Genomic DNA, 55,677 nt, shown 5'->3' on the forward strand with positions numbered 1-55,677 from the left:
TCCTCCGACTCCCCTCCTCCCAGCACCCCGGCGTAGGCTGTACGGCGTCTGGATGTCAGGGAACCGCTTCCTGAGCGCCGTGAAGGAGGACCAGTGGGGTCGAGAGAGGCCGTCGCCGCCTGGGAGTCGCTCTTCCGCGCCCAGGTCCAGGTGATGCGCACCCTGAGCACCGAGTTCCCCTCGCGGGAGATCTCGATGAACGAGTACGACGTGCTCTTCAACCTCACCCGGCAGCCCGGTCGGCGCGCGCGGCTGCGCGACCTGAACCGGCACGTCCTCCTGACGCAGCCCAGCGTCAGCAGGCTGATCGACCGGCTCGCCGCCCGCGGCTGCGTCGAGAAGAGTGAGGATCCGGCGGACGCCCGCGGCACGATCATCGCGATCACCGACGAGGGCTACGCGCTCTTCCGCCGCGTCGCGCTCACCCACATGAGGACCATCTCGGAGCAGGTCGGCGGCGTCCTCGACGAGGACGAGCTGAAGCAGCTGACCGCGCTCTGCGACAAGCTCCGCGACGGCATCGCCTCCTCCTGATCCGTCCCCGCTAGCACGGGCCGCAGCGACCGGCCAGGTCTTCGCCGCTGCGCGGGACTCGCGGATCATGGGGGTCACCATGAGTGACACCTCCCCCACCCTCGTCTGGCTCCGCGACGATCTGCGCCTGGCCGACAACCCCGCTCTGCGCGCCGCGATCGACCGTGGCGGCCCCGTCGCGGTCTGCTACGTGCTCGACGAGGAGTCGGCGGGCATCCGTCCGCTCGGGGGCGCCTCCCGCTGGTGGCTGCACGGCAGCCTCGCGGCCCTCGCCGCCGACCTGCGCGAGCACGGCGCCCCGCTGATCCTGCGCCGCGGGCCGGCCGAGGCCGTCGTCCTCCAGCTCACCGAGGAGATCGGCGCCGGAGCCGTGCATTGGAACCGCCGCTACGGGAGGGCCGAGCGCACCGTCGACGCGGCGGTGAAGGAATCGCTCCGCAACGGCGGCCTCGAGGCCGAGAGCCACCAGGGCTCGCTGATGTTCGAGCCGTGGACCGTGCAGACCGGCGCCGGCGGCCCCTACTCCGTCTACACGCCCTTCGCCCGCGCCTGCCGCGCCAAGCCGACGCCGCGCGCGCCGCTCCCCCGCCCCCGCTCGCTCGACGGCGTCACGGGAGAGATCGCCTCCGACTCCCTCGACGACTGGGAGCTGCTGCCCACGCGTCCCGACTGGGCGGGAGGGCTGCGCGAGCGCTGGGTCCCCGGCGAGAAGGCGGCGGCCGACCGGCTGCGCGCGTTCCTCGCGGAGCAGCTCGACGACTACGCCGACGGTCGCGACCGGCCGGCGGACGACGCCACCTCGAACCTCTCCCCGCACCTGAGGTGGGGCGAGATCAGCCCCTTCCAGGTGTGGCACGCCCTGGAGGAGGCGCACGCGAAGGGCCTGCACCGCGGCGACGGCAGCGACCGGTTCCTCTCCGAGGTGCTCTGGCGCGAGTTCTGCTACCACCTGCTGTTCCACTGGCCGGATCTGGCGACCGCGAACTTCGACACCCGGTTCGACTCCTTCCCGTGGGGACGCCCCGGCCAGGAGGCGATCGACGCCTGGCACCAAGGGCGCACCGGCTACCCCCTGGTGGACGCCGGCATGCGCGAGCTCTGGAGCACCGGCTACATGCACAACCGGGTCCGGATGGTGACCGCGTCGTTCCTGATCAAGAACCTGCTGGTCGACTGGCGGGTGGGCGAGGAGTGGTTCTGGGACACCCTGGTCGACGCGGACCCGGCGAGCAACGCCGCGAACTGGCAGTGGGTCGCGGGCTCGGGAGCCGATGCGTCGCCGTTCTTCCGGGTCTTCAACCCGGTCACGCAGTCGAGGAAGTTCGACCCGGCCGGCGAGTACATCCGCCACAACGTGCCGGAGCTCGGCGGAGTCGAGGGCGCCGCCGTGCACGAGCCGTGGACGCTCGGGGACACGCTGACCGGAGGCGCGGACGGCTACCCGGCGCCCCTCGTCGACCTCAAGGAGACGCGGGCGCACGCACTGGACGCCTTCGCGCAGATCAAGAGCGCCCCGCGCGACATCTCGCCGAGGGGCGACGACTGAGCGTCGCCGGCTAGACGCGTCCCGCCGGGCCGGTGGAGCGGCCGGACTCGGCGAGCGGGTCCTCCTCCCCGCCCTGATCGCGCAGATCGCGGGCCGGGATGCCGACGAGCACCGCCCCGTCGGGCGCGTCCTTCACCACGACGGCGTTCGCGCCCACGCTGACGTCGGATCCGAGCACGAGCGGGCCCAGGACGACCGCGCCGGCGCCGACGACCACCCGGTCGCCGAGCGTGGGGTGCCGACGCTCGCGCCGGGCCGACCTCCCGCCCAGCGTGACGGAGTGGTAGAGCATGCAGTCGTCGCCGATCCGCGCGGTCTCGCCGATGACGACGCCCATGCCGTGGTCGATGAACAGACGCCGGCCGATGGTCGCACCGGGGTGGATCTCCACTCCGGTCGCCGCGCGCGCCGCCTGGCTGAGCAGCCGGGCGGGCAGGCGGAGGCCCCGCCGCCACCAGGCGTGCGCGACGCGGTGCACCCAGACCGCGTGCACTCCCGGGTAGGAGAGGACGACCTCCACCGCGCTCCGGGCGGCGGGGTCGCGCTCCCGGGCGGTGCGGACGTCCTCGCGGAGCAGGGCGAGGAGCCCGGGACGCTCCGGTCCGGACGGGACGCGGCGCTCCGGCCGACCGTCGCGTCCGGAGCGGGGCGTCCCGCCTCGTCTCGAGGGGCTCAGCTGCGGAGGTCCTCGTACAGGACGGTCGAGATGTACCGCTCGCCGAAGTCGCAGACGATGGCGACGATGGTCTTCCCCGCGTTCTCGGGGCGCTTCGCGACCTCGAGCGCGGCCCACATGATCGAGCCGGAGGAGATGCCGCCGAGGATCCCCTCCTGCGCGGCCATCTCGCGGGCCACCCGCACGGAGTCGTCGAGCGTCACGTCGATGATCTCGTCGTAGACCTCGCGGTCGAGGATCGCGGGGACGAAGTTGGCGCCGATGCCCTGGATCTTGTGCGGACCGGCGGTGCCCTGGGTGAGGAGCGGGGAGTCGATCGGCTCCACTCCGATGATCTGCACACCGGGCTTGCGCTCCTTGAGCACCTGGCCGACTCCGGTGATGGTGCCGCCGGTGCCGATGCCGGCCACGAAGACGTCGACCTCGCCGTCGGTGTCCTCCCAGACCTCCTCCGCGGTGGTGCGGCGGTGCACCTCGGGGTTGGCGGCGTTCTCGAACTGGCGGGCGAGGATCGCGCCGGGGGTCTCGTCGACGATCGCGCGGGCGCGCTCGACCGCTCCGCGCATGCCCTCGCTGCCGGGGGTGAGCACGATCTCGGCTCCGTAGGCGCGGAGGAGGACCCGGCGCTCGACGGACATCGTCTCGGGCATCGTGAGGACGACCTTGTAGCCGCGGGCGGCGCCCACCATCGCGAGCGCGATGCCGGTGTTGCCGCTCGTGCCCTCGACGATCGTCCCGCCGGGGTGCAGCTCGCCGGAGGCCTCGGCCGCGTCGATGATGGCGACGCCGATGCGGTCCTTCACGCTGTTCGCAGGGTTGTAGAACTCGAGCTTGGCGAGGACCGTCGCCTGGTCGGCGCCCTCCAGCCGGTTGATGCGGACGAGAGGGGTCCTGCCGACGAGCTGGGTCACGTCGTCGTGGATGCGTGCCATGGTGTGCGCTTTCTGCCGGGGCCGGCCGCCCGGGGCCCCGGAGCGGTGGGTGGAACGGGTGCTGCAGCGCCCCTCGGAGCGGCGCTCCCCCCACGATACGGATGCATCGACCCGAGGTCAGCACCCCGGACGCGCCCGCTCCTGCGCATCACCCGCCAGCTCCTGATCTCCACCGGGAGGAGGACGCCCCGCGGGCGCACCCGTCACGTACCATGAACCCGGGGGATCGCGCGACTGCTCGCGAGGCTTCTCGCCACCCTCCCTCACATCTCCGCGGCCCGGCGCCGCGTCGAAAGGACGACCGCTCCATGGCACTTCCCACTGCATCCCGCCGCTCCGTCCGGCCGCTCGGGATGTCGCTGCGGGCGGTCATGGGGTTCATCGGGATGAGCGCCGTGGCGGGCGTCCTGATCACCGTCGGCGTCACGCCGGCTCTCGCGCTGACGGGCCTGGCGACGAGCAACACGATCGGCATGTTCCAGAACCTGCCGGGCTACCTCGACGTGGGCCAGCTGATGCAGCGCACCAACGTCTACGCGAGCGACGGGACGACCCTCCTCGCCTCCGTCTACGACCAGAACCGCGTGGAGGTCGGCTGGGACGACGTCGCGCAGTCCGCGAAGGACGCCGCCGTCGCCGGCGAGGACCCGCGCTTCTACGAGCACGGCGGCATCGACCTCCAGGGCACGCTCCGGGCCATCGCCGTCACGCTGACGGGCGACGACCTGCAGGGCGGGTCGTCGATCACGCAGCAGTACGTCAAGAACGTCCTGGTGCAGAAGGCGGAGTCGATCACCGACGAGGCCGCGCGCGACAAGGCCTACCAGGAGGCGACGGACCCGACCCCCGAGCGCAAGCTCAAGGAGATGCGCCTCGCGATCGGACTCGAGAAGGAGGCGTCGAAGGACGACATCCTGCTCGGCTACCTCAACATCGCCCTCTTCGGGGGCACCGTCTACGGCATCGAGGCCGCGGCGAACTACTACTACGGCATCCCCGCGAGCCAGCTCTCGACCTCGCAGGCGGCCGCGCTGCTGGCGATCGTGAACAACCCGGCGAAGTTCCGCTTCGACAACCCGGGCGACGAGGCGAACGGCGCCGCCAACGGCTACGCCGCCACCAAGGAGCGCCGCGACTACATCCTGTCGGAGGAGCTCAAGCACGGCCGGATCGACCAGGCCGCGCACGACGCGGCCGTCGCCGAGCCGATCACCCCGAACATCACGGAGCCCTCGACCGGCTGCACCACCGCCGGCAACGCCGCGTACTTCTGCGACTACGTGCTGAACGTCCTCCGCAACGACTCCGTCTTCGGGGCGACCGACGACGAGCGCTACCAGCGCATCCGCCAGGGCGGCTTCGACGTCGTGACGACCCTCGACCTCGACATCCAGCAGGTCTCGCAGGCGGCGCTCAACGCCTACATCCCCTCCGTCGACCCGCGCTTCCAGGTCGGCGCGACGGCCGCCTCCGTCGAGGCGAAGACGGGCCGCGTGCTCTCCATGGTGCAGAACACGCAGTACAGCCAGGACGAGCAGTTCCTCGCCGCGAACCCCGGCTACAGCGCGATCAACCTCAACGTCGACCTCAGCATGGGCGGCGGCTCCGGCGTGCAGACCGGATCGACCTACAAGGTGTTCACGCTGGCGCAGTGGCTGAAGGCGGGGCACACCGTCAACGAGTCGTTCGCCTCCCCCACCTCCGGCTTCAGCTCCTACCCCCAGAAGTGCAACGTCGAGGGCGACGGCGGCTACTACGGCAAGTTCTCGCCTCGCAACGACGACCCGTCGGAGGACGCGAGCTCGATGAGCGCGCTCGGCGCGACCACGAACTCGATCAACACCGGCTTCATGGGAATGGCGCAGCAGCTCGACCTCTGCGACATCCGCACCACCGCCGAGTCCTTCGGGATGCACCGCGCCGACGGCCGCGAGCTCGCCAACGGGCCGGCCTCGGTCCTCGGGACGAACGAGATCGCGCCCCTGACGGTGGCCAACGCCTACGCCGGGATCGCGAACGACGGCACGACCTGCTCGGCGATCGTCATCGATCGGATCACCGACAGCGAGGGCAACGCCGTCGCCGCCCCGGCATCGGCGTGCACGCCCTCCGTGTCGCCCGAGGTCGCCCGAGGGATGCAGTACGCGATGCAGCGGGTGATGACCTCCGGAACGGCCTACGCCTCGAACCCCTTCGACGGGATCGAGCACATCGGCAAGACGGGCACCACCGACGAGGCCGCCGACGTGTGGACGGCGGGCGCCAGCAAGGCCGCCTCCCTGGCGGTCTGGGTCGGCAGCATCAACGGCTTCGCCGACAACACCAAGCAGAACCTGCGCTTCATCAGCCTGACGGGCGAGAAGGGCACCATCCGCGCCTCCAACGCCCGGCACGCCATCTGGAAGCCGATCATGACGGCGCTCGACGAGAAGTACGGCGGCGACGACTTCACGGCACCGCCGGCCTCGATGCTCGCGTACTCGCCGCGATCGGCGGCGAACTCCGAGGTCCCCGACGTCACGGGCGAGACGGTCGAGAGCGCCACGGCGATCCTCACCGCCGCCGGTTTCGTCGTCGGGATGCACGAGTCGGTCGACTCCGCGACGATCCCGGAGGGCTCCGTCGTGTCGACGACGCCGAGCGCGGAGGAGACGGCGGTCGCCGGCGGGGTGATCCCCCTCCAGGTGAGCACGGGCAAGGCTCCGGCCAATCCGAACGACATCTCGGACCTGAACGGCGACCTGATCGAGTAGAGACGTCGCCCGTCCCGTGAAGGGGCCGACCCCTCCGGGGGTCGGCCCCCTCTGCTGTCATGGCGCCGAGCCTGCGCGGGCGCCGTCGCGCCGACTCCGGGCGGACGGGCGTCCGGCGCGGCCGTGGCGCGCCTCGTCGGGGATGTCGCAGGCCTCGCCTAGGGTGCTGGTGCAGCGAGAGGATCCATCCTGAAGCGACCGAACGTCCCCGTCTTCCAGCCCCGTCGAACCGTCCACGGGGCTCTCGGCGCGCTGTTCGGATTCGTGATCGTCAGCGTCCTGGCGGGTCTGCTCGCCTCGCTCGTGGTCGCCCCCGCCGCCGCGCTCACCGGCGCGGCGACCTCCGGCACCATCTCGGCGTTCCAGTCCCTCCCGAGCTACCTCGAGGTCGGGCGCCTGATGCAGAAGAGCGACGTCTACGCGGGCGACCCGGACGATCCGACGCTGCTGGCCTCCTTCTACGACCAGAACCGGATCGAGGTGCCGGCCGACCGGATCGCCGACTCCGTGAAGGACGCGCTCGTCGCGAGCGAGGACCCGCGCTTCTACGACCACGGCGGGATCGACCTGCAGGGCACCCTCCGCGCCATCGCCAGCACCTACCTCCTCGACGGCGACACCCAGGGCGGCTCGTCGATCACGCAGCAGTACGTGAAGAACGTGCTGGTGCAGAAGGCCGAGTCGATCCCGGACGAGGCGGACCGCGACCGCGCGTACGCGGAGGCGACGGCGACCACGGCCGAGCGCAAGCTCAAGGAGATGCGGCTCGCGATCGGGCTCGAGAAGGTGTCCTCGAAGGACGACATCCTCCTCGGCTACCTCAACATCGCGCTGTTCGGAGGCACCGTCTACGGCATCGAGGCCGCGGCGGAGTACTACTACGGCATCCCGGCGGCCGACCTCTCCCTCGCGCAGTCCGCCTCGCTCCTGGCCATCGTGAACAACCCCGAGAAGTTCCGCTTCGACCGTCCGGACGACACGGCCAACGGCGAGGCGAACGGCTACGCGCAGACCCGGGAGCGGCGCGACTACATCCTCGACCGGATGCTCGAGACGGGGAGCATCGACCAGGCCGCGCACGACGCCGCGGCCGCCGAGGCGATCACCCCCGACCTCACCCCGCCGTCCACCGGCTGCCAGACGGCCGGCAGCGCGGCCTACTTCTGCGACTACGTGACCCACGTCCTCCGAGACGACCCGGCGCTCGGAGCGACCGACGACGAGCGCTACGCGGCGATCAAGCAGGGCGGGATCAAGGTCTACACGACGATCGATCTCGATCTGCAGAGGACCGCGCAGGAGCTGATGGACGAGCAGGTCCCCTCCTCCGATCCGCGCTTCGACGTCGGGGCGACGGCGGTCGCCGTCCAGAACGGCACCGGGCGCATCCTCACGATGGTGCAGAACAAGCGCTACAGCCAGGACCCGGACGTGATCGCGAGCGGGCCGGAGTTCTCGGCGATCAACCTCAACGTCGACGCGTCCGCGGGCGGCGGCAACGGCTTCCAGACCGGCTCCGCCTACAAGGTGTTCACGCTCGCCGAGTGGCTCGACCGCGGGCACACCCTGCTCGAGCAGTTCGACTCGAAGCAGAAGAACTGGACCGGCTTCGCCGACAGCTGCGAGGGCACCTGGGACTACGACTCCTACAACCCCAAGAACGCCGGCGACGGCGGTTACACCGACACCCAGACGGCGCTGTACTCGACGATCTACTCGCTGAACACGGGCTTCACCGGGATGTCGCACCTGCTCGACCAGTGCGAGATCCGCAAGCAGGCCGAGGCCTTCGGAGTGCACCGCGCGGACGGGACCGCGCTCGTGCAGTCGCCCGGAGCGGTCCTCGGCACCAACGAGATCGCACCGCTCACCATGGCGACCGCCTACTCCGGCATCGCCGAGAACGGCACGACCTGCACCCCCGTCGCGATCACGGCGATCGTCGCAGCCGACGGCCGCGAGATCGAGCCGGTGGAGACGACCTGCAGCCGGGCGGTGTCGTCGAGGGTCGCGTCGGCGATGCAGTACACGATGCTCAAGGTGACCGCCGAGGGCACGGGCGTCGAGGACGATCCGAAGAACGGCATCCAGCACATCACCAAGACGGGCACCACCGACAACTCCGCCGACACCTGGGCCATCGGGGCCTCGACCGAGACCTCCCTCGCGGTCTGGGTCGGCAGCATCTCGGCACGCGCGGACGGGTCGAGGGTGAACCTCGACTCGATCGACTTCGACAGCGGCTGGGCGCCCTCGGCACGTCACCGGATCTGGAAGCCGTTGATGACGGCGATCGACTCCCGCTACGGCGGCTCCGACTTCCCGCAGGCCGACCAGTCGCTCGTCGCGGCGCCGCAGGTCACCGTGCCGGACCTGTCGGGCCGGACCAGCGACTCCGCCGCGCAGGCGCTGACCGCCGCAGGGCTCACTCCCGGAGCGACGTCGCAGGTCGACTCGACGCAGCCGATGAACACCGTGGCCGGCACAGGTCCGGCCGCGGGCACCCGCGTGGACAAGGGCTCGGTGGTGGGCGTGCAGCTGAGCACGGGGAAGGCGCCGCCCGCTCCCGCTCCGGGCGGCTGACACCGCAGGTCAGGGACGTCGCCGGTCGGCGAGGATCTGCGACGGGAACGGGTCAGGGGAACGGCTCAGGGAAGTCGGCTCAGTGCCCGACGGCGCCGGCGGGGAGGAGCCCGAACTCGACGAGCTCGTCGTCGGTGAGCAGTCGGCTTCGGATCATGAAGCGCTTGCCCTCGGGGGCTTCGACGCTGAATCCGCTGCCCCGTCCGTCGACGAGGTCGACGGTGAGGTGGGTGTGCTTCCAGTACTCGAACTGGGAGCGGGACATCCAGAAGTCGATCGGGTCCAGGCCGTCGAGCCGGAGCGATTCGACGAGCACGTCCGAGGCGCCGGTGCGGAACATCCCGGCGGGGAAGCACATCGGGGAGCTGCCGTCGCAGCATCCGCCCGACTGGTGGAACATGAGCGGCCCGTGCAGCGCCGTCATCTGGCGGAGCATGCCGGCCGCCTCCGCAGTGACGTCGACCCTCGTGGAGGTCATGGGTGGTGCTCCTTCGCTCGTGGTGCGGAATGTCTGTGTGCGCCCGACCGCTGACGGCGGACGCTCCTCCGGGCGGCGTCTCGATACGCCGCTGCGCGGACTACTCGATCAACATGAGGGGGCGCCCCCTCGTCCGATGCCTCGCCCGAAGGGCCGAGCACCGTTCTCCCGCGCGCCGCCAGGTGCCTCGCCCGCAGGGCCGAGCACCGAACGGCGGATCCGCGTGCCAGCGGATCCGTCTCGGTGCGAACGCTCCCCGCTCCTCCCCACCCGGCCACCTCCGCAAGCCGACCGCGGCACGGGCGACGAGGAACGAGGAGCCCGTGCACACCAGCACCGAACGGCGGATCCGCGTGCCAGCGGATCCGTCTCGGTGCGAACGCTCCCCGCTCCTCCCCACCCGGCCACGCCGGCGAGCCGACTGCGGCACGGGCGACGAGGAACGAGGAGCCCGTGCCAACCAGCACCGAACGACGGATCCGCGTGCCAGCGGATCCGTCTCGGTGCGAACGCTCCCCGCTCCTCCCCACCCGGCCACGTCGGCGAGCCGACCGCGGCACGGGCGACGAGGAACGAGGAGCCCGTGCGAACCAGCTCAGAAGAAGCCCATCGGTCCTTCCGCGTAGGAGACGAGGAGGTTCTTCGTCTGCTGGTAGTGGTCGAGCATCACCTTGTGGTTCTCGCGTCCGATGCCCGACTGCTTGTAGCCGCCGAACGCCGCGTGCGCGGGGTACTGGTGGTAGGTGTTCGACCAGACGCGGCCGGCTTCGATGGCCCGGCCGGCGCGGTAGAGCTGGGCGCCGTTGCGGCTCCACACTCCGGCGCCGAGGCCGTAGAGGGTGTCGTTGGCGATGCCGATCGCGTCGTCGAAGTCGTCGAAGGAGGTGAGGGCGAGGACGGGTCCGAAGATCTCCTCCTGGAAGATGCGCATCGAGTTGCGGCCCTCGAACACGGTCGGGTTGACGTAGTAGCCGCCGCTGAGCTCGCCGCCGAGGTCGGCGCGGTCGCCGCCGATGAGCAGCTTCGCTCCCTCCTGCTTGCCGATGTCCATGTAGGAGAGGATCTTCTCGAGCTGGTCGTTCGAGGCCTGGGCGCCGATCATCGTGGCGGTGTCGAGCGGGTTGCCCTGTTTGATCCGCTTGACCCGCTCGAGGCCGTCTCCGACGAAGTCGTCGTAGATCGAGCGCTGCACGAGCGCCCGCGACGGGCAGGTGCAGACCTCGCCCTGGTTGAGGGCGAAGAACGAGAAGCCCTCGAGCGCCTTGTCGTAGAAGGAGTCGCGTTCCGCGGCGACGTCGGCGAAGAACACGTTGGGGCTCTTGCCGCCCAGCTCCAGCGTCACCGGGATGAGGTTCTCGCTGGCGTACTGCATGATCAGGCGGCCGGTGGTCGTCTCGCCGGTGAAGGCGATCTTGCGGATGCGCGGGTGGGAGGCAAGCGGGGCGCCCGCTTCGAACCCGAATCCGTTGACGACGTTGAGCACGCCGGCGGGGATGAGGTCGCCGATCAGGTCGAGCAGCACGTGGATGGACGCCGGCGTCTGCTCGGCCGGCTTCAGCACCACGCAGTTGCCCGCGGCGAGCGCCGGTGCGAGCTTCCACACGGCCATCAGGATCGGGAAGTTCCAGGGGATGATCTGCCCGACCACGCCCAGCGGCTCGTGGAAGTGGTACGCGATCGTGTCGTGGTCGATCTCGGAGACGCCTCCCTCCTGCGCGCGGATCGCTCCGGCGAAGTAGCGGAAGTGGTCGATGGCGAGGGGGATGTCGGCGGCGAGGGTCTCGCGCACGGGCTTGCCGTTCTCCCACGTCTCGGCGACGGCGAGCAGCTCGAGGTTCGCCTCCATGCGGTCGGCGATCTTCAGGAGCATGTTCGAGCGCTCGGCGGGGCTGGTCTTCCCCCAGCTCGCGAACGCTTTCCAGCCCGCCTCGACGGCGCGGTCGACGTCGGCGGCGGTGCCGCGGGCGATCTCGCAGAAGGGCTTCCCGGTGATCGGGGTGATGTTCTCGAAGTACTGGCCGCTCGCGGGGGCGACGTGCTCGCCTCCGATGTAGTGGTCGTAGCGCGAGCGGAAGGAGGCGACGGATCCCTCCGTGCCTGGATTCGCGTAGACCGTGGAACCGGGCTCCTGCGGTGCCTGCTCGGCGACCTGGTCGGCGTACAGCGTCATGTGGACCTCCATCGACGTCGTTGTCGTGGGCGCGGGGTGGGCGCCCGGTCCTGACGCTACGTCGCGGGGGGTTGCACGACGTTGCACGGGTCGACGCACTGGCGGGAGCGGCGAGGACGGAGACCGGACCGGCCGGGCGGAGACGCGGCCGCCCGAGGAGGAGGGCCCCGCGGCCCGGACCTCAGACGCTCGCGAGCAGGCGCTGGGCGATCCGGCTCATGTAGACGCCGTAGGTCACCGTGGCCGCTGCGGCCCCCGCGCCGACCCAGGACCACACCTGCGGCCAGGCGGAGCCGTCGACGAGGACCACGACGACTCCGATCGCTCCGACCAGCGTCGTCCAGGTGGCGAGCCAGAGGTCGAGGGTTCGGCCGAAGATCCTCGCCATCGGGTAGAAGTGCAGGCCCACGATCACGGCGATCGCCGGCACGAGGAAGCGGTCGAGCCCGGTGCCGGTGAGGACGCCTACCGCGACACCGATCAGCACGCCCTCCGCGGCGAAGACCGCTCCGAACAGCACGCCGTTCGGCTTCGCCGCGTGGTCGGCGTCGGTGAGCTCCACCGCCATCCTCCGCCGGGCGACGAGGAGGCGGACGGCCTGCACGGCGAAGACCACGGCCGCGAGCGCGCAGAGGGTCACGGCGGTCGTCGCCGCAGGTGCAGGCCAGCCGACCGTGGTGTCGCTCGCCCACCACATCGTGAAGACCGCCATCAGGAGCAGGCCCCCCGCGACTCCGCTCGCGAGGGCCCGGGGAGGTGGCGCGAGGGTGCTCATGCGTCGAGGCTAGCGAGGCGGCTCCGCGGCCGGACGGCTCCGGCGGCACTCCCGGGAGCGACCGGAACGGCTCAGCACTGCTCCGCCTCGATCGTCTCGAGGTGCGCGGCGACACCGGCACGCCGGGGCGAGCGGGGCGGGAGGACGCGCAGGAGCTCCCGCCACACCTCCGCGTCGTCGCGGCCGTCAGGGCCCTCCGCCCAGGCGAGGAGGGTCGCGGGCGCCGCATCGGCGAGGACGCTCGCCCGCACCCGCAGGCGCAGCTCGCCGGCGATCGCCCGGATCCCCGGCGCCTCGGACGAGGGCAGCGGCGCGCCCCGGTAGGCGTCCAGGGCGAGGCGGTGGGAGCCGCGGTCGAGCAGGCCCAGCACCTGGCGGGCGTCGAGGTCGACCGGGCTCGCCAGGCGGTAGGGGCGCGAGAGGGGCACCAGGCGCGGGAGGGTCGGCTCGAGCGCGCGGCGCAGCCGCACCATCTCGGCGCGGACGGTGACCACCGCGTCGTCCCGGCCGTGGAGCAGGAGGGCGAGCTGCTCGGCCGAGAGCCCGGCCCGGTGCCAGGCGAGCAGGGTCAGGATCTCGGCGTGCCGGCTGCTGAGCTCGAGCGTCGCTCCGGCGGCCGTCACCAGGCCCGTCTCGCGCCCGAGGACCCGCAGGCTCGGCGCCCGGGCCGCCGCCGTGCTCCGTGCAGCGGGCCGCCGCGGGCGGAGGAGCCGCTGCACCATCAGCTCGCTCTCGACGGCGGCGGCGGTCGCCTCCATCAGCGGGAGGGTCTGCGGGGCGACGACGTCGGCGCCGCCGGTGATGTCGATCACGCCGAGGATCTCGTGCGTCTCGGGGTCGTGCACGGGGACGGCGGTGCAGCTCCACGGGTGCACGAGTGAGGCGAAGTGCTCGGCGCCGTGGATCTGCACGCCGTGATCGAGCACGAGGGCCGTCCCCGGCGCGGACGTCCCGACGTCGGGCTCGGCCCACGCCGCGCCCTCGACGAACGACATCCCCTCGGCGAGGCTCTTGAGGTGCTGGTCCCCGTCGATCCAGAGCAGCCGCCCGAGCGCGTCGCCCACCGCGACCAGCACGCCGCTGTCCTCGTCGGCGTCCCGCACCAGCAGGCGGCGGATCACCGGGAGGACCGAGGCGAGCGGATGCCCGGTGCGGTACTCGCGGAGGTTGTCGCCCGAGAACGAGAGCGGTGCCGTCAGCCGGTCCGGATCGAGGCGCCGCCGCCGTGCGCGCTCCCACGACTCCTCGACCAGCGCGCGCCGCCGACCGCTGCCAGGGCGGGCCAGCCACGGGTTGGTCATGCGCTCCGCCTCGTCGTCGGGTCGGTGGGACTCGACGCTACTCCGCGGAGCGCGCCGGCGCCTCTCTCCGCGCACCGGAACGGCCGCGCCCCCGCACCGCCAGCAGCAGCACCGCCGCCACCAGCACGGCGACGCCCAGGACGGCTCCCGCGGTCAGGCGCTCCCCCAGCACCGCCACGCCGAGGAGGGTCGCGGTCGCCGGCTCCAGGAGGGTGAGCGTCGAGACGGTCGCCGCGGGAAGCGCTCGCAGGCCGCGCGCGAAGAAGGTGTAGGCCACGGCGACCGTCACCACTCCGAGCCAGAGCACGGCCGGGATCGAGCCGGAGAGCCGCGACGGATCGCCCAGCAGCAGGAACGGGAGCGCCAGCAGCGCCGCGGCCCCGAACTGGGCTCCCATGGCGGCGACGGGGCTGAGCCCGCGCTCGAGCAGCAGCTTGCCGCAGACGGCGTAGAGCGCGTAGGAGGCGCCTGCACCGGCCGACGCGGCGAGGCCGGGGAGTGTCACGCCGCCGGACCCGCCTCCGCTGAGGAGCACCACGCCGACCGCGGCGAGCGCGGTCGAGGCGAACCAGCGCGGGCTCGGGGTCGTCCGCAGGACGAGCCACTCCAGCAGGCCGGTGAAGGCGGGAGCGGAGCCGAGGGCGACGATCGTGCCGACCGCGACTCCGTTCTGCGCGGTGCCGGTGAAGAAGGCGGGCTGGTACGCGGCGACGCCGACCGCTCCGAGCACGACGAGCAGCACGACGGCGCGGGTCGGGCGGGAGCGGCTCCGCCGGCGCAGAGCCTCCACGCCGAGGAGAGCGGCCAGCAGGGCGCCGCCGAGGACGATGCGCGCCGCCCCGAGGAGGAGCGGATCCACGCCCGCCGCTCCGAGGGCCTGGGCGGTCCCCGTCGTGCCGAAGCAGACGGCGGCGAGGAGGACGGCGCCGATCGCCGAGGTCCGGGCCCCGCTCATCCCGCCCCGCTCCCCCGGCCGCCTGATGACCGGCTCCCAGTGTCCCAGGGATGGGCGCGTGCTCTTCCGCCTCTCGCACCGGGGGCCCAGGATGGAGGGACCGGACTAGCGGAGGAGCACGACGTGGGCATCGCGGAACCGTTCGACCTCGAGGACCACCACCGCAGCGCGCACGGCGCCCTGCGCGAGCACTTCTCGGTGCGCGAGTTCGAGGAGGTGCCGCTGGACCGCGAGGCCATCGTCGCCACCGCGTACCTGCGGGCGATCGAGCACGCCACCGTGGCCCGGGTGCTCCCCCTCGCGCGCGCCCACCCCGACGAGCAGGTCCGCGCGTTCGCGTCCGTCTGGGCCGCCGAGCGGCACCGGATCGCCGACGCCCTGGGCGACGTGCTCGCGGCCTCGCCGCAGATCCGCGGCATCGACATCCGCCCGCCGGAGCCGACGGTGAGGTCGCGCCCGCTCCTCGACCGCGCCGCGGCCTCCCTCGCCGGCCCCGTCGCGCTGGCCCTCGCGGTGGACGCCCGGGTCGCGGTGCACGGCTACCGCCGGCTCGCCCGGCTCTCGCTGCACCCCGAGATGGAGCGCCTCGCCGAGACGGTCACGGGCATCCTGGAGCGGCAGGCCGACTTCTTCACGGTGCACGCGGCAGGACGCCTCGGACGCCCGCTGCCGCGCCGGGTGCAGGCGGCCGGCCTGCTCGCCGTGCTGCGCCTCCCGATCGGCGAGGCCGACCTGCCGGAGGCTCTCGCGCGCGAGGGCCGGGAGCTCGTCTTCGGCCGGGACGACGGCGGACTCGACGGGATCGACGCGGGCGTCGTCGCGGCGTTCGCGCTGCCCTGCACGGCGGCCCGGCGGCTCGTGCACCCGTACCGGCCGGTGTCGATCCGTGCCGCGCACCGCCTCGGACGACTCGCGGCCGACACCCGCGCCGCCGTCACGACCCTGCTGGAGCAGGTGCGCGAGTAGCGGCGGCGCTCAGCCCAGCAGCTCGCGCACGTCCTCGGCGGTGATCCCGCCGGTGGCCGCCGCGCCGTCGTCCGACATGACCGCGGCGAAGAGCGCGGCCTTCGCCTCCTTGAGGGCCATCACCTTCTCCTCGATCGTGTCCTTCGCGACCAGGCGGTAGACCATGACCGAGCGGGTCTGGCCGATGCGGTGCGCACGGTCGACCGCCTGCGACTCGGTGGCGGGGTTCCACCACGGGTCGAGCAGGATGCAGTAGTCGGCCTCGGTGAGGTTGAGCCCGAAGCCGCCGGCCTTGAGCGAGATCAGGAACACGCCCGCCGCGCCCGAGCGGAACCGCTCGATGACCTCGTCGCGCTTCTTCGTCGCTCCGTCGAGGTAGGCGTACTCGATGCCCGCCGCGTCCAGCCGGCCGCGGACCCGGCCGAGGAACCGCGTGAACTGGCTGAACACCAGCACGCGGTGCCCCTCGCCGAGGGCGTCGCCCAGCAGCTCGTCGAGCAGGTCGAGCTTGGTCGAGGGCACGCTCTCGTGCGCCTCGTCGACCAGTGCCGCGTCGAGCGCGACCTGGCGCAGCACGGTCAGCGCGCGGAAGATCGCGAAGCGGTTCTTCTCGAAGTCGCCGATCAGGCCCAGCACGCGCTGCCGCTCCCGCGCCAGGTACGTGTCGTAGACCTTCCGCTGCTTCGGGCCGAGCTCGACCTCGAGGGTCTGCTCCTGCTTGGGCGGCAGCTCCTTGGCGACGAGCTCCTTGGTGCGCCGCAGCATCAGCGGGCGGATGCGCCGCCGCAGCTGCGAGAGCTTCTCGCTGTCGGCCTCGCGCTCGATCGGCTTCTGGTAGAACTCGACGAACCCGGCGGGCGAGGGGAACAGGCCCGGAGCGACGATCGACAGCAGCGACCAGAGCTCCATCACGTTGTTCTCCATCGGCGTTCCCGTGATGGCGAGCTTGAAGGGCACGTCGAGCCGGCGCGCGAGCTGGTGCGTCGCCGACTGGCGGTTCTTGACGAACTGCGCCTCGTCGAGGAGGAGCCCCGACCACTGGATGCCCGAGTACGACTCGTAGTCGAGCCGGAACAGGGCGTAGGAGGTGACGACCAGCTCGGCCTCGCCGATGACGCTGGAGAGCGCCTTCCGCTTCTTCTTCGACGTCTCGTCGATCCCGACGACGCGGAGGTCCGGGGCGAAGCGCTTGGCCTCGCCGACCCAGTTGGGCACCACGCTGGTGGGCGCGACGACGAGGAACGGGCGCGGCGAGGTGCCCGCCTCCGCGGCCGCGGCGCGCTGCTCCTGCATCACCCGGGTGACCAGGGCGAGGGACTGCACGGTCTTGCCCAGGCCCATGTCGTCGGCGAGCACGCCGCCGAGCTGGTTGTCGTAGAGGAACGAGAGCCAGTCGTAGCCGAGCTGCTGGTAGGGCCGCAGCTCCACGGCGAAGCCCTCGGGCAGGACCCGCGACTCCAGCGCACCGGTCGCGGTGAAGCCGGAGAGCCCCTCCACGGAGCGGCGCCACGCGGCGGCCTGCGCCTCCACGACGCCCAGCTCGACCAGCTCGTCCCAGAGGGAGGACTGGAACCGGCTGATCCGCAGGGTCTCGCCGGGGTCGTCCGAGAGCTCGCGGGCCTCGGCGATCAGCTCGCGGAGGCGGCCGAACCGCTCGTCGTCCAGGGCGAAGTAGACGCCGCTGGGCAGCACCATGTACTCGTCGCCGCGGGCGAGCGCGAGGAAGATCTCGGCCAGCGGGACCGCCTCGTCGTTGACGGTGACGGAGATCTCGAGGTTGAACCAGTCGCGGCTGTCGGGCTGGGCGACGGTCTGCACGGCGACCACGGGCGCGGTCTGCGCCTCGCGGTACTCGACGCGCTCGCCGATCTCCTCGATCTCGACGGTGCCGAGCTCGCGGAGCCGCTCGACCTCGCCGGTGAGGAAGCCGACGGTCTGCATGCCGCGCAGGTCGAAGGTGGGGCGCAGGCGCCTGCTCGACGGGGACACCAGGGCGGGCGTCGACTCCGGGTCGAGACCCGCTCCGACGAGGGAGTCGAGGATCCGCTGCTCGGCCTCGGGGTCGCGGTAGCCGGCGTCCTCGCCGACCCGCAGCGGGAGCCGCTCGGCGTCCACGCCGCCGCGCGCCCCCTCCACTCCGTAGCGCCACCACCACGAGCCGCGCAGGCCCGCGCCGTCGGTGTGCTCGAGGGTGAGGCCGAGGCGCGGCTCGGGCACCGCGGGCGCCTCGAAGGAGCCGTCGCGGGAGACGATGTCGAACAGCCGGTGCAGCCGCTGGTAGTGCTCGGTGAGGAACGCCGACTCCTCGGCGACCGGGATGCGGATGGCCTCGCGGCTCCAGAGGAACGTGCGCGCGGAGGACAGCAGCGGCGCGGCGAACGGGATGAGCGTGACCGGGCGGGCGCGCATCTCGTCGCCGCCCTCCCACGTGTAGAGGCCGACGGCCGGGTCGCCGATGAAGCCGAACTCCTCGGGCGCCGGGTGGTCGCCGATCGCGACGAGCGAGCGCAGCTCGAGGCCGGCGGCGGTGCGCGTGACGTCGATGGAGGCGGTGGCCGTCGTGTCGAGGATCTTCAGCGGCGTCTGGTCGCGGTCGCCCATCACCAGGCCGATGCCCGCGCGGACGGCGCCGTGCAGTGCCGCCCAGATCGCCTCGCTCCGGCACTGGTCGAGGTAGAGCCAGGTGTCGGGCGAGTAGTAGCTGGAGGCGCTGTGCCCGGAGAGCAGGCCCTGCATCTCGCGGATCACGTCGATCTGGCGCTCGTCGTAGTCGTGGCTGTAGTGCAGGTAGCCGAGGTCGCGCCAGCTGGTGCCGGTGCGGACCCAACGATCGCGGTCGCCCATCCGCACCGGGCGCACGCCCAGGCGCGGGCGCGGCTCGGGCGGCGGCCGGTAGGAGTTGTAGCGGCCGGGCGGGCGACGCACGGGCTCGCCGGGCAGCAGCTCGAACTGCAGGCCGAGCGGGATGCCGGTGTGCGAGCGCTCCGCGCCGGCGAGGAGTGGGGCGAGCGCGCTGCGCCACTCCGGGACGGCGTCGACAGCGGCCTCGCCCGGGAAGGGACCGGCCACTCCGCCCTCGCGCTCGCGGCGCAGGGCCTCGATCAGGACGGCGGCGACGTGCTTGCACTCGTGCTTGACCGGGCAGCTGCAGGCGCCGCCGAGGAGGGTCCAGTGCTCGCCCTCGTCGCGGAGCTGCACGCTCACGGCGTACGGCGAGCGCCCGGATCCGCGGACCTGGCCGAAGAGGCGGGTGCGGCCGCCGAACCACTGCAGCTCGCGCACGCGGCCCTCGTCCGCGTACGCGGTGCCCTTCTCGACGGCGGCGGTTCCGACGAGGGCGCGGATGTCCTGCTCGGAGAAGGGCTCGTGGCCGGCGGTCACCGGCCCGGGTGCGGCCGACGGCAGCACCTCACCGGGGGGACTCTGGCGGGCCATGGACCTCACGCTCTCCGCGCTCGAACGAGCGCATCCGTCTATTCAACCCGATTCCGGAGGCGCTGCGAGCCGCGGGCCGGGATCCGTGGAGGACGCACGGCCGTCCCTACGATGGAGGGATGCCCCGTCTGGCCGTCGTCTCGGCGCACACCTCCCCGCTCGAGCAGCCGTCGACGGGCGACGCGGGCGGGATGAACGTGTACCTCGCGGCGGTGCTCCCGGAGCTGGCTGCGCTCGGCTGGGAGATCGAGGTGCTGACCCGCGGCGAGGGCGTCCGGATGCTCGCGCCGGGTGTGCGGGTGGTCGGCGTGCCGGTGCCGGCGGGCGACAAGTACGCGCTGGCGGCCGCGGCGCCGGAGTTCGCGCGCGCCGCGGAGGGGGCCGACGTCGTGCACTCGCACTACTGGGTGTCGGGCCTCGCGGGGGCGCTCACCGGCAGGCCGCACGTGCACTCGATGCACTCGGGCTCGCTCGCGAAGAACGCCCGGCTCGCCCCGGGCGACGTCGCGGAGCCGCAGCAGCGGATCGACGCGGAGCGCTCCGTGCTCGCCTCCGCCGATGCGATCGTGGTGGCGGGCGCCTCGGAGCGGGAGGACGTCGTCAGCGGGTACGGCGCGGATCCGGACCGGGTCGTCGTGGTGCCGCCCGGAGTCGACGCGCGGTTCCGTCCCGGCGGCGGCGAGCGCTCCGGAGTCGTCCTGGTCGGCCGGGTGCAGCCGCTCAAGGGCCAGCTGCTGGCGGTCGAGGCGCTCGCGAGAATCGCGCCGGCGGAGCGGCCGGTGCTGCGGCTGGTGGGAGGGGCGGCACCGGGCCGGGAGTCGTACCTCGATGCGGTGCGCGCCGCGGCGGCTCCGCTGGGAGATCGAGTGCTGATCGAGGGGGCCGCCGACCGCGACCGGGTGGCGGAGCGGCTCCGGAGCGCGCAGCTGGCGCTCGTGCCCTCGGCGGCCGAGACCTTCGGGCTCATCGCGCTCGAGGCGGCCGGCAGCGGCACTCCCGTGCTCGCACGCAGGACGACCGGCCTGGTGGACGCGGTGCGCGACGGCGGGAGCGGCGTGCTGCTCGACTCAGACTCCCCCGCGGCGTGGGCTGAGGCGATCCTGACCCTGCTGGGCTCGCCCGGTGAGCTGGCGCGCCTCGGCCGCGGCGGCGTCGACTGGGCGGCCGCCCACTCCTGGCCGGCCGCAGCCGCCCGGCTGGACGCCGTCTACCGCGGCCTGTCGGCCCGCTGAGGGAACCCCGGACCGTCGAGGGACCCAGCGCCTCCGGAAGACCTCGACGGGTCGGGGCTCCCTCGGTGCAGGGACGAGTGTCAGTCGGCGATGGCGGGGGCCCCGGGGTCGAGGCGGGCGCCGCGAGTGGAGCGGTACCAGGGAGCGAGGCGGTCGGGCGAGACGGCGACCATCGCGGCGCCCGTGAATCCGGCGTCGTTGCCGAAGCGGGCGGGGACGATCTCGGTGCCGATGTCGAGGAAGCGGGCGAACTCGTCGAAGACGTGCGCCGCCGCGCCGCCGATCACGAACAGCTGCGGCGAGAGCAGCATCTCGAGGTGCCGGTAGTAGACGCTGAGGCGACCCGCCCACTCCTCGAGGCTGATGCCCTCGCGGCGGACGGCCGAGAAGCCGACCTGCGGCTCGAAGTCGGGACCGTCGATGTGCAGGTGCCCGAGCTCGGAGTTGGGGATCACCACGCCCTCGTGGACGAGCGCCGTCCCGATGCCGGTGCCGAGGGTGGTCAGCAGGAGGAGGCCCTCGCGTCCGCGCATCGCGCCGAACTCGCGCTCGGCGACCCCCGCCGCGTCCGCGTCATTGACGACGACGACGTCGACCCCGGTCGCCTCCGAGAGGAGGGCCTGCGCGTCGAGCCCGACCCAGCGCTGCGAGACGTGGGTGGTCTGGCGGACGACGCCGCCGCGGACGATCCCGGGGAAGCCGACGCCGACGGGCGTGCCCGCGATCGGCGAGACGTCGCGGACGATGCCGGCGATCGCCTCGGCGAAGTCCTCGGGCTCCTTGCCCAGCGGGTTCGCGACCGCGAAGCGCCGAGCCGCCCGCTCACCGGTGGTGACGTCGACGAGAGACGCCTTGATCGACGTCCCCCCGATGTCGACGCCGACGGCGAAGCGCGGGAGGAGGCCGTCGTGGGGCTGGGTCACGGATGCTCCGTCTGCAGTGGTGGCGAGTGCGGGGACTCGGGAGAACGGTCGGCCCGTCGGATCCGGGATCGCGACGAGCCGAAGGCGATTCTACGAGCCGTCAGGTGCGCGCGGGCTCCGAGAGGGCGCGGAGGACGAAGTCGATCACCGGCTCGTAGAGGTGGACGGCCAGCCCGTCGTCGATCGGGACGACCACCTCGATCGAGCCCTGCGCCTCGGCGACGAACACCGCCGGGTCGTTGCAGTCGGCGATCGCGATGACCGGCAGCCCCCGCCGGCCGGCGGCGCCCGCGAAGCCGTGGTCGGCGACGACCAGGTCGGGGCGGATGCCGAGCTCGTCGAGGCGGTCGAGCAGCGCGTCCATCGGCTCCGGCGAGTGCGTGTGCTGCAGCCCTCCCCCGCGGTAGACGCAGGTGACCCCGCCGGTGCACCACAGGGCCTGGTGCTCGTCCGCGAGAGGCACGCGGATCGCGTCGGGGGCGGCGAACGGGAGCGCATTCACGTCGATCACGCGAGCGCCCCGTTCCGTCGCGGCAGCAGCGAAGCGGCGGTAGACGTCCATCAGGGTCGCGGGGTGCGCGGTGGTGAACAGAAGGAGCGCCCCCTCGCGGACAGCGGCGGCGAACCGGTCGCGGTAGCGGGCGAGACCCGCGACCGTCAGGCGGGCGTCGATCCGGTCCTGCCCGCTCTCGAAGGAGGGGTCGGTGCTGATCCCCACGCGCTCCCCCATCAGGGCGAGCAGGCTCTCGAGCGTCCAGTGCTCCGCCACGTCCACCCCGTAGAGGTGCGCGGGCTCGCGGGCGGCGAGGCCGCGGAGGTTGCCGAGGTTGCTCGCGCGGCCGGTGAGGACGTCCCCGGCGAGGAGGGAGGAGTCGAGGTACGCCTCGAGCTCGGAGTCGGGAAGCGGCATGCGGGACCTCTCGATCGACGGGGAGCTCCCAGGCTACGGGCAATTCAGGTGTTGACATGCGATCCGTCACCGATATATCGTTAATGCATCGCCGACAGATCGGAAGCAGCCGCTCCCGACGGGCGACCGGATCCGATCGAAAGGGATCCCCTCACGACAGAGAGCAGCACACCCATGAACTCCAGGACCTTCTTCTCCGACGACCGCCGCGACTCCTGCGACGGCGACCACTCCTCCCGCCACGAGCACCCCGGCCGCGGACAGCGCCGCGGACCCGGCGGTCACGGCCGCGGTTTCGGGCCCGGCTTCGGCTTCGGCCCGGGCTTCGGCCCCGGCTTCGGCGGCCCCTTCGGCCGCGGCGGAGGACGCGCCCGACGCGGTGACGTCCGCGCGGCCCTCCTCTCCCTCCTCTCCGAGAAGTCCTCGAACGGCTACGGCCTGATCAAGGCCATCGCCGAGAAGACGAACGGATCGTGGCGTCCCAGCCCCGGCTCCGTCTACCCCACCCTCCAGCAGCTCGTCGACGAGGGCCTCATCACGGCCGTCGGCGAGGGCCGCGGCACCGAGTACCAGCTCACGGACGCGGGCGGCACCTACGTGCGCGAGCACGCCGACGAGCTCGACGCGGCCTGGGAGGCCACTCCCGGCGCGAGCGACGCCGATCGTGCCTTCATGGAGAACGTCGGCAAGCTGATGGGCGTCGTGCAGCAGTTCCGCGGAGCGACCGAGGCGCAGCGCGCCGCCGCCTCCGCCAAGCTCGACGAGACCCGTCGCGCGCTGTACCTCATCCTCGCCGACTGACCTCGGCTCCCCTCCCGCGATCCTTCGCGGGAGCCCCGGACGGACGGGACCCCCTCGCCTCGGCGACGGAGTCCCGTCCGTTCCGTCGTCTCCGGAGCCGCCGCCTCAGCGGGCGGTGGACAGGCGCGCCAGACCCTCGTCGAGGGTGACCGACGGGCTCCACTGCAGATCGGCGCGCGTGCGGCGCTGGTCGAACCAGTGCGCGGTCGAGAGCTGCTCGGCGAGGAAGCGGGTCATCGGCGGCTCATCGGCGCCGGGCCGCACGGCCCACACGCGCTCGACGAGCGAGCCCGCAGCGCGGGCGACGGAGGCGGGGACGGACCAGCGCGGCGGCTCGACGCCCGAGGCGCGGCAGATCCCGGCGAGCAGCTCGGCGACGGGGCGCGGCTCGCCGTTGGTGACGACGTAGGAGCGGCCATGCACCTCCTCCGCCCGCCCGAGAGCGGCGACGATCGCCGAGGCGGCGTTGTCGATGTAGGTGGAGTCGATCAGCGCCTGGCCGTGCCCGAGGAGCGGCAGCCGGCCGGCGCGCGCCCGCTCGACGATGCGGGCGACGAGCTGGGTGTCGCCCGGACCCCAGACCAGGTGCGGGCGCACGGCGACCACCGCGAAGCCGGGGGCGTCGGCAGCGAGGGCCAGCAGCTCGGCGCGGGCCTTGGTGCGCGCGTAGTCGCCGCGGGCGCGGTCCGGATCGGCGGGCTCGGCGTCGTCGCCGGTGATCGAGGAGCCGGAGTGGGCGACGGAAGGCGACGAGATCTGGACGAAGCGGCTCACGCGGGCGCGGGCGGCGGCGGCGAGCAGACGCCGGGTTCCGTCGATGTTCACGCGGTCGAAGTCGCCAGGATCGCCGGCGAGCGAGACCTTCGCGGCGAGGTGCACGACGCCCTCGGCCGCGTCGACCGCCTCCTCGACCGCGCGCGGATCCGCCAGCGAGCCCCGCGCCTCCTCGACGCCCGCGACCCCGGAGGGCCGGCGCTGGAAGGTGCGGACCTCGTGCCCCTGGGCGACGAGGCCCGCGGCCACCGCACCGCCGAGCAGGCCGCTCGCGCCGGTGACCAGGACCCTCACGGCGCCACCATCCGGCCGCCGGCGAGCACGCCCTCGGCCCAGCGCGAGAGCGCGGCCCGGTCGATCTTGGAGTTGTGGCGGATGTCGGTGGGCAGCGCCGGGACGACGAGAACCGCGGCGACGGGCCGGGCGACGGCCGCGCGCACCTCGGCGGCGAGGGCCTCCTCGGCCAGCACCACGCGGCGCGCGCCCGAGCGCAGCTCGACCACGGCGACCAGCTGCGCGACTCCGCGCGGGCCGGCTCCGACGATCGCGGCGCGGGCGACCGAGGCCACGCGCGCCTCGATCCGCTGCTCCGGTCCGACCGGCGTGACCACGCCGTCGGGAGTGACGACGACGTGCGGCATGCGGCCCTCGACCCAGAGGCGGCCGGCGGAGTCGATCCGCCCGACGTCCCCGGTGCGGTGCCAGCGCTCGCCCGGGACGGCGCCGACGCGGGCGGCACGGTCGGTGAGCCAGAGGCGCTCGTAGTGGTCCTCGACGTGACCGGCCGAGACGACGATCTCGCCGGTCGTGCCGGTGATCTCCTCCGGCTCGTCCGTGGCGCGGCCGTCGGCGTCGAGCGGGGCGATCCGCAGCCGGACGCCCGCGGCGGGCACGCCCACGCAGACGCCTCCGCGCGGGTCGTCGTCGGAGGCGGCCTCGCGGATGCCCTCCAGCGACGCGTCGGTGAGCAGCAGCCCCTCGGTCATGCCGTAGGGCGTGCGGGCGGAGGCGTTCGGCATGAGCGCCTGCGCCTCGCCGAGCAGTCCCGCCGAGACGGGGGCGCCGGCCGAGAGGAAGGTGCGCACGCCGGCGAGGGCCCGGTGGTCGTCGGCGTCGAGCGCGCCGGCGGTGGCCACGACGTTGGCCAGTGCGGCCGGCGAGAGGAACAGCACGGTCGCGTCGACCCGGGCGGCGGCCGCGGCGACGGCGGCCGCGGTGAGCGTCCGGGGCGCGGTGACGTCCATGTCCGGAGTGGCGGAGCGCGTGCCCAGCGCGGGACCGAGCAGGGCGAACGGCGCGAAGCCCGCGACGAGGCCGGTGCCCGGTCCGATCCCGTACTGGCGGGCGAGCGCGTCGCGGACGCCGGCGAGCTGCCGGTGCGTGTAGACGACGCCCTTGGCGGGGCCGGTCGAGCCGGAGGTGAACAGGATCGCGGCCACGGCGTCGGCGGCGGGCGCCTCGCCCAGCGCCTCCGGGTCGGCGGCCAGCTCGGCGCGGCCGAGCTCGATCAGCTGCCCGAGCGACGTGTCGACCCCGAGGGCAGAGGCGGAGGCGCGGGGCAGGGTCTGCGTCGAGACCCGGCCGCCGGGCCAGCGGAGGGCCCGCGCGACGGCGAGGCCGGGCAGGGCGCCGACCACCAGATCCGGCCAGGCGCCGCGGACCGCGCGGGTGAGACCGCGCAGGCCCAGGCCCGCGTCGGCGACGACCACGACGGCTCCGATGCGCAGGCACGCGTAGAGCAGCGCCGTCAGGTCGGCACCGGGCGGCACGAGGAGCGAGACGCGGTCGCCCGGGGAGACGCCGGAGGCGCGGAGCCCGGCGGTGAGCTCGCGGACCCGCTGCGAGAGCAGGCGCCACGAGACCGAGCGGGGCCCGCCGCCTCCGGGAGGCGCCATCTCGACCAGGGCGAGCGAGTCGTCCTGCGCGTTGCGGCCGAGGTGCGCCCAGAGCGGCTCGACCGGCGCGGTCGGGCGGCGGACGTCGGGGGCGGGGTCGCCGCCGAACGGCTCCTCGCCGTCGGAGAGGTCGCCCAGCCAGGTGAGGACGGCGGACGAGTAGTCGACGTCCTCGGCCACCAGGTGGCCCGCTCCCTCGTAGCGGTGGACCTGCGCGTGCGGGAGGCGGTCGACGAGGTCGTCGAGGTAGCGGTCGGAGAAGATCGGGTCCAGCGGGCCCCAGAGCATCAGGGCCGGCGTCGTCAGGGCGCTGACGCCCTCGGCGATGCGCTGCAGCTCCGGGTCGCTCGGGTGCGCGGAGTCGACCGGGATGTCGGCGACGAAGCCGCCCACTCCGCCGCGGCGCGAGGCGGACCGGTAGGGCGCGCGGTACCCCTCCTTCACCGCGGAGGGCAGCGCCGGGTGCCCCAGCGCGAGGGTCGTCTCGAGGAAGGCCGGCGTGCCGACCGTCGAGGCGCCGAGCACGCCCGACGCGAGCGCGAGCCGGAGCGGGGCCGGGATCGGCTCGTCGGCGCTCTGGTGGATCGCGGTGTTCAGGAGCATCGTGGCGCGCAGCTGCTCCGGGTGGTCGACCGCCCAGCCCAGCGAGACGACTCCGCCCCAGTCGTGGCCGAGGGTGACCACGTCGTCGAGGCCGAGCACGTCGGTGAGGTCGGAGAGCTCGCGCACGCGATCGGCGAGCGTGTGCAGGGCGCCGGTCCGCTCGGAGAAGCCCATCTCGAGCTGGTCGACAGCGACCACCCGCCAGGCGGGGCCTCCCCGGCGGGCCGACTCGAGCGTGGCGGCCGCGAGGCGGCGCCAGAGGTAGGACCAGGTGGGGTTGCCGTGCACGCAGAGGACGGTGCCGACGGGCTCCGTGCCGAGGGCCTCACCCGTGTCGAGCAGGTGCCAGCGGCGCGGCACGCCCTGGGCGTCCGGAGCGTCGACGAGGCGCGACCACGCGGGATCGAGCCCGTCGAGCCCGGCCGGGGGCAGCTGCGCCGCGGCCGTGGAGCCGAGCGCTCCGCGGATCCGCTCGGCCGGGTGGGGCGCGCTCACCAGGCGATCTCGAGCATCGCGGTGTTGATGCCCGAGCCCACTCCGATGAGCAGCACCCGGTTGCCCGGCTGCAGGGTCTCGGCCTCCTGGGCCAGGGTGATCGGGATCGACGCCGGGCCGACGTTGCCGAGGGTGGGGTAGGTCGTGGGGACGCGGCTGCGGTCGATGCCGACGGCCTTCACCAGGGCGTCGGTGTGCACGTCCGACACCTGATGCGTGATGTAGCGGTCCATCCCGCTCCAGTTCCAGTCGCGGGTGGCCTCCTTCCACGCCGAGAGGACGAGCTCCATGCCGCCCTTGAGCAGCGCCTTCGCGTCCGTGAACATGCCGTCGACGCTGCCGACGCAGAGCTCGTTGAACTGCGTGGCCGCGCGGGTGATGCCGCCGAGGATGCGGTGGCCCTTGGGGTGCTCGTCGGCCGGGCCGAGGACGGCCGCGGCCGCGCCGGAGCCGAGAGTCAGGCTCGCGAACTCGCTCATGAAGTCCTTGCGCTTGACGCCCTCGCGGCTCAGGCGCTCGATGGTGTTGACCTGGATCTCGTCGGCGTCCTCGCCGTCGATGATGAGCGCGTAGCGGATCTGGCCGGAGTCGATCAGCTGTGCGGCGAGGGTCATGCCGTTGACGAAGCCGAGGCACGCGTTCGCGATGTCGAAGTTGATGGCCGACGAGGGCAGGCCGAGCCCGTGGTGCAGGCGCACGGCGACCGAGGGCTCGAGGTGCTTGCGGGTCACCGACGTGTTGATGATCAGGCCGATCTGGTCGGCGCGGACGCCGGCCTCGGCGAGAGCGCGCTTGCCCGCGTCGATCGCCGCCCCGTCGAAGCCCTGCTCGGTGCCCCAGTTGCGGCGCTCGTGCACTCCGGCGACGCGCTGGAGGAGCCCGGTGGGGAGCCGCAGTCGCTTGAGCGCCGGAGCGAGCCGCGCCTCGATCTCGGCCGAGGTGGTCACGCGCGGAGCCAGCGTGGTCGCGACGGACAGCAATGCGACGTTGCGGTGCGTGGTCGTTGCGTTTCCGTCCAACGGAACTCCCTGTCGAGTTGTCGATCCTGGCATGTGCCTCCGTGATTTTACGCTGTCGTTCAGGCTGCGCTTCCTGGACGCCCGCTGGGCGGTCGCGGAACGCGTCCTCGGCGGCCGGGCGGCGGCTCCTCCCCCGGAACGACGGGCGAGGAGCCGCCGAGGCCACACGCGACGCGCGGTGTCAACCCACCCGCCGGGGCGTCAGGTCCCCATCGCCCACGGCTCGCGATCGCCGCGGAGGCGGGCGGCGAGCGCCATCGCCTGCTCGTCGGTCAGGGTCGCGACGTAGTCGACCACACCGCGCCCCCGGCCGAGCCGCTGCAGCGCGGCCGGGTCGGAGGTCGGCCGGCCGCGCTCGTCCGACGGGAGCCAGTCGGGGTGGTCGGCGCGCAGGCGGAAGTAGCCGTCGGTCGCGAGCTCGATCAGGTCGAGCAGCTTCTGCGGAGCCCGCGAGCCGTCGCGCGGATCCTCGAGCCAGGCGTCGAGGTGGGTCACCAGCGTCTCGAGCACCTGCGACTGGCCGCGCTGGTAGGTGGCGAAGTCCGGCCGATCGATCACGAAGCGGGTGTGCACGAACTTCAGCACGGCCACGTCGTGCCAGGCGTCGGGGAGGAGGGAGAGGTGGCCCGAGCGCACGTTCGGCTCGGCGAGCACCACCACGGAGCGCTGCAGACGGCCGATCCAGGAGGAGACGAAGGCCTCGATCGCGCGCTCGGTGCGCGTCGATCCGTCGAAGGGGAGCGCGAGGAGCCCCTCGACCAGCTCGGTCGACACCCGCTCCACGGAGGCGCGGAAGTGCTCGTCGCTCGCGATCCACGGGTCGCGGGCCACGAGCCTCCGGCGGAGCATCTCGAGCGAGTGCCCGGGGGCCCGCGCCCACAGCTCCTCGGCGTCGAGGGCGGCGAGCGCGTTCTGCTCGCGGAGGAACGCGCGGAACTCCACGGCGACGGCCGCCTGCTGCAGCACCCCCGCGCGGTAGAAGTCGTCGAGGTCGTGCAGCGAGTAGGCGATGTCGTCGGCGACGTCCATCACCGAGCACTCGAGGGTCTGCTGCCAGGGGGCGATCGCGGCGAAGCCTGAGCGGGCGTCGAGCAGGTCGTCGAGGTCGAGGGTGTACGCCGAGAACTTCGGCGGCGCGGTCTCCCACCGGCTGGCGGTCGAGCCGCGGGGCAGCTCGGTCGGGTCGGCGGAGTCGATGCCGGGGCGGTGGACCGTCCGCCCCCACGGGTACTTGAGCACGGCGGCTCGGGAGGCGGCGGTGAGGTTCAGCCCCACCTCCACCGTCTCGCAGACGTCGAGCTCGGAGAGGATCCGGAACGACTGCGCGTTGCCCTCGAAGCCCTCCGCGAGCCCCAGCCGCTCGCGCGCGAGGCGGTCGAGCGCCTGCTCGCCGAGGTGGCCGAACGGAGGGTGGCCGAGGTCGTGCGCGCTGGCCGCGGCCTGCACGACCACCGGGTCGCAGCCGCCGAGCCGCTCGACCAGCTCGCGCTGGGCGGGATCGGTGGTGGTCAGCTGCATCGCGATCGCGCGGGCGACCGCGGTGACCTTGATCGAGTGCGTGAGCCGGTTGTGCACGACCTGGCCGACGCCGGAGGGCGAGATGACCTGGGTCACCGCGGAGAGTCGGGCGAAGTAGGGCGAGAAGCGGATCCGCTCCAGGTCGACGCGGTACTCGGGGTACTCCTCGCCGGTGGCGAACCGGTCGACGGGCTCGGGGATGCGCCGGTCGCGGCGGTGGTCGTGCGGGGCCGAGGCCCGCGGGGCCGTCGTCTCGGGGAGTGCCGGCTCGCTCATGGCTTCACCCTAATCAGGGGCGCGGGGGCGGAGGGACCGCGCCGCTCCGGCGGTCGGCGTCGCTCCTCCGCCGAGACACCGCGTCCGCCGGCGAGGCACCGCGGGGACGGCGGCGCCTCGGGGAGCGCACGAACACCTCGGCCGTGGCCCGGGGGCGGGGCCGGCGCCTCGGCGGACGCCGGGACGCCCCGCGGCAGCCCGGCCGACGGGCGAACAGAAGACGGGGGGCGCGGACTCCCGTCAGGCGGACTGCTCGCGCGGAGCGACGGCGAGGTGCACGGCCGCGGCGACGACCGCGCCGAGGACGTAGGCCGCGATGTCGAGCCAGGAGAAGGTGGTGCCGACGACGAGGCGGAGCGGCGCCCACAGCTCGACCAGGCGCGCTGCGACTCCGATCGCCTGCAGCTGCTCCATCGCGATCGACCAGGCCAGCGCGATCCCGGCAGCCGTCACGCCCGGGATGCGCGGCAGGAGCACCGCGATCAGCAGCGCCACCAGCACGACGTAGGCCACTCCGCCGGCGAGGTCGGCGAGCAGCCCCGTGAGCACGAACCGCAGCGCCAGACCCAGGCCGAGCACGGCGACGGCCGCGAGGGCGAAGCGGAGCCGCGCCCTCACCGGGCCCGCTCCTCGAGGGCGCGCTGGAGGCGGTCGAGAGCGAGGAGGAACGTGCGGTCGTCGGCCACGCGCCAGCCGAGAGCGGCCGGGGCGGCGACGACCAGGGGCACGAGGACGGTGCGCGGGCGCCGCCTCGCCGCACGCAGGACGGCGGAGGCGGGCGGCGGCGCGAGGACCGCCAGGACCAGCGCGCGGACCCGGTGGGCACCCGAGGGCGAGGTGCCGACGCCCACCGAGACGATCCGATCCCACTCGGCGATGCGCAGGGCGTCCGCGCGCTCGGCGGCGAGTTCGAGTCCGTCGCGGCCGACGGCCAGCACTGCGGCGGCGGCGGCCGGAGCGGCGGAGGCGGGTGCCGCGATCCGGCGCAGCGCCCGGGCGAGCTCGGGAGTGCGCAGGACGGTGAACCCCTCGGTGACCGCGGCGAGCGCCGCCAGCCGGCGCTGCCGCTCCGGGGCGGCCTGACGGACCCGGGCCCGGACGGCGGCCGGGGCGGGCAGGGGCGCGGCGAGCAGCGCGGTCGGCTCGAACCGCGTGCGCGGGGGCAGCGGGACCGCCGGCGGCGTGCGCGGCGGGGGCTCGCCCCAGTGCGGCGTCGATGCGGGATCCATGCGCCCCTCTCTCCTCGCGCGGCTCCGAGCCGCCCCTGAGATCATCCCTCCTCCGCCCTCCCGCCTTGCCGAGAGGGCTCGGCGGGCTTACCATGGAGTACCCCCCGGGGGTATGCTGAGACCGGCATGACGACCGGACGCCCACCGGGCCGATCGACCGGATCGGACCGGACGCACCACACAGGAGGACCCATGAGCACCAGGATCGACCTCGGCCTGACCGCGAGCGGATCGACGGGAGGGTGCGGCTGCGGCGGAGGCGGCGCCTGCGCGTGCGGCGGCCACGGCGACGCCGGCCGCTCCGATGCCGGCCACGCAGCGCAGGGCTCCCTGTCGGCCGCGTCCGTGCAGAGCTTCGGCGTCGCGGGCATGACCTGCGAGCACTGCGTCCGCAGCGTCACCGAGGAGCTCGCCGCCTACCCCGAGGTCTCGGCGGTCGATGTGTCCCTCGCCCCCGACGGGGTCTCGACCGTCACGGTCGGCTCCTCCCGGCCGCTCGGCCGCGAGGAGATCGCCGCCGCCGTCGCCGACGCGGGCTACCGCCTCGCTCCCCTGAGCTGACGTGGCCGAGACCACCGGCACCCCGCTCGAGCTCGCCATCGGAGGGATGACCTGCGCCTCCTGCGTCGCGCGGGTCGAGAAGCGCCTCGACGCGCTCCCCGGAGTCCACGCGACCGTCAACCTCGCCCTCGAGCGCGCGACGCTGATCCTCCCGCCCGGCACGACTCCGGCCGACGCGATCGCCGCCGTCGAGGCCGCGGGCTACAGCGCGACGGTCCCCTCCACCGGCGAGGCGGCTCCGGCGGAGGAGCAGGAGGAGCAGAGCGACGACGACCGCGAGCGGCGCGCCCTGCGCACGCGGCTCCGCGTCTCCGCGCTGCTCGCCGTGCCGGTGGTCCTGCTCTCGATGATCCCGCCGCTGCAGTTCGCGAACTGGCAGTGGCTGTGCCTCGCCCTCGCCTCACCGGTCGCGGTCTGGGGCGCGCTGCCCTTCCACCGCAACGCCTGGCGGGCGCTGCGGCACGGCTCCACCACCATGGACACCCTGATCAGCCTCGGGGTCAGCGCCTCCTTCGCCTGGTCGGTCTGGGCTCTGTTCCTCGGCGACGCCGGGCGGCCGGGCATGAGCATGCCGTTCGAGCTGCTGGGCAGCCGCTCCGGCCACGACGAGATCTACCTCGAGGTCGCCGCCGCCGTCCCCGTCCTCGTGCTGGCCGGCCGCTACCTGGAGGCGCGGTCGAAGCGCGACGCCGGTGCGGCGCTCCGGGCGCTCCTCCGCCTCGGCGCGAAGGACGCCGTGCGCCTCGCCGCCGACGGACAGGAGGAGCGCGTGCCCGCGTCCTCGCTCGCCGTCGGCGACGTCCTCCGCGTGCGCCCCGGCGAGACCGTCGCCGCCGACGGCACCGTGCTCGAGGGCTCGAGCGCGATCGACGCGAGCATGCTCACCGGCGAGAGCGTGCCGGTCGAGGTCGGCCCCGGCTCGACCGTGACCGGCGGAGTTCTCAACGCCCACGGCCTGCTCACCGTCCGCGTCGACCGCGTCGGCTCCGAGACCACGCTCGCGCGGATGGGCCGTCTCGTCTCGGACGCGCAGGCCGGCAAGGCGCGCGTCCAGCGGCTCGCCGACCGCGTCTCCTCCGTCTTCGTGCCGGTCGTGGTGGTGCTCGCCCTGGCCACCCTCGCCGGCTGGCTGATCGCCGGCGCCGACCTCGCCGCCGCCGTCTCTCCCGCCGTCGCCGTCCTCGTCGTCGCGTGCCCGTGCGCGCTGGGCCTGGCCACCCCGACCGCCGTCCTCGTCGGCACCGGCCGCGGCTCCCAGCTCGGGATCCTCCTCCGCGGGCCGGAGGTGCTCGAGGCCGGGCGCCGGATCGACACGGTCGTGCTCGACAAGACCGGCACGCTCACCACCGGCGCCTTCCAGGTCGTCGAGTCCAGCGACGACGAGAGCCTGCGGATGCTCGCCGCCGTCGAGCGCGGGTCGGAGCATCCGCTCGCCGCAGCGATCGTGGCCGGGGCCGCGCACCTCGACGTCCCCGAGGCGACCGGATTCCGCTCCAGCACCGGGTTCGGCGTGCGCGCCCGGGTCGAGGACCGCCTGGTCGTCGCCGGCCGGCTGCGCTGGCTGGAGGAGCAGTGGGGCTTCGCGCCGGGCGGTCTCGCCGAGCGCGCCGAGCGAGCGACCGCCGAGGGCGGCACCGTCGTCGGCGTCGGCTGGGAGGGGGCGCTGCGCGGCTTCGCGGTCCTCCGCGACGAGCCGAGGCCGGAGGCGTCCCGCACCGTCCGCGCCCTGCGCGAGCGGGGCCTGCGGGTGATGGTGCTGACCGGCGACAACCCGGGGGCGGCGCAGGCCGTCGCCTCGGCCGTCGGCATCGACGAGGTCGTCGCCGAGGTGCTGCCGGAGGAGAAGCTCGCGGTGATCGAGCGCCTCCGTGCGGAGGGCCGCCACGTCGCCTTCGTCGGCGACGGTGTGAACGACGCCGCCGCGCTGGCCGCCGCGGACGTGGGGATCGCGATGGGCTCCGGATCGGACGCGGCGATCGAGGCGAGCGACATCACCCTCGTCGGCGACGACCTCGCCCGGGTGCCCGACGCCCTGCGCCTCGGGCGCCGCACCCTCGCGGTCATCCGGGGCAACCTCTTCTGGGCCTTCGCCTACAACGTGGCCGCGATCCCGCTCGCGATGGCCGGACTCCTGGGGCCGCTCGTGGCCGGCGCCGCGATGGCGTTCTCGAGTGTCTTCGTCGTGCTGAACAGCCTGCGGCTGCGGTCGTTCCGCTGAGTCCCGGCGGGCCGTCCGGAGTTCCCTCGCGGAGCTCTTGACGGCCCGCCCGCAGGTGGCGAGGGTGAGCGCATGAGCCTCTTCATCACCTGCCCGGTCGACGACGTCGAGCGCGCCACCGCCTTCTACACCGCGCTCGGCTGGACCCTGAACGCCGAGATGTCCCGCGAGGACGTCTCCTGCTTCGCGATCGGTCCCGGCACGTCCGTCATGCTCGCGAGCCGCGCGATGTACGAGAGCGTCGGCGCCACCGAGGAGCTGATCGGCGCCCCCGGCACCCCCTCGAAGGTGACCGTCTCGTTCGACCTCGACAGCCGCGCGGCCGTCGACGAGCTCGTCGAGCGGGCCGCCGCCGCGGGCGGCCGGATCGGCGACACCGACGACTACCCCTTCATGTACCAGCGCCAGTTCGACGACCTCGACGGCTACCACTACTCCCCGTTCTGGATGAAGCCGGGCGGCGACGAGGCGGAGTGACGGGGCCGCGCGGACTCACTCCGCGTGCCGCAGGCGGTGCCGCCGGACCGCGGCCCGGTTCGCGCAGCGGACGGAGCAGTACCGCTGCCGGCCGTTCCGCGTCACGTCGACGACGACGTTCCTGCAGTGGTCGCCCGGCGCCCGACCGGCCTCGCACCGCAGGAGGCGGCTCATCCCCCGGGTCGTCAGGTGCAGCGCCGTGCCGACCGCGATGACGGCGTGGAGGACGTGCGCCAGGGACTGGTCCTGGTCGCGGTAGTGCAGGTGCCAGCCCTCGTCGTCGTGGTCGGTCAGGCGCGGATACGCGGCGATCGCGGCCATCTGGCGGTTCAGCGACGTCGCCCGGCCGCTCGGAGTCGGCGCGTCGACCACTTCCAGCCACTCGTCGATCACGTCGCGCGTCCGGGCGTGGTCGTCCGGGCCGGACTCGAAGGCCATCGTCATGCCGTATTCGCGCGTTCGAGCCTCGATGCCCTCGCGGTCGGACGGCCAGTCGTTCGCGAGGGAGGCGGCGAGCAGGACCGCGTACTCGCCGTAAGGGTTGAGCTGCATAAGACCATGACAGCACAGTGGCTCCCATGCGCACCTCCACACCCTCCCCGCACCCCTCCGAGCCGCTCGCCCCCGCCGTCGATCCGCACGAGCACGGCTGGACGACCGAGTCGGCCCACCGGACCAGCGAGGGCGTCGTCGTGTACGTCCGCTGCGCCGGCTGCGGCACGCGGCGCGTGGACGTGCGGACCGGGCACCAGGATCCCCCTGCCGCTCTCAGCCGCATCCTGCCCGCCTCCGACGACCGCTCCCGCCGTGGAGCAGCGAGCGGCCGCGGGAGGATGAGGGCATGATCGCCGACCTGACCCTCCCCTGCGACGCCGGCCCCGGGGAGAGGAGCCTCCTCCTCCGCCGCGCGGTGCTCCACGACCTCCCCGCGATCGTCCGGCTCCTCTCCGACGACCCGATCAGCGCCGGGCGCGGAGACGTCGCCGCCGAGGAGGACGGGGCCGCCTACGAGGCCGCCTTCCGGAGCATCGCGCAGGACCCGGGCAACGATCTCGTGGTCGCGGTGGACGGCGCCGGAGCCGTGGTCGGCACGCTGCAGCTGACCGTGATCCCCGGGATGGCGCGCCGCGGCAGCTCCCGCCTGCTCGTCGAAGCGGTCCGGGTGGCGAGCGCCGAGCGGTCGGCGGGGATCGGCACGGCCCTGATGCGCTGGGTGCTGGACGTCGCTGCGATCGAGCTCCGAACGCCGCTCGTCCAGCTGACCTCGGACGCCGCCCGCACCGACGCCCACCGCTTCTACCTGCGCCTGGGCTTCGTCGACTCGCACGTGGGCTTCAAGCGCCGCGTCGAGCTGCCGGGCTCGTAGCGGCGGTGCGGGCAGCCCGTCCGGACGCCTGATCGGCGTGTCCCCGCAAGCACGACCGGCGCAGGAGGGGACGCCCCGAGCGGAGGCCCGGACGGCACTGCTCGCCTCTCCCCGGCCGACGTGATTGGCTGGCCCGATGAGAACCGAGACCCGCCAGGGCGTCCCCCTCCTGCTCGTCGACGACGACGGAGGCGCGCTCTCGACCCCGGACGACGCGATCGCGCTGATCGGCGAGACCTACGGCGGCGACGTCGAGACGATCGTGGTGCCCGTCGGCCGGCTCGACCCCGAGTTCCTCCGCCTGCGCTCCGGCATCGCCGACGAGTTCGTGCAGAAGTTCGTCTCGTACGGCAAGCGGCTGGTGATCCTCGGCGACGTCAGCGGGCCGGTGGCGGAGTCGAGCGCGCTGCAGGCCTTCGTCGTCGAGTCGAACCGCGGCGACCACCTCTGGTTCGCCGCCGACCTCGAGGCGCTCGACGCCCGCCTCCGCAGCTCCGGGACCGCGAACGAGCCCGGCGCCGACGGCGGAGTGGAGCCGACGCCCGGCCCCGCCCGCTGATGCCCCTGCTCCAGCCCGGCCCCGACGGCTCTCCACCCGAGGTCGACGGTCCGGTCCGCCTCCTCTTGCTCGCCGACACGCACCTCCCGAAGCGGGCGAAGGCCCTCCCGGACGAGGTGTGGCGCGCGGTCGACGAGGCCGACCTGGTCGTGCACGCGGGCGACTGGGTCGACGAGGCGACGCTGGACGCGCTGGAGGAGCGGGCGGCGCTCCTGCTGGCCGTGTGGGGCAACAACGATCCGGAGCCGCTGCGCGCCCGCCTGCCCGAGGTCGCGCGCGCCCGCGTCGCCGGCCTCGACGTCCGCGTGGTGCACGAGACCGGAGCGGCGACCGGCCGCGAGACCCGCGCCGACGCCGCTCATCCGGGTGCCGACGTGCTCGTCTTCGGGCACAGCCACATCCCCTGGGACACCGTCTCCCCGGCGGGTCTCCGCCTGCTCAATCCGGGCTCCCCGACGGATCGGAGGCGCCAGCCGGCCTGCACCTTCCTGACCGCCGTCGCCGACGACGGAGGGCTCCGCGACGTGCACCTGACCGCCCTGCCGCTCCGGGCACGAACCATTCCCGGCGGCGGCGCAAGGGGGTCACAGAGCATTTAGGTCGGCCTAAGCTCACCTGGATGAGCAGCTCACACGACCACCCCGACTCCGCGCACCTGCGCCCGGAGGGTCTCGACGACGCCACCGTGGCGGCGCTCGGGAAGCTCTCGGAGGCGCTCGAGACGGTCGAGCACGCCCGCGGTCTGCTCTACGGCTTCCACCGGCTCACCGGCGCGGCCGACCTCGCTCTGGGCGAGGCCGTCGACGCGCTGCGCGAGGCCGGCCACGCCGCGACCGCCGAGCGGATCGAGGCCGAGCTCGTCGGCCGCAACGTCATCGAGGGGCGCTGGACCTTCCAGATCGTCGAGGACTACGACGACACCTACTACGCCGCGTTCCGGGAGCAGGAGCGCGCCGCGCGCGACGAGCTCGCCGGCGGACGCCGCCACCTCTTCGAGTCCGAGATGAAGGAGGACCGCCGCTCCGGCGGCCGCCGCCACCACGAGTCGCGCCCGGAGGCGGGCTCGTGAACGCCGTCATCCGGATGCACGCCTCGTCGCTGCGGGTCAAGGCGGTCACGCCGGGCCGCGGCGGACGCGGCACGCCTCCCGAGCCCGAGGCGACGATGCGGCGCACCACGCTCAGCATCGACGGCCGCCGCTTCCTCCTCGCCGTCTCCCTCGACACCGAGGAGCTCGAGAAGCGCCTGGTCGAGGCCGTGCGCAACCGCGGCGACATGGTGAGCTTCACGGTCGCCGGCGAGCGGGAGGTCTGCGTGCTGGTCTCCCCGGGCGTCGCGGTCATCCTCGAGCACGAGGACGTCCCGGTCGAGGATCCGGACGCCGAGGACGCGCCGATCCTGTACGACGACGTCGAGTACCTGACCTGATCCGTCGGCGACCGGTCCCGGCCGCCGGTCCGGGCGCGGACTCTCGACTCGGGTCGTCCGTCCGCTCAGACCGCTCCGGTGCTCGCCCACAGGTGGAACGCCGCGTGCGCCCGGTGCGGCCGCCACGCCTGCGACGCCGCCTCCGCCTCCACCGTGCTCACCCGGCCGAGCGCCTTCCGCAGCACCAGGTCGCCGGCGGGGAAGGCGTCCGGATCGCCGAGGAACCGGAGCGCGAGGTAGTCGGCCGTCCACGGCCCGATGCCCGGGATCGCGAGAAGCGCGCGCCGCTGCTCCGGCAGGTCGCCCGCGCGGTCGAGCACGGGTCCGGCGGCGAAGGCCTCGGCGACGGCCCGGACCGTCCGCGCCCGGGCGTTGGTGATCCCGATCGCTGAGCGCAGCGCCTCGAACTCCGGCGCGAGCAGGGCGGCGGGTGCGGGGAACGCCAGCAGACCGCGCTCCCCCGGGGCGCCGAAGGCCGCGGCGGTGCGTCCGCCGAAGGTCCGGGCCGCGGCGACGGACACCTGCTGGCCGAGGACCGCCATGACAGCCGCCTCGAACGCCTCCGGGTACTGCGTCGCGCGCAGCCCCGGTCGGGCCGCAATGGAGCGGGCGAGCAGCGGGTCCCGCGAGAGCTCGGCGCCGATCGCCACGACGTCGGAGTCGAGGTCGAACCAGGCACGGACGACCGCGGCCGCCGGCGTCAGCACGTCCGGCTCCGCCTCCACCCGCAGCCCGGTCTCCGTCACCTCGAGCACGATCGGCCGCGGCGCCCCGTCGAGGGTGAGCAGGCGCTCCAGGCGCCGGCCGTCGGCCGAGACCCGCTCCACTCCGGGGAGGGCGTGGTTGCGGAGGAGGCTCGCGGCGCCGGCTGAGTCGAAGGGCCCGAGGGCCGGCAGGTCGAGGGAGGACGTCTCGTTCAGGGGAGCAGGACCGTCTTGCCGCGCGCGCGGCCCGACTCGACGAGGGCGAGCGCGGCGGCCGCCTCGGTCAGCGGGAAGGAGGGCCCGAGCACGACCTCGAGCTCCCCGCGACCGGCGCGGTCGAGCAGGCCCGGCCGGGCGGCGTCGCGGAGGGCGGTGCCGGGATCGGCTCCCGGTCCGCCGCCGAGCATCAGGATCCCGCCGAGGCGGGCGGCGTGCTCGAAGCCGGCCACAGTGGCGATGCGCGAGCGGTCGGCGACCAGAGCCACCGAGGCGTCCAGCGCCTCGTCGGTGCCCGCCGTGTCCAGCGCGACGTCGACGCCGCCGGGGGCCAGGGCGCGCACGCGCTCCTCCAGCCCGGCGCCGTAGCGGACCGGTTCCGCGCCGAAGCGGCGGACGACCTCCTCGCCGCGCTCGCTCGTGGTGCCCAGCACCCGTGCTCCGCGGGCGACCGCGAGCTGCACCGCGAGCGAGCCGACGGCCCCGCTCGCCCCGTGCACCAGGACGGTGTCCCCGGAGGAGACGCGGGTGGCCTCGACGAGGTGCTCGGCGGTCGTCCCGGCCAGCAGCAGGCCCGCGGCCGCCGCCCAGCCGAGCCCGGCGGGCTTGGGCAGGACCGCGCTCGCGGGCGCGACCAGCTCGGCGGAGTAGCCGCCGGAGACCCGGAACGCCACGACCTCGTCGCCCACGCGGATCGGTCCGAGCGGCCCCTCGGCCCCCTCGCCGACCGCGGTCACGACTCCGGAGACCTCGCTGCCCGGCCGGACCGGCACCCGTCCGCGCCCGAACATCCCGCGCAGGAGCTTCGCGTCGGCCGGGTTCACGCCCGCTGCGCGCACCGCGATCCGCACCCTGCCGGGCGCCGGCTCCCCCGGATCGACCTCGACGGCGCGCAGCGCCTCCGGCCCGTCGAATCCCTCGGCCTGCATCGCGACGACCATGCGTCCGCCTCCCGTCCCCGGGCGCCTGCGCACCCGAGCGCGACGCTAGCAGCAGCGTCCGACCCCCGGACCCCCTGCGGAGAGCGCGGCAGCCGACCGAGAACGCCCGTTCTGGTACCGCCTACCATGGAGGGATGTCCCCGATCCTCGACGAGCGCCCTCCCCGCGAGGCGATCCTCGCGGCCGCCGACCGGCTCTACTACGAGCGCGGCATCCAGTCCGTGGGGATGGACGAGCTCCGCACGGCCGCGGGCGTCTCGCTGAAGCGCCTCTACTCGGAGTTCCCGAGCAAGGAGTCGGTGGTGGTCGCCGTCCTGCACGGCCGGCACGAGCAGTGGACCCTCGGCGTGACCACCCGGGTCGCCGCGGCGGACGGACCTCGCGGCAAGCTGCTCGCGATCTACGACTTCCTCTTCGACTGGTTCTCCGAGGACTCGTTCCGCGGCTGCGGCTTCATCAACGCCTTCGGGGAGCTCGGCTCGTCGAACCCGATGGTTGCCGAGATGGCGCGCGACCACAAGGAGACGTTCCAGCGCTTCCTCGCGACCCTCGCTGAGGAGGCGGGAGGCGGCGCCGAGCTCGCCGCGCAGCTCGCGATCCTCGCCGAGGGCGCCCAGACCACCGCGGCCATCGCCGGAACCCCGGAGGCCGCCCTGCACGCGCGTCGCGCCGCCGAGATCCTCATCGACGCGGAGACGCGCCCCGTCTGAGGCACGCCGCGCGCGGGATCAGGCCTCGCCGCCCCCGGGCGGGCCGACCACCAGCAGCGCCGCGAAGACCACGGCGACCAGAGCCAGGACCAGCGCCCCGGCGAGCACGGGCCGCGCGAGCGCCCAGCGGAGGAGCCGGCTCGTCACGCGCCGGTCGCGCGGGTCGTCCGTCGCGTGCGTCCGCCACGGGCCCTCCAGCAGGCCGCGGCGCTCGAAGCCGCGCTCCAGCGGGACCGTCGCGTAGGGCACGACCGCGCTGACGACCGCGAGCGCCGTCGCGCCCGCCGACCACCGCTGGTTCACCGCGAGCACCAGGGCCGCGGCTCCGTAGGCGAGGAACGCGAACCCGTGGATCGGCCCGGCGACGCTCACCGGCCAGTCGCCGGCTCCGGCCGCGTACTTCAGCAGCATCCCGACGATCAGGAGAGTCCAGGTCACCGCCTCGACGATCGACAGCAGGCGGAAGAGGCGGCGCGGGCTCATGGGATCGGCTCCGTTCGGTCCGCGGCGACGCGGCTCGGGGTCGGTCGAGGGTCGCCCGGAGCCTACGGGAGCACGCTCGCGAGGAACCTGAGCGGACGAGGACCGCTCGGGGCGCTCAGCCCAGCCAGCCGGTGAGCGAGAGGGCCGTCACCGCGCCGACCAGGCCCGCGGCGACGAGGGCGACCGTGCCCGTGACTCCGCTGCGGGAGGGGGCTGCGGCGGGGCCGCCGGCCAGGCGCGCCCAGAGCCGGCGTGCCACCTCCTCGGCGGAGGGGCGGTCGGCCGGATCGAGAGCGGTCATCGCGGTCAGCAGCTCGCGCCACTCCGCCGGGACCGTCTCCGGGACGACGGGCGCGTGGTGGAGGCGCTGGATCGAGATCTCGAGCGTCGTGCCGGTGTAGGCCCTGCGGCCCGAGACGGCCTCGAGGAGGACCAGCCCGAGCGAGTAGACGTCGGACGCCGGTCCGACCGGGCCGGAGCCGAGGCTCTCGGGGCTGAGGTACGCGGCGGTGCCCACCAGCACGTCGGAGCGGGTGAGCCGGGCGTCGTCGACCGAGCGGGCGATCCCGAAGTCGCTGAGCTTGGCCTCGTGCGCGGAGAAGCCGGATGCGGTGGCGCGCGAGCGGACGAGGACGTTCTCGGGCTTCACGTCGCGGTGGAGTACGCCCTGCGCGTGCAGGTGCGCGAGAGCATCGGCCACCTGAGCGCCGACCTCCGCGACGAGCCGCTCATCGCCGGAGCCGAACCAGTCGGCCGCCGGGTCGCTGCGGTCGAAGTACTCGAGGACGAGGAACGCGAGGTCGCCCTCCTCGCCGGGGATCTCGCCCTGGTCGAGGACGTCCACCACGGAGGCGTGACGCGAGTCGATCAGGAAGCGGATCTCGCGCTCGCGACGCGCCCGCTCGTTGGGGGTGTCCGGGACGTCGCGGTGGACCTTGACCGCGACCTGGCGGGCGAGGCGGAGGTCGCGGGCGCGGTAGACGACGGCGCTGCCGCCCTCCCCCACCCGCTCGAGCACGAGGTAGCGACCGGCCAGGGTGGAGCCGACCAGCGGATCCACGACGTCAGCCAGGAGCGGCTGCAGGCGGTCGAGTTCGTCCAGCACGGGCAGCTCCCTTCGCGAATGAGTCACTAGCTCGTCTAACTAGTAGTCCCTTCGTAGTGGTCGCCGCCCCTTCAGGCAAGCACCTCGAGGGAGGTTGGCTTGTCTAGATGTTCTTGCTACGAGACTGTCTAGACTGTTCGGCATGGATGAGGTCACGCTGAAGCGACCCGGGGCCTTCTGGTTCTCGGGTGAGGCGACCGAGCCCGGAGCGGTGGAGGTCCTCGCCGCGATGCGCGCCTTCCGCACGGCGGAGGCCGCGATGCGCCGCCGGACCCGCGGATCCATGGGCATGGGCGAGAACGACCTGCTGGCCGTGCAGTTCCTCATGCGCCGCCAGCAGAAGGGCGTGCACGTCAGCCCGAAGGACCTGGCCTCCTACCTCGGCATCTCCTCCGCCTCCACGACCGTGCTGATCGACCGGCTGGTCAAGAGCGGGCACGTGGTCCGGGAGCCGCACCCGAGCGACCGCCGGGCCATCCGCATCGTCGCCACCCCGACCTCCCACCGCGAGGTGCGCGAGACGCTCGACGAGATGCACCGCCGCATGCTCGAGGCGGCCGAGACGCTCAACCCCTCCGAGGCCGGGACCGTCATCCGCTTCCTGCAGACGATGCGCGACATCGTCGAGCGCCCGGCCGACTCCGAGACGGTCGACGCCGCCCAGGAGCTCGCGGGCGAGCCGATCGGCGAGTACGCCGACGGCGTGCTGGAGCAGCGCCGCGCCTGACGCGCGTCCACGCGGCCGTGGCCGTGCGTCCCCGAGAGTTCACTCCGAAGGACTTCTGCCGCGCCCCGGGTCCGTCGGAGAATCGAGGCGACCGGCGGCGATGGACAGAAAACGCAGTCCGCGACGTAAGTAGCTAGCTCAACTAGTAGGAAGTCTTTCTAGCGATATAGAGTGACGGACGTCAGCCACTCGTACGTCAGATCGGAGCACACCATGGGCAACATCCTGTACGGCACTCCCCCCGCCGCCATCGAGGTCGAGGACCGCGCCCTCGCCCACCTCCAGATCGTCATCATCAACAAGTTCCGCCGCGACGAGCGCTTCCTGCTCACCCTCGACGCGAGCCCCCAGGCCGGCACCGGCCGCCGCGGCGTGTGGATGCACCCGACCATCCCGATCCAGTTCGAGTTCAAGGGCAGCCGCCAGCCCACGATCAACCCGGAGTGGGTCAAGGCCCTCATGGAGCGCGCCAACAGCGGCGCCGGCCTCCGCATCGTGCCCGAGCCGACGAGCAACGCCGCCGTCCCGCTGCGCCGCGCCGAGCCCGCCGCCTGACCCTCCGCGCCGGAGCCGCTCCCGATCAGGCTCCGCCGCCGCACACCGACACGACCCGCCTTCCCGCCCGGGAGGCGGGTTCCGTCGTCTCCGGGCCTGAGAACCCCGGGAGCGCGCTCGCAAGTGGTTGACATTCCGCGCCACGGTCAGGGTCGCAGTCCTACACTGCTCCTGCGGCACGGGGTCGTTCCGGCGGGCTCGTCCCTGCTGTCGCACGCATGACCGGCCGCCGGCCGCTCGGGCCCCCCTCTCGAGCGACCGGCGGACGGCTGCGCGGCGCACCCGAAGCGCCGTCCGCGAGGTCCGCCGGAACCAGGAGCGGCCAGATGACCCACGGAACGAACAGCCTCACCACCACCGTCGACGAGGTGCGCCCGGGCGACCTCTTCTGCGCCGTCGTCGCCCACGAGACCGAGCAGTGGCGCGTCGTCGCCGTCCTCGGCATCCGCGTCCTCGCCGAGCGGGTCTCCGGAGGAGACCGCCGCAGCTTCACGCTCCGCTTCGTGCGCCACCAGCTCTCGCCGGACGTGCTCATCGCGAGGGGCGCCGCAGCGACGGCCTCTCCGGACTCCCGCCGCTAGAGCGACGCCGTCGCCACGGCGGGACGCGCCAGGCGGGCGAAGAGGCGGTCGAACACGACCCGCCGATCGAACTGCAGGGCGTACTCCCGGGCGGCCGCCGCTCGGCGTGCGCGTTCGTCGGCGCTGAGCTCGAGGACGGCGTGGTCGAGGAGCGCGGCGATCGTGTCCGGGCTGTCGACCGGGGTCACGAAGGCGTGCTCGCCGATCGCCTCGCCGATGCCGCCGGTCAGCGTGGTGATGATCGGCCCGCCCCCGGCGAGCATCTTCTCGGCCAGCGCGATGCCGAAGGTCTCGACGAACTCGGGTCGCGGCTTGCTCGGGAGCACGAACGCCGCGCAGCCCGCCATCAGGAAGGGCTTCTCCGCGTCGCCGACGTCGTCGAGGAAGCGGATGCGGTGCGCCAGCGGCGACGCCGCCGCGATCCGGCGCAGCTCCGCCTCCTGCGGACCGCGACCCGCGATGACGAGCTCGTGGCGCTCGTGGACGGCACTGCGCTCGTAACCGGTGATGAGGTCCTCCACGCCCTTCGCCTCGGTCAGGCGCGAGAGGAAGAGGACGTAGCCGTCGGTCCGGAGTCCGCGGGCCCGCACGACCTCCTCGACGACGCCGGGGTCGAGGTCGAGGTAGGCGTCCGCGTCGATCGCCGGGTAGGACACGGCGATGCGCTCCCGGCACTGCGGAGCGAAGCGCGTCCCGTGCGCGGCGTCGACGCGCTCCGCCTCCTCGATGATCAGGTCGCGCGTGTACTCCGACACCGCGACGCAGTGGTCCTGCGAGAGGTAGGAGGAGAGGATGTGGGCGGCGGCGCCCAGCCGGCCCTCCTCCACCGCCCGGCGAACCACGTTGGTGACGTCGGAGCCGACGGCCTCGGCGATCGTGGTGACCTCGACGGGGAGGCCTGTGCTCCAGGCGGCGCGGAGGGCGTCGGCCACGACGAGCGTGTGCGGGCTCAGGTAGAGCGAGAGGCAGACGGTCGGGACGCCGTCGGTGAACAGCTCGATCAGGCGTCCGGTCATCCCGGCCAGCCAGCGGCCGTCCGGGACCTTGTAGTCACCCACTGGTCCCGGCCGCTCCACGACGATGCCGTCGCTGTAGGGCAGCACGGCGTCGAGCGGCTTGAGCGGGAGGCCCGCGGCCTCGAGCCGGTCGATCGGCCAGGTGACGATCCGGACCTCGTCGAACCCGCGCTCCCGGGCGGTCTCGGCGAGATTGCGCGCTTCGACGGAGTGCCCGCAGATCACCGGATCGGCGCGGACGACGATGACGAGTCTGTTCTGCACGGTGTTCGAGTGCGTGCTCTGGTCCATGGGTCTCCTTCAGGGGTCGTCGGTCGGGTGCGGCGGCGGAGGCCGGACGCGCGGGGTCGGTGGTAGCGGGGGTGACAGCGAGCGGGGGTCAGTGCCGGCGCGCCGGCCACGAGGGCGGCCGGTGCTCGGGCAGGGTCCCCCAGTCGGAGGGCTCCGGACCGAGGTGCAGGAGCAGCTCACCGCCGAGATGGAGGGCGGCCGCGGTCAGGACGCTCGTCAGGAGGGGCGCGCCGTCGAACTCGGCCGACTGCACGTACTGGACCGGCCCACCCGGCTCGGGCTCGACGAAGCCGGTGGTCCGGATCTCGAGGTCGGCCCCTCCGATCGCCACCGACGCGCGCGCGAAGCTCGGCGCGTTGACCAGCACCAGGCCCTGCCCGGCGACGGGGAACAGCCCGAGGCTCGCCCACACGTACCAGGAGCTGAGGCCGCCGGAGTCGTCGTTCCCCGGCAGGCCTCCCCGGCCCGCTCCGAACCGCTGGTGCAGCACGCCGTGCACGATCTCGGCGGTCCGGTCGGGCCGTCCCGCGTAGTGGTACGCCCACGGCGAGTCCATGTCGGGCTCGTTGTTGAGCCCCTCGAAGCGTCCGAGCTCGGCTCCCGCGAGCATCTCGCTCCGCTCGGGGCGCAGCCCGGGCTGGACGACCGGCTCGGCTCCGTAGCCGAAGAACTCGTCCAGCTGGGCGATGAAGCCCCTGTCCCCTCCGCTGAGGGCGATGCGCCCGGCCATGTCGTGCAGCAGGCGGAAGGAGTAGTTGTGGCGGGTGCCCTCGTAGTACGTCGAGTCCTTGAGCAGGCCGGAGCGGAGGTCGAACGCGTTCACCCACTGCGCGGCGCGCTCCTCGAGCTGCTCGGCGAGCTCGAGATCGCCGACGTGGCGGGCCACGACCGCTGTGCACCAGTAGCCGTGCGCCAGGTCGAGCGTGTGGCTGATCGGGTGAGCCTCCCCCGCGGCGAGGAACTCCTCGCCGTACATCCGCTTGAGGTCCTCGCTCATGTGCACGAGAGCGGCGTCCCAGTCGACGCCGGGCAGCCCGAGCCGGCAGAGGTCGGCGAGGAAGGTGTGCGCGAGGGCACTGCCCTGGCGCGAGAACCGGTCGCTGCCCTTGGCCATCCGGTAGCCGATCGGGAAGTTGCCCTCCTCCTCGCAGATGGTCAGGAGCGCAGCCGCGATCTCGACCGCCCGCTCGGACAGCAGCATCGTGAGCAGCGGGAGCTGAGTGCGGTAGATGTCCCACATCGTGCTGATGTCGAAGACGAAGGGTCCGTCCGTCGGCCAGAACGGGCTCTCTGAGGGGGCGAGGCACGGCTTGATCAGCGAGTGGTAGAGCGCGGTCGAGAAGACCGTCTCGCGCTCGGCGGACGGGGTGTCGACGGCGATCGTGCGCAGGCGCTTCCGCCACGTCTTGCGGGTGCGATCACGGCGCTGGTCGAACCCGGTGCCCGCAGGAGGAACGTCGCGATGCAGGTTCTCGCGGGCGCGGTCGGTGCCCCGCAGCGAGAAGCCCATCCGGAGCTCGACGGTCTGCCCGGCCGTGCTGGGTCCCGCCCACATCAGCCCGAAGGGGCGCAGCGTGGTGGGACGGATGTGGTCGAAGTCGAGCCGGGTCCCGCCGGGCATCAGCCGGCGGTCGTACCAGAGCATCTGCCGCCACTGCAGGGCGTCGCACTCCAGGTGCACCGCGAGCGGCGCCCCCTCCATCACGACCTCGCCGGCCGCGACGCCGGGCGAGATCGAGTGCAGCTGCGCGCGCAGCGGCACCGTCGCTCCGCTCGGGATCGCCAGACCCCCGAGGGAGAGGTCGACCACCACGCGTGCGCTGCGGTGCTCGGGGAAGGTGTAGCGGTGCACCACGGAGGCGGGCCCGACGGTGAGCTCGGCCCGCACGCCGGAGGAGAGGGTCGCCGCGTAGTAGCCGGGCTCCGCCACCTCGTCCTCGAGGGCCCAGCTGCGCCCGAGCTCGTCGAGCGGCTCGAGCATCGGCGTGACCCGCAGGTAGTTGTAGTACTTGCGGATCGCGCCGGTGCCCGACTGCTGGAAGTGGGTGAATCCGCTCGCCTCGAGGCCGTCGTGGAGCGTCGGCGGGACCCCCTCGAGCGCGAGGTCGTAGCGGCCGTAGCCCGTCGGATAGGCGCCGGAGTAGGAGCACGCGGACACCATGCCGAGGGGGTAGGTGGCTCCGGGGTGCGTGTTGCCGATCTGCGGCTTCGGCGACCACCACGTCGCTGCGACCCCGGTCGGCTCCGGGAGCGCGGTCGCCTCCGTGCCCAGGAACGGGTCCACCCGCTCGATCATCCGCTCGCCGCCATGCCGTGACGCTAGGCACGGCGGGGAGACGAGGGGTGTCGACGGGGTGTCCGGCGGACGACGGAGCGGCGACGGATGAGGGCCGACGGGCTAGGGGATCAGGCGCTCCGCGCGGTAGCGGTCGAAGAGCGCCGTGAACGAGTCGACCGTCCGGTGGAACGCCGTGAAGCCGGCGAGGCGGGACTTGCCGATGTCGGTGACGACCTCGAGGTTCCGGCCGAGGTCGGCGTCCGTGTGCCACCAGGAGGCGACGCGGGAGAGGTCGGGCTCGATCAGCCCGTGCTCGTCGACGAGACGCCGCCAGACGGGCTCGGCATCGGCCATCTGCTGCTCGAGCGGCTGCGGCTCCTCCCCCGGGCCGACCGGCTCGACGCCGAAGTGCTCCGCGATCCGGGTCCACATCCAGCGCCAGCGGAAGACGTCGCCGTTGACCACGTTGAAGGCCTGGTCACGGCCCGCCTCCGACGTCGACGCCCAGAGCATCTGCTCGGCGAGGATCGTCGCGTCGGTCATGTCGGTGAGTCCGTTCCACTGCGTGAGCGAGCCGGGGAACACGAACGGGGTGCCCTCGGCACGGTGGATCGACGCCGCGACCGCGAGGGTCAGCCCCATGTTCATCGCGTTGCCGACGGCGTGCCCGATGACCGTGTGCGAACGGTGCACCGACCAGGTGAACCCGGCGCGCCCGGCCGCGGCGAAGAGCTCGTCCTCCTGCGCGTAGTAGAAGTTCGGGGCGTCGAGGCGCTCCTCCTCCTCGTGGAACGGGGTGTCGGGCATCGCGCCCTGCCCGTACGCCTCGAACGGGCCGAGGTAGTGCTTGAGGCCGGTCACCAGCGCGACGTGCTCGACGGGAGCGTGCGCGAGCGCGGCGAGGAGGTCGCGGACCATGCCGCCGTTGACCGCGATGTTCTCCTCCTCCGTCGCCTGGCGCGACCAGGCGGTGAAGAAGACGTGCGTGGGGCGCTGGTCGGCGAGAACGCGGGCCAGGTCCTCGGCGGAGCGCAGGTCGGCGGCGAGCGGAGTGACGCCGGGGAGCGCGTCGATCGGGCGGCGCGAGAGGGCGGTCACCGGCCACCCCTGCTCGGTGAGCAGGTCGACGAGGGCGGAGCCGCCGATGCCCGTCGCACCGACGACGAGGGCGCTGCGGGGGTCGGACGGGGGGACGGGAGTGGTGGAGGACATCCCCTGGGCCAACAGCCCCGGGGGCGAGGCATTCCCCGATCCGGGCGTCACGGAGGGACACCGGAGGTCACGGAGGGACACCGGGCGTCACGGAGGGACACCGGGCGTCACGGAGGGACACCGGGCGTCACGGGCGGACCGCGGACCGGGCTCCTCCCCTACCGTCGAGCACGAGCCGCCCGGGGTGGGCGCAGCGGAACAGGAGCCGACGATGACCGCGACCGACGTGCGGGCCGTGCCCGAGGTGGACTACGAGGAACTGGCGGGGCGGTTCCGGCCGCTGTTCGCCGAGATCGCGGCGGGGGCGGCGGCGCGGGAGAGCGCGCGCGAGCTGCCGGTCGCGCAGATCCGAGCGCTGGCGGACGCCGGGTTCGGCGCGGTGCGCGTGCCACTGGAGTCCGGCGGGGCCGGCGCGAGCCTCCCCCAGCTGTTCCGCCTGCTGACGGAGCTGGCCGCCGCCGACTCCAACCTCCCCCAGGCGCTCCGCGGCCACTTCGCCCTGGTCGAGGACCGGCTGCTCGCGACCGACGGGACCCGCGAGCGCTGGCTCCGGCGCTTCGCCGACGGCGAGCTCGGCGGCAACGCCTGGACCGAGGTCGGCACGGTCGCGATCGGCGACGTGCAGACGAAGGTCGCTCCGGTCGAGGGCGACCCGACGCGGTTCACGGTGACCGGCACGAAGTACTACTCCACCGGCAGCGTCTTCGCCGACTGGATCGACACCTTCGCCCAGCGCACCGACACCGGGCAGAAGGTGATCGCGATCGTCGACGCTCGCCAGGCGGGCGTCGAGCACGCCGACGACTGGGACGGCTTCGGCCAGCGCACCACCGGCTCGGGGACGAGCACCTTCACGGAGGCGGTGGTCGCGGCCGAGGACGTGATCGACTTCGAGACCCGGTTCCGCTACCAGACCGCGTTCTACCAGGCGGTGCTGCTGGCCGTGCTGGCGGGCTCGATCGCGGGGGCCGAGCGCGAGATCGCAGCCGAGGTGCGGGCGCGGACGCGGATCTTCTCGCACGGGAACGCCGAGTCGTTCGCGGCGGATCCGCAGATCCTGCAGGTGGTGGGGCAGGTCTCGGCCGCCGCCTATGCGGGAGCGGCGATCGTGGAGCGCGCGGCGGTCGCGCTGCAGCGGGCGCACGACGCGGCCCTCGACGGCGACCCGCTCGAGGACGAGCGGCAGAACGACCTCGCCGAGCTCGAGACGGCGCAGGCCCAGATCGTCCTGACGCAACTGGCCACCCGGGCGACCTCCGACCTCTTCGACGCGCTGGGCGCCTCCGGGGTGAGCACCCGCAAGAACCTCGACCGGCACTGGCGCAACGCGCGCACGGCAGCGAGCCACAATCCGTGGGTGTTCAAGGCGCGGATCGTCGGCGACCACGCGGTCAACGGCACCGTGCCGCCGCGGGTCTGGGCGATCGGCGCGGGGCCGAAGCGGTAGTCGCCTCTGCGCCGGCCGGGGGCGGTGGACAGCCGGCGAGGGCGGAGGAGAGGATCGAGGGGGCGGCGATGCGGCCGCCGCGGACGAGGGGGCTCGCGATGATCCGGACGACGACCGCGAGGGGCGCCGGTGCGCTGCTCGCCTGCGCGGCGGGGCTGCTCGCGCTGAGCGGCTGCACGGGAAGCGCCGACGGGGGGACGGCCCCGACGACAGCTCCACCGCTGATCTCGAGCGCTCCGACGCCGAGCAGTGCCGTGCCGACCGCGAGCGCCGGCAGCGCGACTCCGCTGCCCACCGCGACCCCGGCCACCGCCCTGCTCCCCTGCGAGGACCTGCTCACGGCCGAGGAGGAGGCGTCGCTCGCCGAGGACGGCCTCGCCCTCTCGCCCGAGGCGACGGTCTACGACGTCGACTACCCCGTCGTGCAGGAGATCGCCGAGGACGGGGTGCTCTGCCGGTGGAGCGGCCAGGGCGACGTGTCGGTCGTGGTCGGGCAGCTGGCGGTCCCGGACGCGGAGTGGCCGGATCGGAGCGCCGCGCTCCTCGCGGATGGGTTCACCGCCGACGACACCGCGGCTCCGGGCTTCCTCGACGGGCCCGACGGACCGGACGAGAGCTACCCCGGCCGCGGCGTCCTCCACCGCGACGGCGTCCTCTACTACGTGAGCTACTCCGGGATCGTCGGCTCGATCGTGCCGCTCTCCGGCTGAGGCGGCGGATCGACGACCCAGGGCGGGCGCCCGTGGTCGGCGCTGCTCCCCGTCGTCAGCTGCTCGCCGTGGTGGTCGAACGACAGCGGGACTCCCGCCTCGGCGCACTCACGGCCGATCAGGTCCATGGCGTTCCAGAAGTACTCGCTCGCTCGTCGATCCCCGGAGATCGCGGAGAGCAGATTGCTCGTGGCGAGACGAGCAGCGTCGGACGCGATCGAGTTCGAGGAGCTCTCGTCGAAGCCCTCGAGGGCTTCGCGAAACGGTGGACGCAGAACGGGATCGAGTTCCGGCGCGTAGTCGTTCCACGTGCGCTCGAGCGGGACACAGGGAGCGGCCTCCTGATCGCCTCCCGGCTCGGTGCAGCCCACGAGGAGCAGCACGGATACGAGTACCGCCGATGAGGCGGTCGTGCGGTCCACCATCGTTCATCGCTCGATGTGCATCGTCCCCGTCGTGACCCAGACCGCGCAGGCCTTCTCGCGATATTCCGGGGCACTGGTCTCGACGATGTGATCGCAGGTCGAGACGCCGGTGTACCACTTCACGCACCCCCCTTGAAACTCGTCCTCGCAGTTCTTGTTCGGCTGAATCGGAGCGGCCGAGGCCACCTGCGCCACGAGAACCGACGTCAGCGCCAGCGCGACGACAGCGAGACCGGACCCGAACCACAGAGGACTCTTCATGACGTCTCCTCATTCGCCGGCAGATTCGCCGGGTCCTGGGACCGCATCCATCGCGGAGAGGGTGTCGGACGGTCGGCGCGAACTCGACACATCGAGGCGCGGGCCGGGCCCTCGAGAAGGGGTAGCGTCGACAAGTGCGATTCCCGTGGCGTTCCCGAGACAGCGAGCGACTGCCGCGGGACGTGCTCGTGCTGGGGGTCGTCGCCTTCTTCGTGATGCTGGGGTTCGGCGTCGTCGTGCCGGTGCTGCCGACCTACGTGCGCAGCTTCGGCGTCGACTACACGGCGGTCGGCGCGGTCGTCTCGGCGTTCGCGCTGATGCGGCTGGTCGCGAATCCGTTCGTGGGGCCGCTCGTCGACCGGTTCGGCGAGCGGGTCGTGCTCGCCGTCGGCATCGGCATCGTCGCGCTCTCCTCGGCGCTGGTCGGCTTCGCCTCCGACTACCCGCACCTCCTCCTGCTGCGCGGAGTCGGCGGCATCGGCTCCGCGATGTTCTCCGTCGCGGCGATGACGCTCCTCCTGCGCACCGCGAGCCCGGAGCGGCGCGGCCGCTCGATCGGCTTCTACCAGGGCGGTTTCCTGCTCGGCGGCATGGCGGGCCCCGCGGTGGGCGGCGTGCTCACGGCGATCTCGCTCACCGCCCCCTTCTTCTTCTACGCCGGCACGCTCGCGATCGCGGGGCTCGTCGGGCTGATCCTGCTGCAGCGGCCGGAGCGCGACGCGGCACCGTCCGCCGCGGCGAGGACGAAGCCCCTGCGCGAGGTCGCCCGCGACCGCCGGTACCAGAGCGCGGTGCTGGCGAACTTCGCCCTCGGCTGGTCGGCGATGGGAGTCCGCGCGACGCTGGTCCCCGTGCTCGTCGTCGAGGGGCTCGGCGGGCAGCCCGCCTGGACCGGCATCGCGTTCGCGATCGCCGCGGTGGTGCAGACGATCGCGCTCGCGCCCGCCGGCCGCTTCGTCGACACGGTCGGCCGGCGCCCGGCGCTGATCGGCGGGTTCTCCGTCGCGGCGGTGGCGATGCTGGCGATGCCGTTCGTCTCGGAGCTGTGGCTGCTCGTCGTGCTGCTCTGCGTCTACGGAGCGGCGGCCGCCTTCATGGGCACGGCCCCGGGCGCGCTGGTCGGTGACGCCGCGGGCGAGCGCGGCGGCAAGCCGGTCTCGGTGTTCCAGGCCGCGTCCGACCTGGGCGGCGTGATCGGGCCGCTGCTCGCGGGCGCCCTCGCCGACGCCGCGTCGCCGACCGCGGCCTTCGCCTCCGCCTTCGTGCTGCTGGCGGCGAGCGCGCTGCTCGGCCTGCGGATCCCGCGCTCGCGGATCGCCTAGCTGTTCCGCCCGCGGGCGTCGACGGGCCAGACGGCGCCGCCGCCGTCGCGGAGGAGGACGCGGTACTCGTCGGCCAGGTTCACCGCGACGCAGACGTGGTTGGGCGCGATCCGCACGCGCGTCCCCACCGGGAGGTCGACTCCGGTGATCGTCGCATGGTGCTCCGAGAGCACCGGGATGCGCGCCTCCGGGTGCTCCGGGAGGCGGCCGAAGCCGCTCGAGGCCGCGCCGCGATCGGAGGAGAGCACCTTGCTGCCCGCGTCGGCGATCAGGTGGTCGCCGCGGCGGGACACGATCGTGGCGAGGACGGTGACGGCGATGTCCTCGGGCGCCATCGTGCCGATCTCCCACTGCTGGGCGTCGCCGAGGGCCGAGACTCCGGGGCGCAGCTCCGTGAGCACCGAGGAGTCGGCGAACGCGGCCGAGGGGGTCGAGCCTCCGCTGACCACGCGGGCCTCGACTCCGGACGCCGCGAGCGACGCGACCGCCTCGGCGAGCGCGCGCGCCTCGTCGCGGGCGGCCGACGCTCCGTTGCCGGCCGCGTAGCTGTGGCCGGGGAAGGTGAAGACGCCGGCGACGTCGAGCCCGGCCGAGACGGCGGCCGCGGCGATCGGGCCGGCCTCGGCGGGGAGCACGCCGCTGCGGTGGTGGCCGGAGTCGATCTCGACGACGACCTCGAGCCCCTCGCGCTCGGGCAGGGCCGCGGCCAGGCGCTCGGCCGACTCCGCCGAGTCGACGCCGACCCGCACCCGGGCGCTCGCGAGGACGTGGCGGAGCCGCCCGGCGCGCTCGGCGTCGAGCCAGAGCGGGTAGGCGATGAAGAGGTCGCGGATCCCTCCCGCGGCGAAGACCTCGGCCTCCGAGACGGTCGCGACGGTGAGCCCTACGGCCCCTGCGGCGAGCTGGCGGCGGGCGATCTCGAGCGACTTGTGCGTCTTCGCGTGGGGGCGGAGCGCCAGGCCCCGCTCGCGGGCCGCCGCGGCGACGGCGGCGATGTCGCGGTCGAGCACCGCCTCGTCGAGCACCAGCGCCGGAGTGGCGAGAGCGTCGAGCACGGCGGAGCGGGCGGAGGAGTCGGCGGCGGCGGTTACGACGGTCACGCGCCGAGCCTAGGCCGCACCACCGGCCCGCGTCCCGCCGAGAGGGTGGCCTCGGGCAGGTCCGCCGCCGGTCGTCGAGCCCCGCGGAAGGCGCCGCGGATGGATCCCGTTGAGCAGGACATCTCGTCGACCTCGGAGGCGGCCGCGCCGCTCCGCTCCGTCACCGTCCTCCGGATCGCCCACCTCTCCGCCGGGACGCTCCCGACGATGCTTCCGGGCTTCGGCGTCGTCGGGCTGAGCACTCTCGTCCACTGACCGTTCATCCGCCGCGGGATGCGGGAGGACCCCGGCGCTGCCAGGCTGAGCGGATGACTCCGCAGTCCTCCCGCCTCCGGCCCTTCGGCCCGTCCGGCGCCACCGTCACCCGGCTGACCCTCGGCACCTCCTGGCGCCCCGAGCGCGTCGCCGACCTCGATCGGGTGCCGGCCCTCGAGCGCGTCCTCGACTCCGACGCCGCCACCCGCGCCGTCTCCGTCGTCGACACGTCCAACGAGTACGCCGGCGGCCACAGCGAGCGCCTGATCGGCGAGGCCCTGCAGGCCCGCGGCGGTGTCCCCGAGGGGATCACCGTGGTCACCAAGCTCGACCGCGACCCGAGCACCGGCAGCTACTCGGCCGAGCGGATGCGCCGCAGCCTCGACGAGAGCCGCGAGCGCCTCGGGATGGACGTCCTCCCCCTGCTCTACCTGCACGACCCCGAGCGCATCTCGTACGACGAGGCCTTCGCCGAGGACGGCCCGGTCCGCGCGCTCGTCGCGATGAAGGAGGCGGGCGTCGCCCTCTCGATCGGGATCTCGGGCGGACCCGCGCCGATGCTGCGCCACTACGTCGACACCGGCCTCTTCGACGCCGTGATCACCCACAACCGCTTCACGCTCGTCGACCGCTCCTCCGAGGAGCTGATCGACGCGTCCGTCGACCGCGGCGTGATCGTGGTCAACGCGGCGGTCTACGGCGGAGGCGCCCTCGCGCGCTGGCCTGAGCCGGTCGCCTCCTACGCCTACCGGCCGGCGCCGCGCGAGATCGTCGACGCCGTCGCGGCGATGGGAGCGGCCTGCGAGCGGGCGGGCGTGCCGCTCGCCGCCGCCGCGCTGCAGTTCTCGACGCGCGACCCCCGCGTGACGACGACGGTCGTCGGCGCCACCTCCGCCGAGCACTACGACTCCTTCGTGGCCGACGACGCGCTCGAGATCCGCGACGCGCTGTTCGAGGAGCTGGAGTCGCTCGCTCCGCCGAGCACCGTCTGGCAGGACGCGCCCGGGGCGACCTGGCCGCGCTGATCCGGGCATAGCCGGGCTCTCCTCCCGGTTGGAGCACGTGACCCCCTCCGCGAGATGCCGCCGCCGTACGCCCTCATCGGCGTATCGCGTACCGAAGCGGCGTTCCGCGGAGAAGCACGACAGGAGAGACATGACCGACACCGCTTTGTTCCAGCCGCTGACGCTCCGCTCGAGGACCGCGCGCAACCGCCTCTGGGCGGCACCGATGTGCCAGTACTCGGTGGAGGCGCAGGACGGCGTGCCCACCTCGTGGCACCTCGTGCACCTCGGCGGGCTCGCGCGCGGCGGATCGGGCGTCGTCATCGCGGAGGCCACCGCCGTCGTCCCCGAGGGGCGGATCAGCCCCTGGGACACGGGGCTGTGGAACGACGAGCAGCGCGACGCCTGGGCTCCGATCGTCGATTTCGTGCACGGGCAGGGCGCGCTCGCCGGCGTGCAGCTCGCCCACGCGGGCCGGAAGGCGTCGACCTACCGCGAGTGGAGCGGACGCGGATCCGTGCCGCTGGAGGACGGCGGCTGGCCGACCGTCGCTCCCTCGGCCGTCGCGTTCGAGGGCTACGCGGAGCCGCGCGAGCTGGCCGCGGAGGAGCTGCCCGGCCTCGTCGAGGCGTTCCGCGCCTCCGCCCGCCGCGCCGCGGACGCCGGCTTCGACGTGATCGAGCTGCACGCCGCGCACGGGTACCTGCTCCATCAGTTCCTGTCGCCGCTCTCGAACACCCGCGAGGACTCCTACGGCGGCTCGCTCGAGAACCGGGCGCGCCTGCTGCTCGAGGTCGTCCGCGCGGTCCGCGCCGAGATCGGGGAGCTCGTTCTGCTCGTCCGCTTCTCCGCGACCGACTGGGCCGAGGGCGGCTGGACGCTGGAGGAGACGATCACCGTCTCGGCGTGGGCGCGCGCCGAGGGCGTGGACCTCTTCGACGTGTCG

Annotated in this window: 53 protein-coding genes (1 of these 53 only partly in view); 26 read left to right on the top strand and 27 right to left on the bottom strand. The window is 73.7% G+C overall.

Translation table 11 applies throughout. The features are described from left to right. Window positions 1-153 precede the first annotated feature (153 nt). The gene (locus tag C5C44_RS02170) at window positions 154-534 is read left to right on the top strand and encodes a MarR family winged helix-turn-helix transcriptional regulator (RefSeq protein WP_104247054.1); all 381 of its coding nucleotides are present in this window, start codon (window positions 154-156) and stop codon (window positions 532-534) included. 79 nt (window positions 535-613) lie between these two features. Further along, window positions 614-2,080: a deoxyribodipyrimidine photo-lyase gene (locus C5C44_RS02175; protein WP_104335187.1), complete on the top strand. Its 1,467-nt coding sequence runs from the start codon at window positions 614-616 to the stop codon at window positions 2,078-2,080. A gap of 10 nt (window positions 2,081-2,090) precedes the next feature. On the opposite strand, the gene epsC is transcribed toward C5C44_RS02175, so the two are convergent. Then, window positions 2,091-2,657 (bottom strand): serine O-acetyltransferase EpsC, encoded by a 567-nt coding sequence (gene epsC, locus C5C44_RS02180; RefSeq protein WP_104262415.1) that lies wholly within the window; start codon window positions 2,655-2,657, stop codon window positions 2,091-2,093. Between the two features lie 95 nt (window positions 2,658-2,752). Beyond that, the gene (cysK, locus tag C5C44_RS02185; protein ID WP_104237779.1) at window positions 2,753-3,688 is read right to left on the bottom strand and encodes a cysteine synthase A; all 936 of its coding nucleotides are present in this window, start codon (window positions 3,686-3,688) and stop codon (window positions 2,753-2,755) included. 308 nt (window positions 3,689-3,996) lie between these two features. On the opposite strand from cysK, the gene C5C44_RS02190 reads away from it, so the two are divergent. Together C5C44_RS02190 and C5C44_RS02195 are read left to right on the top strand one after the other, a co-directional pair. Continuing rightward, window positions 3,997-6,441 (top strand): penicillin-binding protein, encoded by a 2,445-nt coding sequence (locus tag C5C44_RS02190; protein ID WP_159939720.1) that lies wholly within the window; start codon window positions 3,997-3,999, stop codon window positions 6,439-6,441. A gap of 264 nt (window positions 6,442-6,705) precedes the next feature. Next, window positions 6,706-9,024, top strand: coding sequence for a transglycosylase domain-containing protein (locus C5C44_RS02195; protein WP_104335188.1), 2,319 nt, complete (start codon window positions 6,706-6,708; stop codon window positions 9,022-9,024). 79 nt (window positions 9,025-9,103) lie between these two features. Here the strand turns inward: C5C44_RS02195 and C5C44_RS02200 are convergent, their stop codons facing one another. The 5 genes from C5C44_RS02200 to C5C44_RS02220 all read right to left on the bottom strand — a co-directional run bounded on the left by C5C44_RS02200 (window position 9,104) and on the right by C5C44_RS02220 (window position 14,703). Next, the gene (locus C5C44_RS02200; RefSeq protein WP_104335189.1) at window positions 9,104-9,502 is read right to left on the bottom strand and encodes a DUF779 domain-containing protein; all 399 of its coding nucleotides are present in this window, start codon (window positions 9,500-9,502) and stop codon (window positions 9,104-9,106) included. 595 nt (window positions 9,503-10,097) lie between these two features. Next, a complete protein-coding gene (locus C5C44_RS02205) occupies window positions 10,098-11,672 on the bottom strand; it encodes an aldehyde dehydrogenase family protein (protein WP_104226069.1) in 1,575 nt (524 codons plus the stop codon). A 181-nt stretch (window positions 11,673-11,853) separates the two neighbouring features. Next, window positions 11,854-12,447: a hypothetical protein gene (locus C5C44_RS02210; RefSeq protein ID WP_104335190.1), complete on the bottom strand. Its 594-nt coding sequence runs from the start codon at window positions 12,445-12,447 to the stop codon at window positions 11,854-11,856. A gap of 71 nt (window positions 12,448-12,518) precedes the next feature. Further along, on the bottom strand, window positions 12,519-13,748 hold the full coding sequence (locus C5C44_RS02215) for a GAF domain-containing protein (protein ID WP_104335191.1): 1,230 nt from the start codon (window positions 13,746-13,748) through the stop codon (window positions 12,519-12,521). 37 nt (window positions 13,749-13,785) lie between these two features. Next, a complete protein-coding gene (locus C5C44_RS02220; protein WP_104335192.1) occupies window positions 13,786-14,703 on the bottom strand; it encodes an EamA family transporter in 918 nt (305 codons plus the stop codon). 123 nt (window positions 14,704-14,826) lie between these two features. Between C5C44_RS02220 and C5C44_RS02225 the strand changes: the two genes are divergently transcribed. After that, window positions 14,827-15,669, top strand: a complete 843-nt coding sequence (locus C5C44_RS02225; protein WP_104225933.1) for a hypothetical protein — start codon at window positions 14,827-14,829, stop codon at window positions 15,667-15,669. A gap of 9 nt (window positions 15,670-15,678) precedes the next feature. On the opposite strand, the gene C5C44_RS02230 is transcribed toward C5C44_RS02225, so the two are convergent. Then, window positions 15,679-19,104, bottom strand: coding sequence for a DEAD/DEAH box helicase (locus C5C44_RS02230; RefSeq protein WP_104224188.1), 3,426 nt, complete (start codon window positions 19,102-19,104; stop codon window positions 15,679-15,681). Between the two features lie 119 nt (window positions 19,105-19,223). Between C5C44_RS02230 and C5C44_RS02235 the strand changes: the two genes are divergently transcribed. Beyond that, window positions 19,224-20,336, top strand: coding sequence for a glycosyltransferase (locus C5C44_RS02235; protein WP_104262389.1), 1,113 nt, complete (start codon window positions 19,224-19,226; stop codon window positions 20,334-20,336). Window positions 20,337-20,416: 80 nt separating this feature from the next. Here the strand turns inward: C5C44_RS02235 and C5C44_RS02240 are convergent, their stop codons facing one another. Together C5C44_RS02240 and C5C44_RS02245 are read right to left on the bottom strand one after the other, a co-directional pair. Next, window positions 20,417-21,259, bottom strand: a complete 843-nt coding sequence (locus C5C44_RS02240; protein WP_258066624.1) for an ROK family protein — start codon at window positions 21,257-21,259, stop codon at window positions 20,417-20,419. A 100-nt stretch (window positions 21,260-21,359) separates the two neighbouring features. Continuing rightward, complete coding sequence (locus tag C5C44_RS02245) at window positions 21,360-22,169, bottom strand: phosphatase (protein ID WP_104249757.1); 810 nt, start codon at window positions 22,167-22,169, stop codon at window positions 21,360-21,362. Window positions 22,170-22,343: 174 nt separating this feature from the next. Here C5C44_RS02245 and C5C44_RS02250 point away from each other — a divergent pair, with 174 nt between their 5' ends. Then, window positions 22,344-22,970, top strand: coding sequence for a PadR family transcriptional regulator (locus C5C44_RS02250; protein ID WP_104224185.1), 627 nt, complete (start codon window positions 22,344-22,346; stop codon window positions 22,968-22,970). A 105-nt stretch (window positions 22,971-23,075) separates the two neighbouring features. Here the strand turns inward: C5C44_RS02250 and C5C44_RS02255 are convergent, their stop codons facing one another. The 6 genes from C5C44_RS02255 to C5C44_RS16860 form a co-directional block, all read right to left on the bottom strand. Continuing rightward, window positions 23,076-24,038 carry an NAD(P)-dependent oxidoreductase gene (locus C5C44_RS02255; RefSeq protein WP_104335194.1) on the bottom strand — a complete coding sequence of 321 codons (963 nt, stop codon included), beginning with the start codon at window positions 24,036-24,038 and terminating at the stop codon, window positions 23,076-23,078. Continuing rightward, window positions 24,035-26,737, bottom strand: coding sequence for an alpha/beta fold hydrolase (locus C5C44_RS02260; protein ID WP_258066625.1), 2,703 nt, complete (start codon window positions 26,735-26,737; stop codon window positions 24,035-24,037). The genes C5C44_RS02255 and C5C44_RS02260 overlap by 4 nt, the downstream gene beginning before the upstream one ends. Further along, window positions 26,734-27,789: a 3-oxoacyl-ACP synthase III gene (locus tag C5C44_RS02265; protein WP_104225938.1), complete on the bottom strand. Its 1,056-nt coding sequence runs from the start codon at window positions 27,787-27,789 to the stop codon at window positions 26,734-26,736. Before C5C44_RS02265 ends, C5C44_RS02260 begins: the two co-directional genes overlap by 4 nt. A gap of 168 nt (window positions 27,790-27,957) precedes the next feature. After that, window positions 27,958-29,550, bottom strand: a complete 1,593-nt coding sequence (locus C5C44_RS02270) for a deoxyguanosinetriphosphate triphosphohydrolase family protein (RefSeq protein WP_104224182.1) — start codon at window positions 29,548-29,550, stop codon at window positions 27,958-27,960. A gap of 240 nt (window positions 29,551-29,790) precedes the next feature. Continuing rightward, a complete protein-coding gene (locus tag C5C44_RS16855) occupies window positions 29,791-30,168 on the bottom strand; it encodes a DUF2809 domain-containing protein (protein WP_181027128.1) in 378 nt (125 codons plus the stop codon). Then, complete coding sequence (locus tag C5C44_RS16860) at window positions 30,165-30,779, bottom strand: hypothetical protein (protein ID WP_181126997.1); 615 nt, start codon at window positions 30,777-30,779, stop codon at window positions 30,165-30,167. The genes C5C44_RS16855 and C5C44_RS16860 overlap by 4 nt, the downstream gene beginning before the upstream one ends. Before the next feature lie 192 nt (window positions 30,780-30,971). Between C5C44_RS16860 and C5C44_RS17285 the strand changes: the two genes are divergently transcribed. The 3 genes from C5C44_RS17285 (at window position 30,972) to C5C44_RS02290 (ending at window position 34,035) form a co-directional block, all read left to right on the top strand. Beyond that, the gene (locus tag C5C44_RS17285; RefSeq protein ID WP_104224180.1) at window positions 30,972-31,340 is read left to right on the top strand and encodes a heavy-metal-associated domain-containing protein; all 369 of its coding nucleotides are present in this window, start codon (window positions 30,972-30,974) and stop codon (window positions 31,338-31,340) included. Between the two features lies 1 nt (window position 31,341). Beyond that, complete coding sequence (locus tag C5C44_RS02285) at window positions 31,342-33,558, top strand: cation-translocating P-type ATPase (protein WP_258066626.1); 2,217 nt, start codon at window positions 31,342-31,344, stop codon at window positions 33,556-33,558. Between the two features lie 72 nt (window positions 33,559-33,630). Beyond that, window positions 33,631-34,035 (top strand): VOC family protein, encoded by a 405-nt coding sequence (locus tag C5C44_RS02290; RefSeq protein ID WP_104261051.1) that lies wholly within the window; start codon window positions 33,631-33,633, stop codon window positions 34,033-34,035. A gap of 15 nt (window positions 34,036-34,050) precedes the next feature. Here the strand turns inward: C5C44_RS02290 and C5C44_RS02295 are convergent, their stop codons facing one another. After that, window positions 34,051-34,587: a CGNR zinc finger domain-containing protein gene (locus tag C5C44_RS02295; protein WP_104335196.1), complete on the bottom strand. Its 537-nt coding sequence runs from the start codon at window positions 34,585-34,587 to the stop codon at window positions 34,051-34,053. 26 nt (window positions 34,588-34,613) lie between these two features. On the opposite strand from C5C44_RS02295, the gene C5C44_RS02300 reads away from it, so the two are divergent. From C5C44_RS02300 to C5C44_RS02325, 6 genes are all read left to right on the top strand, one after another. Then, window positions 34,614-34,880: a hypothetical protein gene (locus C5C44_RS02300; RefSeq protein ID WP_104335197.1), complete on the top strand. Its 267-nt coding sequence runs from the start codon at window positions 34,614-34,616 to the stop codon at window positions 34,878-34,880. After that, window positions 34,877-35,401 carry a GNAT family N-acetyltransferase gene (locus C5C44_RS02305; protein ID WP_104225943.1) on the top strand — a complete coding sequence of 175 codons (525 nt, stop codon included), beginning with the start codon at window positions 34,877-34,879 and terminating at the stop codon, window positions 35,399-35,401. Before C5C44_RS02300 ends, C5C44_RS02305 begins: the two co-directional genes overlap by 4 nt. A 136-nt stretch (window positions 35,402-35,537) precedes the next feature. Continuing rightward, window positions 35,538-35,960 carry a DUF4180 domain-containing protein gene (locus C5C44_RS02310; RefSeq protein ID WP_104335198.1) on the top strand — a complete coding sequence of 141 codons (423 nt, stop codon included), beginning with the start codon at window positions 35,538-35,540 and terminating at the stop codon, window positions 35,958-35,960. Beyond that, window positions 35,960-36,559 (top strand): metallophosphoesterase, encoded by a 600-nt coding sequence (locus C5C44_RS02315; RefSeq protein ID WP_104317654.1) that lies wholly within the window; start codon window positions 35,960-35,962, stop codon window positions 36,557-36,559. The genes C5C44_RS02310 and C5C44_RS02315 overlap by 1 nt, the downstream gene beginning before the upstream one ends. A 20-nt stretch (window positions 36,560-36,579) precedes the next feature. Continuing rightward, the gene (locus C5C44_RS02320; RefSeq protein WP_104224173.1) at window positions 36,580-37,029 is read left to right on the top strand and encodes a hypothetical protein; all 450 of its coding nucleotides are present in this window, start codon (window positions 36,580-36,582) and stop codon (window positions 37,027-37,029) included. Next, window positions 37,026-37,388, top strand: coding sequence for a hypothetical protein (locus C5C44_RS02325; RefSeq protein ID WP_104224172.1), 363 nt, complete (start codon window positions 37,026-37,028; stop codon window positions 37,386-37,388). The genes C5C44_RS02320 and C5C44_RS02325 overlap by 4 nt, the downstream gene beginning before the upstream one ends. A gap of 65 nt (window positions 37,389-37,453) precedes the next feature. Here C5C44_RS02325 and C5C44_RS02330 read toward each other — a convergent pair whose 3' ends face one another. Together C5C44_RS02330 and C5C44_RS02335 are read right to left on the bottom strand one after the other, a co-directional pair. Then, window positions 37,454-38,308 carry an AlkA N-terminal domain-containing protein gene (locus tag C5C44_RS02330; RefSeq protein ID WP_308471035.1) on the bottom strand — a complete coding sequence of 285 codons (855 nt, stop codon included), beginning with the start codon at window positions 38,306-38,308 and terminating at the stop codon, window positions 37,454-37,456. Continuing rightward, window positions 38,305-39,249: an NADP-dependent oxidoreductase gene (locus tag C5C44_RS02335; RefSeq protein WP_258066627.1), complete on the bottom strand. Its 945-nt coding sequence runs from the start codon at window positions 39,247-39,249 to the stop codon at window positions 38,305-38,307. Before C5C44_RS02335 ends, C5C44_RS02330 begins: the two co-directional genes overlap by 4 nt. Window positions 39,250-39,383: 134 nt before the next feature. Here C5C44_RS02335 and C5C44_RS02340 point away from each other — a divergent pair, with 134 nt between their 5' ends. Then, on the top strand, window positions 39,384-39,959 hold the full coding sequence (locus C5C44_RS02340) for a TetR/AcrR family transcriptional regulator (RefSeq protein WP_104224170.1): 576 nt from the start codon (window positions 39,384-39,386) through the stop codon (window positions 39,957-39,959). Window positions 39,960-39,977: 18 nt separating this feature from the next. On the opposite strand, the gene C5C44_RS02345 is transcribed toward C5C44_RS02340, so the two are convergent. Together C5C44_RS02345 and C5C44_RS02350 are read right to left on the bottom strand one after the other, a co-directional pair. Beyond that, complete coding sequence (locus tag C5C44_RS02345) at window positions 39,978-40,442, bottom strand: DUF3817 domain-containing protein (RefSeq protein WP_104225947.1); 465 nt, start codon at window positions 40,440-40,442, stop codon at window positions 39,978-39,980. 115 nt (window positions 40,443-40,557) lie between these two features. After that, on the bottom strand, window positions 40,558-41,547 hold the full coding sequence (locus C5C44_RS02350; protein WP_181132665.1) for a serine/threonine-protein kinase: 990 nt from the start codon (window positions 41,545-41,547) through the stop codon (window positions 40,558-40,560). Between the two features lie 142 nt (window positions 41,548-41,689). Between C5C44_RS02350 and C5C44_RS02355 the strand changes: the two genes are divergently transcribed. The 3 genes from C5C44_RS02355 to C5C44_RS02365 all read left to right on the top strand — a co-directional run bounded on the left by C5C44_RS02355 (window position 41,690) and on the right by C5C44_RS02365 (window position 43,410). Continuing rightward, window positions 41,690-42,274 (top strand): MarR family winged helix-turn-helix transcriptional regulator, encoded by a 585-nt coding sequence (locus C5C44_RS02355; protein ID WP_104224167.1) that lies wholly within the window; start codon window positions 41,690-41,692, stop codon window positions 42,272-42,274. A gap of 213 nt (window positions 42,275-42,487) precedes the next feature. After that, entirely contained in the window at window positions 42,488-42,829 is a 342-nt protein-coding gene (locus tag C5C44_RS02360) for an ATP-dependent DNA ligase (RefSeq protein WP_104335324.1), read from the top strand. Window positions 42,830-43,155: 326 nt separating this feature from the next. After that, complete coding sequence (locus C5C44_RS02365; protein ID WP_104246999.1) at window positions 43,156-43,410, top strand: hypothetical protein; 255 nt, start codon at window positions 43,156-43,158, stop codon at window positions 43,408-43,410. Here C5C44_RS02365 and C5C44_RS02370 read toward each other — a convergent pair. From C5C44_RS02370 to C5C44_RS02380, 3 genes are all read right to left on the bottom strand, one after another. Next, window positions 43,407-44,717: a glycosyltransferase gene (locus C5C44_RS02370; RefSeq protein WP_104335200.1), complete on the bottom strand. Its 1,311-nt coding sequence runs from the start codon at window positions 44,715-44,717 to the stop codon at window positions 43,407-43,409. The two genes, C5C44_RS02365 and C5C44_RS02370, sit on opposite strands and share 4 nt — an antisense overlap. 88 nt (window positions 44,718-44,805) lie before the next feature. Next, a complete protein-coding gene (locus tag C5C44_RS02375) occupies window positions 44,806-47,001 on the bottom strand; it encodes a glycoside hydrolase domain-containing protein (RefSeq protein ID WP_258066629.1) in 2,196 nt (731 codons plus the stop codon). Window positions 47,002-47,115: 114 nt separating this feature from the next. Then, window positions 47,116-48,207, bottom strand: a complete 1,092-nt coding sequence (locus C5C44_RS02380; RefSeq protein ID WP_104319292.1) for an SDR family oxidoreductase — start codon at window positions 48,205-48,207, stop codon at window positions 47,116-47,118. A 211-nt stretch (window positions 48,208-48,418) separates the two neighbouring features. Between C5C44_RS02380 and C5C44_RS02385 the strand changes: the two genes are divergently transcribed. Both C5C44_RS02385 and C5C44_RS02390 read left to right on the top strand, forming a co-directional pair. Further along, on the top strand, window positions 48,419-49,654 hold the full coding sequence (locus tag C5C44_RS02385) for an acyl-CoA dehydrogenase family protein (protein WP_104233459.1): 1,236 nt from the start codon (window positions 48,419-48,421) through the stop codon (window positions 49,652-49,654). A 98-nt stretch (window positions 49,655-49,752) separates the two neighbouring features. Further along, window positions 49,753-50,364: a hypothetical protein gene (locus C5C44_RS02390; RefSeq protein ID WP_104287713.1), complete on the top strand. Its 612-nt coding sequence runs from the start codon at window positions 49,753-49,755 to the stop codon at window positions 50,362-50,364. Here the strand turns inward: C5C44_RS02390 and C5C44_RS02395 are convergent. Both C5C44_RS02395 and C5C44_RS02400 read right to left on the bottom strand, forming a co-directional pair. Then, window positions 50,322-50,789 carry a hypothetical protein gene (locus C5C44_RS02395; RefSeq protein ID WP_104335202.1) on the bottom strand — a complete coding sequence of 156 codons (468 nt, stop codon included), beginning with the start codon at window positions 50,787-50,789 and terminating at the stop codon, window positions 50,322-50,324. The two genes, C5C44_RS02390 and C5C44_RS02395, sit on opposite strands and share 43 nt — an antisense overlap. 3 nt (window positions 50,790-50,792) lie before the next feature. Then, on the bottom strand, window positions 50,793-51,050 hold the full coding sequence (locus C5C44_RS02400; RefSeq protein ID WP_104335203.1) for a hypothetical protein: 258 nt from the start codon (window positions 51,048-51,050) through the stop codon (window positions 50,793-50,795). 134 nt (window positions 51,051-51,184) lie between these two features. On the opposite strand from C5C44_RS02400, the gene C5C44_RS02405 reads away from it, so the two are divergent. Beyond that, on the top strand, window positions 51,185-52,372 hold the full coding sequence (locus tag C5C44_RS02405) for an MFS transporter (RefSeq protein WP_244229579.1): 1,188 nt from the start codon (window positions 51,185-51,187) through the stop codon (window positions 52,370-52,372). Here the strand turns inward: C5C44_RS02405 and C5C44_RS02410 are convergent. Then, the gene (locus C5C44_RS02410) at window positions 52,369-53,472 is read right to left on the bottom strand and encodes an alanine racemase (protein ID WP_258066630.1); all 1,104 of its coding nucleotides are present in this window, start codon (window positions 53,470-53,472) and stop codon (window positions 52,369-52,371) included. The two genes, C5C44_RS02405 and C5C44_RS02410, sit on opposite strands and share 4 nt — an antisense overlap. A gap of 99 nt (window positions 53,473-53,571) precedes the next feature. Here C5C44_RS02410 and C5C44_RS16865 point away from each other — a divergent pair, with 99 nt between their 5' ends. The 3 genes from C5C44_RS16865 to C5C44_RS02420 form a co-directional block, all read left to right on the top strand. Then, a complete protein-coding gene (locus C5C44_RS16865) occupies window positions 53,572-53,727 on the top strand; it encodes a hypothetical protein (RefSeq protein WP_181132667.1) in 156 nt (51 codons plus the stop codon). A gap of 53 nt (window positions 53,728-53,780) precedes the next feature. After that, window positions 53,781-54,752 (top strand): aldo/keto reductase, encoded by a 972-nt coding sequence (locus C5C44_RS02415; RefSeq protein WP_104335204.1) that lies wholly within the window; start codon window positions 53,781-53,783, stop codon window positions 54,750-54,752. A 130-nt stretch (window positions 54,753-54,882) separates the two neighbouring features. Next, window positions 54,883-55,677: the 5' portion of an NADH:flavin oxidoreductase/NADH oxidase gene (locus C5C44_RS02420; protein ID WP_104335205.1), read on the top strand. It continues 273 nt past the right edge of the window; only the first 795 of its 1,068 coding nucleotides appear in the window; its start codon is at window positions 54,883-54,885; its stop codon lies beyond the right edge, outside the window.

The sequence above is a fragment of the Rathayibacter sp. AY1F6 genome, assembly GCF_002932035.1.
Classification (GTDB): domain Bacteria; phylum Actinomycetota; class Actinomycetes; order Actinomycetales; family Microbacteriaceae; genus Rathayibacter.

Bases quoted from the DNA above. Each gene is read 5' to 3' on its own strand.
- C5C44_RS02170 (WP_104247054.1), top strand. From the start codon at position 154: ATGCGCACCCTGAGCACCGAGTTCCCCTCGCGGGAGATCTCGATGAAC.
- C5C44_RS02175 (WP_104335187.1), top strand. From the start codon at position 614: ATGAGTGACACCTCCCCCACCCTCGTCTGGCTCCGCGACGATCTGCGC.
- cysK (WP_104237779.1), bottom strand. From the start codon at position 3,688: ATGGCACGCATCCACGACGACGTGACCCAGCTCGTCGGCAGGACCCCT.
- C5C44_RS02190 (WP_159939720.1), top strand. From the start codon at position 3,997: ATGGCACTTCCCACTGCATCCCGCCGCTCCGTCCGGCCGCTCGGGATG.
- C5C44_RS02200 (WP_104335189.1), bottom strand. From the start codon at position 9,502: ATGACCTCCACGAGGGTCGACGTCACTGCGGAGGCGGCCGGCATGCTC.
- C5C44_RS02205 (WP_104226069.1), bottom strand. From the start codon at position 11,672: ATGACGCTGTACGCCGACCAGGTCGCCGAGCAGGCACCGCAGGAGCCC.
- C5C44_RS02210 (WP_104335190.1), bottom strand. From the start codon at position 12,447: ATGAGCACCCTCGCGCCACCTCCCCGGGCCCTCGCGAGCGGAGTCGCG.
- C5C44_RS02215 (WP_104335191.1), bottom strand. From the start codon at position 13,748: ATGACCAACCCGTGGCTGGCCCGCCCTGGCAGCGGTCGGCGGCGCGCG.
- C5C44_RS02220 (WP_104335192.1), bottom strand. From the start codon at position 14,703: ATGAGCGGGGCCCGGACCTCGGCGATCGGCGCCGTCCTCCTCGCCGCC.
- C5C44_RS02230 (WP_104224188.1), bottom strand. From the start codon at position 19,104: ATGGCCCGCCAGAGTCCCCCCGGTGAGGTGCTGCCGTCGGCCGCACCC.
- C5C44_RS02235 (WP_104262389.1), top strand. From the start codon at position 19,224: ATGCCCCGTCTGGCCGTCGTCTCGGCGCACACCTCCCCGCTCGAGCAG.
- C5C44_RS02245 (WP_104249757.1), bottom strand. From the start codon at position 22,169: ATGCCGCTTCCCGACTCCGAGCTCGAGGCGTACCTCGACTCCTCCCTC.
- C5C44_RS02250 (WP_104224185.1), top strand. From the start codon at position 22,344: ATGAACTCCAGGACCTTCTTCTCCGACGACCGCCGCGACTCCTGCGAC.
- C5C44_RS02265 (WP_104225938.1), bottom strand. From the start codon at position 27,789: ATGCCAGGATCGACAACTCGACAGGGAGTTCCGTTGGACGGAAACGCA.
- C5C44_RS02270 (WP_104224182.1), bottom strand. From the start codon at position 29,550: ATGAGCGAGCCGGCACTCCCCGAGACGACGGCCCCGCGGGCCTCGGCC.
- C5C44_RS16860 (WP_181126997.1), bottom strand. From the start codon at position 30,779: ATGGATCCCGCATCGACGCCGCACTGGGGCGAGCCCCCGCCGCGCACG.
- C5C44_RS17285 (WP_104224180.1), top strand. From the start codon at position 30,972: ATGAGCACCAGGATCGACCTCGGCCTGACCGCGAGCGGATCGACGGGA.
- C5C44_RS02290 (WP_104261051.1), top strand. From the start codon at position 33,631: ATGAGCCTCTTCATCACCTGCCCGGTCGACGACGTCGAGCGCGCCACC.
- C5C44_RS02295 (WP_104335196.1), bottom strand. From the start codon at position 34,587: ATGCAGCTCAACCCTTACGGCGAGTACGCGGTCCTGCTCGCCGCCTCC.
- C5C44_RS02300 (WP_104335197.1), top strand. From the start codon at position 34,614: ATGCGCACCTCCACACCCTCCCCGCACCCCTCCGAGCCGCTCGCCCCC.
- C5C44_RS02305 (WP_104225943.1), top strand. From the start codon at position 34,877: ATGATCGCCGACCTGACCCTCCCCTGCGACGCCGGCCCCGGGGAGAGG.
- C5C44_RS02310 (WP_104335198.1), top strand. From the start codon at position 35,538: ATGAGAACCGAGACCCGCCAGGGCGTCCCCCTCCTGCTCGTCGACGAC.
- C5C44_RS02315 (WP_104317654.1), top strand. From the start codon at position 35,960: ATGCCCCTGCTCCAGCCCGGCCCCGACGGCTCTCCACCCGAGGTCGAC.
- C5C44_RS02320 (WP_104224173.1), top strand. From the start codon at position 36,580: ATGAGCAGCTCACACGACCACCCCGACTCCGCGCACCTGCGCCCGGAG.
- C5C44_RS02335 (WP_258066627.1), bottom strand. From the start codon at position 39,249: ATGGTCGTCGCGATGCAGGCCGAGGGATTCGACGGGCCGGAGGCGCTG.
- C5C44_RS02340 (WP_104224170.1), top strand. From the start codon at position 39,384: ATGTCCCCGATCCTCGACGAGCGCCCTCCCCGCGAGGCGATCCTCGCG.
- C5C44_RS02345 (WP_104225947.1), bottom strand. From the start codon at position 40,442: ATGAGCCCGCGCCGCCTCTTCCGCCTGCTGTCGATCGTCGAGGCGGTG.
- C5C44_RS02355 (WP_104224167.1), top strand. From the start codon at position 41,690: ATGGATGAGGTCACGCTGAAGCGACCCGGGGCCTTCTGGTTCTCGGGT.
- C5C44_RS02360 (WP_104335324.1), top strand. From the start codon at position 42,488: ATGGGCAACATCCTGTACGGCACTCCCCCCGCCGCCATCGAGGTCGAG.
- C5C44_RS02365 (WP_104246999.1), top strand. From the start codon at position 43,156: ATGACCCACGGAACGAACAGCCTCACCACCACCGTCGACGAGGTGCGC.
- C5C44_RS02370 (WP_104335200.1), bottom strand. From the start codon at position 44,717: ATGGACCAGAGCACGCACTCGAACACCGTGCAGAACAGACTCGTCATC.
- C5C44_RS02380 (WP_104319292.1), bottom strand. From the start codon at position 48,207: ATGTCCTCCACCACTCCCGTCCCCCCGTCCGACCCCCGCAGCGCCCTC.
- C5C44_RS02385 (WP_104233459.1), top strand. From the start codon at position 48,419: ATGACCGCGACCGACGTGCGGGCCGTGCCCGAGGTGGACTACGAGGAA.
- C5C44_RS02390 (WP_104287713.1), top strand. From the start codon at position 49,753: ATGATCCGGACGACGACCGCGAGGGGCGCCGGTGCGCTGCTCGCCTGC.
- C5C44_RS02395 (WP_104335202.1), bottom strand. From the start codon at position 50,789: ATGGTGGACCGCACGACCGCCTCATCGGCGGTACTCGTATCCGTGCTG.
- C5C44_RS02400 (WP_104335203.1), bottom strand. From the start codon at position 51,050: ATGAAGAGTCCTCTGTGGTTCGGGTCCGGTCTCGCTGTCGTCGCGCTG.
- C5C44_RS16865 (WP_181132667.1), top strand. From the start codon at position 53,572: ATGGATCCCGTTGAGCAGGACATCTCGTCGACCTCGGAGGCGGCCGCG.
- C5C44_RS02415 (WP_104335204.1), top strand. From the start codon at position 53,781: ATGACTCCGCAGTCCTCCCGCCTCCGGCCCTTCGGCCCGTCCGGCGCC.